This window comes from Thalassoglobus sp. (assembly GCF_048270125.1).
Lineage (GTDB): Bacteria > Planctomycetota > Planctomycetia > Planctomycetales > Planctomycetaceae > Thalassoglobus.
Map to the genome: position 1 here is coordinate 57,672 of NZ_JBLWTN010000019.1, position 47,359 is coordinate 105,030.

A 47,359-nucleotide genomic window follows, 5' to 3' on the forward strand; every position below is an offset into this window, starting at 1 on the left:
AGTCGAATGATGAAGAAAATGAAAACTTACTCAGTTGCTGAGTTGGTCAAACAAGTCACTGAGGCCAGATTAGAACTGAAAAAATAACACCAGCAGGTCACTCCACTTCAAATGCATGATGCATCACTTGAAGGGAAGATCTATGAGACAATTTTAAGAATTTCCTTCGGAACCCATCTCCGCATTGGTTTGGATTGGTGTCGATCACGACGTCGAGATTCGATTGAAATTACCTGAAATCTCTCTCGTCCGACCAAAGTGAGGAATCGACCATGGCCATTCCGGAATCAACTCAAGATGCTGACCTCTTCCAAAATCGAGGTCTCGATTTCCTGAACGAAATCTGCGATTTAATTTTGGATGGCGCTATTAATGGTCAATGTCCAATTTCGCTTTTTGGAGAAGCTCTTTCAAAACTGCAGATCCTGCATTCTCATTTGCAGTCCGGAATCTGGATGTGGAACCCATCGAGGAAAGTCTGGGAGATGCAAGTCTCCGGGGGCAAGAAAGTTTCCGCCAGTCTTCCTGAATTTAATATCGAGGACGACAATCAAAATTTGACAGAATCTTCGGACTCCCACTTCTTGCCGAAGGTCAAGCAATTATTAGCTGAGCGATTTCTCCCTTTTGTGGCTGAGACAGAACAGATCGTTCTTGAGGCAGCTCCAATCTCCAAACGGTCAGGAAACAATGATTTCCTGGTTCTTTGGGGAAGGTCTGAAAAATTGAATCAAGGGGAACTTTCTAATTGGGCAAAGCAACTGGGGAAAACATTGTTTCGGGCGATGAAAACAATTGAGGAAATCGGAACGGCTCAACAATCTGAAGCGATTTGCTCCGCTCTCTTCCACACGTCCCCCATGGCAATGATTTCAATCTCGACTCAATATGAGTGCCTCAAATGGAATCCCGGTGCGGAACGAATGTTTACACAGCCGAATAGCAAAGTGCTTGGAACAAAAATCAGTTTGGCAACGAGCGACCATCAAGAAGTATTAGACACGTCGATCCATCGCAGCGTCACAAACAAGTTGCCGAGTCAGTGCGAAATCATCTGCTCGACAGCTGAAGGGAATGAGTTTCCGGCCAAAGTCTCCATTGTTCCGATTCTCTCATCCGCTCAGGCTGTCTCTGAAATCATCTTAATGATTCGCGATGAAAGTGAGATTTCGGCAGTTAAGCAAGGGCTTCGTGCCCCAGCGGCTGTTTGTTCAATTCTTTCAAAAACACAGAACTTGCAAGACGTCTGGTTAAGTCTCTTGTCAACGATTGGGAGAGCACTGAATTTCCATTCAGGTTCGAGATGGATACGGACTGACGCAGACTGCCTTTTTGAAGCGACTGATGAGTGGGCCTCGGACAATAAACAATCAGATTCAGGGGCTCGCAAAGTCGAATTCCCAAGGTCCGAGCTCAAAAAACTCCTGGCAGGAGAAATCTACTGGCATCATGATTCTGGAGGATTTCGATTTGAGAATCTGAGTCTTTCTGAAAGCATGGGGCGATTGCAAACAGCCGAAGTGGTGATTCCGTTACTGCATCAAAATGAAGTCCATTCCATCCTCACTTTTGAAACACCATTCGAACCTGCGTTAAGGTACGGTCAGACTGAGGCACTTCGAACAATCCAAGAAATTCTGAAAGCTTCAATCGCCAGTGAACAGATGCTGCTGACCATTGAAGAACAGAGAGAGAACCTTCGTCAAACGAAGAAAATGGAAGCTTTAGGAGTCATGGCTGGTGGGATCACTCACGATTTCAATAATTTATTGACTGTGATTCTTGGGAACACCGAACTCGCGATGTACGGTTTAAACCCCGGTCAAGGAAAATGGGATCTGCTCAACGAGATCCAACTGGCAGGTCAGCGTGCTTCCTCGTTGACGAAACGGTTTCTGGCTTTTAGTCGCAAACGAGAGAGCGAGCCTGCCTGTTTGCACTTAAGCAAAGTCATCTCAGGCATGTCTCCAATGTTGCGGACAATTCTGGGGGACAATATCGCCCTCGAAACAAATTTTGAGCCGGGGTGCTATCCCGTGCTATTAGATCCCGTTGAGCTTGAACAAGTCGTGATGAATTTGACAGCCAATTCTCGTGACGCAATGCCCGATGGAGGACGTTTCACAATTGGCCTCTCCAACGAGGAGTTGAGGTTAGGCGATCTCGACTTACATCTCGGAGTGCAGCCAGGAGACTTCCTCAAGATGAGTGTGACCGACACAGGAACCGGGATGTCCGAACAAACGAGATCTCGAATATTCGAACCCTTCTATACCACGAAAAACGTGGAGCAAGGTACCGGGCTAGGGCTGGCAACCGTTTACGGAATTGTCAACGGAGGTGGCGGATTCATGAACGTGACCAGCGAACTCGGCTGCGGGACAACCTTCGACATCTACCTTCCAAGAACATCGGTCGGCATCGCTCCAAGCTATGTTCAAGAAAATGTCTCTCCATTGTCTGAAGGGTCAGGAACAATTCTTGTTGTCGAGGACGAAGAAGTCCTCGGCAGACTGGTTTCGCGGATCCTTGAAGTAAAAGGGTATCAAGTTCGACTCTTCCGTCATGGGAAAAACGCGATTGAGCATTTGAAAAATCACCACAAGGAGATCGACCTCATACTCACTGACGTCATGATGCCAGGGATGTCTGGTTCAGAAGTGATTCAAGAAGCAAAGCGAATCAATTCCAGAATTCCAATCCTCGTGATGTCGGGATACAACGATTCTGAAACACTTACGGAGCAACTCCTCAGCTTGCCTCCAATCCTCGAGAAGCCGTTCACCGGAGCCTCGTTAGTCCAGGCAATTCAGAGGGTGCTTCAAAATGAATCCACGGATTCTACAAAGTCTTAATCTGAATCTTGGAGACTCTTTGCGATGCCCGGGCGATTTCGCAGTGCAAAGGACGTCAAGTTTGATCCAGAAGGTACTCAAGGCGGACAATAAAGATTCGCACGGACTCCAACGAGACGCAGCTCTTTCCGAACGAGCCGTTGATGCGGAATGTTCAGCATGCCAATTGGATTCACCCGCGTCGGCACGGGTGTCTTAACAGTTTCTTCTACTGATCCATGCTGTTTTTCTACGTTACTTATCTACTTGATCAGTTTTTGCAGCAACTGTTGAGTCGGCGTACGGAGATTCATCGATGACCGTACCGCTCCATTTGGGAACCTGTTTTCGGTGGGCGGCTCGACCAATCATGTGGGCTGCTACCGGAGCCGTCAGGAATAGAAATCCGATGATCAGAATTGTCACGGTGGTCGTTTCCATGTCGGCGAAGCGCATGGCGACCGCGAGCAGTGTACAGCCAACGCCCAGAGTCGCACTCTTCGTCGCACCGTGCATGCGTGTGTAAATGTCCGGCATGCGAACCACGGCAATCGACGCCAGCAAAGCGAAGGAGGTTCCAGTGATCAGCAGGAAGATCGTTACGATATCGCTCATTGGTCGGTCTCTCGTTGCAGGTACCAACAGAAGCCGATGGTTCCGATAAAACTGAATAATGCCGCGACCATTGCGACTCGCAGGAAAATCACGTCTCCAGTTTCGATGGCACTGACTGCAATCAATCCCACAAGTAATGTAGAGGCAAGGTCAAGTGCGACGACACGGTCTGGCAGCGAGGGGCCAAGTATCAAACGTATGAACGTAAACCCGAGTGAGACCACGAACAGCACGAGTGAAACCTGAACTGTGAGGCTCAACCAGCTGGTCGTGGCGAGCGTCGGCAGGAGTGAAGTGGCACCAGGTGTGAAGATGTTCTGCATCATCGAATCAACTCCAGTAATCGCCGTTCAAAGCCGTTCTTGATGCTGTCACGAACGCTCTCGGGGCTGTCGACAAACATGGCATGCACATACAGCGTACGTTTGTCGTCAGACACATCAAGGCTCAAGGTTCCCGGTGTCAGCGTGATCAAGTTTGCCAGCAAGGTAATTTCCCTGTCGGTTTTTGCGTCCAGCGGCACCGCGATAATTCCCGGTCGCATATACAGGTGTGGTGTGATGACGTCATAGGCGACTCTGAGATTAGAGAGAATCAATTGCCAGAGAAAGAAACCAGCAAATCGAATCGCGATTGGTAATCGTTGAAAGTATCGAGACCGCCCCATCAACGGTTGTGAGAACCACAGGACACAGTAGCCAAGAGCGAAACCGATTGAGAGGCTTGGCAAGGAAATCTGTCCGTTTGCCAATGCCCAGACCAGTGCCAGAAAGATGTTGAAAAAGAAGTTGAGCATTAGTGTGTCTCTCCGCGTGGTGATGGTAAAAGTCCATGCGGCTCGGAGGTCGAGTCGTCGATGAGAAGATCGCCTTCTTTTTCTATCAAATATTGGTCTGGCAGTACGGCCTGTATATAAATATCGGGATCGAGAAGCTGCTCGGCAGTTGCCATCGAAGCGTTCATCACCGGACCTGCCATCACGCCAATCCCCACTGTGATTGTGACCAGAAGGAGAGTCGGACCGAATAAGCTGAATCGCTCAAACATAGTGTAGGGATTCTGAGAAGTCTCCGTCGCGGCATCTTCAGGGGCCGGTTTCCAAAATGCTTCAGCCCAAATTTTCGTCATCGAGAACAGAGTCAGGAGGCTCACGGCTAAGGCCACAACCACGATGGCATAGCCTTCCGCTTCCAGACCACCTCGGATCAGTGTCAGTTTGGCGAAGAACCCCGAGAGCGGTGGGACACCAGCCAGCGACATCGCTGAGAGGAAGAACAGCGTGGCCAACACGGGTGCGGATCGATACAGACCGCCGATTTCTGCCAGACGACCTGTTCCGAAACGTCGTTCGATAATCCCGGCCATCAGGAACAAGTTCGTTTTCACAACGATATGGTGAATGATGTAAAAGATGGACCCCGCCAAAGCGAGGGGAGTGTACAGTGCCAGTCCCATCAACATGTAGCCAATTTGGCTGACAATATGAAACGACAGAATACGGCGAATTTCACTTTGCGCCATCGCTCCGAGAACGCCAGTCACCATTGTCAGACCAGCGATGAGCAACAGCAGGTTGTGTGTAAATTCCAGATCGGTCACGAACAACAGAGTGAATGCTCGAATGAGCGAATACACTCCAACTTTCGTGAGTAGCCCGGCGAAGATCGCTGAGACGGCTACAGGTGGCGTGTGATACGAAGCGGGTAGCCAGAAGAACAGTGGGAACACGGCCGCTTTCGTTCCAAATGCGATCAGAAACAGCATCGCCAGAACGGAGACTGTCCCGTCATCTGTAAAGCTCCGCAGTTTCACAGCGAGGTCCGCCATGTTCAGCGTTCCGGTGGCGGCGTAGATCACCCCGATGGCTGCAAGAAACACTGCGGAGGAAATGAGATTCAACGTGACGTATTTAATGGCACCTTCCAGTTGCCCCCGTTCACCTCCGAGCGTCAAAAGCACGAACGACGCAATCAGCATGACCTCAAACCAGACATACAGATTGAACAGGTCGCCTGTCAGAAACGCTCCACACACGCCCATCAGCAACAACTGAACGAGTGGATGAAAACCAAAATCGACACGACGGTCATCAATCATAACGAGAGAATAAATCGACACCGCGAAGACCATTAATCCTGCGAGCATCACCATGATCGAACTCAATCGATCAGCCACAAGCGTGATTCCAAACGGAGCAGGCCAAGCTCCCACCTGTAACACGATCATTCCATCTCGGTCGACGAGACAGATCAGCGCAGCTGCAGATAACATCAGCAGCGTCGAACCAATCACGCCGATCACTTGTTGAGCGGCAATGGACTTCCAGACTAGCAGCAGCACTGCCATCGTGGCCAGGGGCAACACGATTGGTAGAATAATGGCAACCTGTTCAATCATGTGTCGGTCGCTCTCAGTTGGTCTAAGTCATCGGTTCCAAGAGTTTGGTACGTCCGATAAACCAGGACGAGGGCAAACGCCAGGACTGCAAAGCTGATTACGATGGCGGTCAGGATCAGAGCTTGGGGCAAAGGGTCAGCGACGTTTGTGAGAGGCTGCGTTTCACCAGCTGGAATCACCGGCACATGACCACGAACGATTCCACCTGCGGTAAAGATCAACAGGTTGGCAGCGTGGCTAAGCAGTCCGAGTCCAATCAACAATTTCACGACGCTACGACGCAGCATCATATAGATGCCTGCCGCATACAATCCGCCGACTGTGATGGCTAAAACAATTTCCATGTGTCCTATTCTTCTAGAAGCGAAAAAATAAAGACGACAGTGACTCCCGTCACAACGAGATAAACTCCGAGATCGAACAACAACGGCGTACCGATGTGCAGTTCTCCCAGACCGACCGTTGTTGCTGTCGTCCACAAACCGGTGAGGAATGGGCGACCTGTCAGTAATGGTGCTAGTCCGCTACTTAGTGAAATCAATAGCCCTGAACCGATCAGGATACGAGGTGACACACGAAGCATTTGTCGCGCGGCTGATGCACTGTCGATGATCGCGTACAGAGCAATTGCTCCGCTGACCACGAGACCGCCGACGAATCCACCTCCCGGATCGTTGTGTCCACGCAGGAATAGGAACACCGACGCAAGTAGAAGTAACGGCAACAGGAACCGAATGGCAGTTTTCAGGATCACTGAGTCCATTGTCACACTCCCTCCTGATCGGGATCGGGACTGAAACCGGTCGCGAGTTGAGCCGTGTGGGTATCAGTCATCGTTGAATCATCCGAACTTTCATCCAGTGCAGCCTCGATCTCTGTTCGTTTGGGCGGTCGGAGCATCAACAGCGAATAAACACCAATTGCTGCAATCGCCAATACGGTGATCTCACCCAGGGTATCTAACGCACGGAAGTCCACGAGAATCACGTTGACCACGTTTCGGCCATGCCCCTCCGTAACACTATTCGCGACGTAGTACTCAGAGACCGGACGATCCGCACGAACAGTCATTGCAAACATCAGTAACGCTGAGATTGTCGCGCCGGTCACAATGGCAATCAGGGCATCGCGCCCCCGTGTTCGGTTAGAAGAGAGACGACGAAATTCCGGGAGTCGCGAGAATGCCATGACAAACAGCAGGACGGTCAGCGTTTCGATTACGAATTGCGTCATCGCCAAATCTGGAGCCCCAAACAAGACAAAGATGCCCGCGACGCCAAAGCCAACAATCCCGAGTGACCCGACCGCCAGCAACCATGTTTTCGCTCGAACTGCTGCGAACGCCGCAGCTAGAATCAAACCGACCAGCAGGACTTCATGGACACGATAATCGAGAGGCGTTGACTCCAGATTTGAGAAGATTTTGTCTCCCAGTGCTGTCCATACACTGAAAACAGTGATCCCGATCATCGTGTACAGATAAAATCGCAGGTAACCGTTTTGCAGGATCGCAGTTTGCCCACGTGCGAGTTGGTTGACGCTTTTTAAAAGCCAGGCATATATCCACGAGGGCCCATACTGAATGACAGGATTAAGCTTCGCATAAATTCCTTCCAGCCGATGTCGTTGCCAGTACAACGCGATTCCGCCAGCCAGCGTCAACAACGACAGCAGCAGAGTTACGTTCACTCCATGCCATAATGCGAGATGTACTGGGACTTCATGTCCCGTGACAGCATGGCTTCCAGCGGCCAACAACTCGCTGATACGTGCTGGCATGAGCCCCAAAAGTAAACCTCCGATACCGAGACCGAGTGGCGGTCCCCACATCGCTGGACCACCTTCATGAGCCTTCTGAGTGGCATCGGTTCGTTGAGCGAAAAATGGTTTGATGCAGACAAGTCCCACAGCGGCGACTAAACCAATGTTGGAGAGTATCGACGCGGTGAGGAACGGAATTTCGGCCAGATGACCGATCGCTTCGTACCAGGTTTCCTTTGCGACAAAGCCGAACGTAGGCAAGACTCCCGACATTGAAAACCCAGCCAGGCAAGCCGCCACAAACGTCACTGGCATCGCCGACCGCAGACCTCCGAGCTTATGAATATCGCGTTCATGCACGGCGTGATCGACCGCTCCGGCGACCATGAACAATCCACCTTTGTAGAAAGCATGAGCGACCAGCACTGCCAAAGCGGCGGTCAAGGTTGCTTCAGTTCCAATACCCAGAAGCATCGTGAGAGTTCCCAGCACGCTGATGGTGGCATACGCCAGAATTTGCTTCAGGTCTGTTGCTCGCAACGCCAGGACTGCACCAAGAACCATGGTGATTGTGCCAACTGGAACAATCATCCAGAACCATTCTGTCGTTCCCCCCAAAACCGGATGGAGCCGTGCGATCAGGTAGACCCCTGCTTTGACCATCGTTGCCGAATGAAGGTAGGCGCTAATCGGTGTGGGAGCTGCCATCGCATTAGGCAGCCAGAAATGAAACGGAAACTGAGCCGACTTCGTAAATGCTCCGATCAGGATCATTAACAGAATTGGAGCATATAATGAGTGTTGACGAATCGCTTCAGCGTTGCCTGCTAGAGTCGAAATCTCGAAAGAGTTCCCGACCACTCCGAGCAGAAGCAGCCCTGGCAGAAGTATCAAACCGCCACCTCCCGTAACTAGCAATGCCTGCAAGGCAGAGGCTCGGGATTCAGGACGATCACTGTTGAAGCCGATCAGCAGGTAAGAAGTGATGCTGGTCAATTCCCAGAAGATGAACAGCGTCAGCAGGTTGTCAGCAAGGACGAGTCCCAGCATCGCCGTCATAAAGAAGAGCAACAGCATCCACAGCCGCCCGAGACGGTCATCACCTTTCAGGTAACCTCCTGCATACACCAGAATCAGCGCACCAATTCCGGTAACCATCAGGCCGAATAGCAAGCTCAGGCCATCCAATCGCAGCGACACCGCAAGGTTCAGTGTCGGGACCCAGTCAATGTAGGCTGAGACCTCCTGTTGATCCATGACTGATGGCCACAGTTTCAGCAGGTAGGTAAACACCCCTGCCGGAACCAGTGCGAGACACCACCCTCCACGTGAACCGATAAGTCGGTTCACGGCTGGGGCTAAAATGCCAGCGGTCAAGATGACCAGTAACCATAAAAACATCAGCAATCCTGAAAAGACTTCTGCAACAGTTTGCACAGTGTTCGCAAGCGAGCCGTTAAATGCAAGTCTGATTCGTTGACAGTTGCAAACATTCTTCGCTGATCGATCGAGTTAGAACGTCATGTCGTAGCGGGATTGTAGGTTTCAGTACATTTTTGTGTTTTCTCACGTCCGCAAATTACGCGTTTTCAAGAAAAAACACCTCACTTCCACCAGTTCGTCGGAAGCTCTGACAGTATTACCTAGAACCAGTCCGGAAGCTTGTGGAATCGTCATTTTTCAGTGCCTGAAAGTGCGAATTCAGGCATTTCGCTCACCAGTTCAGAGTTTATCAGAGCAAATGAGTTAATCTGTGAGAGTGAATTCCAGCGAATCGGTCCCGTCACTGGAAATATTCGCCTGAAGGTCCGTCGAAGCTACGCTGCCGTACTTTTTCGGAAGGAAGGATTCTTCCTTTGACCCCACTGGAGGGCCATTGGGATCTTTAGGGTTGAGGATTGTTTCCACGCTCCGTTTGACCACGGTGACTTGATAGTTTCCCGGAACGGCTCCGTCTCCGTCGTCAAAAGTTGTGAGTGTAAACGTCCCATCCGCTTCAGTGAGAGCGAAGGCAGCCGGATCGGTGTTCGAAGCTGGAATCAGGTTGACCTGTGCCCCTTCGACAGGAGTTCCATTGTAAGTCACTTTTCCTGAGGCGGGGACAGTTTTGGGGCGAGCCGCTTTAAGCGGGTCTGTCTTTCCTCCACATGCGGATAAAGTCACTAACATCGCAAGTGAAATGAGAGCTGAGTATTTCATGGTCTTTGAATCTTCCAGTTGGGTGACAGGTCGCAGTTGTCTGGTCGCAGTTGTCTGGTCGCAATTGACTGGTCACTGTTAAGGCGACTGGTCACTGTTAAGAAAGTTTTTGTGAGCCAACTGTTGACTGCGTCGTATGGAACGCACCTCAACCGCACATGGCTTGCACATGAGTCAGGATGGCGAGCAACTTGAACAGGACCGCAGGGGCAACCCCCAACGGTCCTGTTTTCTGAGTACGATGCAGGGAGGGGAACTCAAACTAGAATTCGCCTACGACCTCGCCACCGGATCGAGAACCTAATGCTCCCCAGACGCCGTAAGGGCTTGGTCCGCTGATGTTCCGAGCATTCACTCCCAGGTTTCCTGAGTCGATATTTTCGCTAATGAAGCGAACACTTCCGTCACCGAGCAACACCTGAGCACCACCAACGTGGCGACTGCCAGATGAGTAGATTCCCGGTTGGTTCTCATGATTGTTTTGTGTACAGGAAGGTGAATTGATCGGAAGGATTGTCGTGACACCCGAGACACCTGCACCACCGTCAGCCCAGCGATCCCCTCCAAAGTCTCGGAGAGTCGAACCGGTGATATAAGCACGATTAGAAGTGCTGTACATCGCTCGGCAGTCGTTCGGAATAATGGTTGTGTCTGAGAACGAAGTTGCAACTGCGACCATTCCGATGTCGTTCGATCTTTGCGGGAAAATTCGCTCTGCCATCAGAATCGTATTGCTCGACCCGTCGGTAAGGCCTCGCAGACGTATGCTGCTGTTCACACCGAAGACGCCACGTGGATTTGTCGAGAGGACATCAGCACTGTCTCCAGCACTGAAAGCGTAACTGTTGTTTCCAAGACTATTGGTTGAAATGTGTAGTCCATCAGATGGGCAAAGCAATCCAGGGATCTTAGCTTGCCACGGAGTGTAATCTGAAATCCACGGACCGGGACCGAACGGGTTATATGTCACTCCGTTAATGGTCAGACTGCCTGAGATCTGGTTATAGAGTGGAGCCTGATCAATATAAGGGAGTAGACTAATCATTCCACTGCCGCGACCCCAGTTCGAGGTGCTTGAACCCGTATTTGTACCACCAGTTCTGTAAGGAAATGTATTGTGCACGTCATGGTAGTTGTGCAACGCCAATCCCAGTTGTTTCAAGTTGTTCTTGCACTGCGTTCGACGAGCTGCTTCGCGAGCCTGCTGGACCGCTGGTAAGAGTAATGCCACCAAAATTGCGATGATCGCAATCACAACCAAGAGTTCGATCAAGGTAAAGCCACGATGCTGGCGACGATTTTTTTTCATGATTTCCTCTAATTTTTAAGTTCAGTCACATCAACGAACACTCATGTCGTTGTCTGTTTATTTGTGTTTCATGCAATATTTAGCTCACGCGAATTGTTCGCATGCGAACTAATCAATGTTAAGGAAGCGTGAAATTACGTCAACTGGGGAATCGCTGATATTACAGCCGGTTCTCACATCAGACATTTTTTATTGATAAAAATCATGTGATATGAGAAGCAGCTATAAGCTATTGATATTTCAAAATCACGAAATATCCAGTCCCTCAGCGGGATCTAGATCGGATTATCCATGCGTAATATTCGATTCGTGTTCCGAGTAGGGCGATACTAAGGCGATATCAGTTACGTTCCTTTCTTCGGGAACTGCAAAACCAAATCGTAGGAAGCATCACGGAACGCTGCTGCGAGAGACTTCTTCAGCCCAATTGCTTTATCAAATTCTCGCCTCGCAATTGCTGCTCAAACGCGCCGCGTGAAAATTAATTTCCAAGGGCTGGTGAGGATGAAGTTCCGAGAAAAATCGCTTTTCCTCTGGAAGTTCATGTCGGTCTTCGTGCTCGCGAGAAGTTTGATTGATTCAAACAATTCAGCGCATCACGAATCCGTCTGGAGAGACATATGGTGATTAGAGCATTTTTCGAATTGGTTTGCAGGATCTGCCTCGTGGCGAACAGCATTTTACTAGAACTGGTCCTGAAACCTGATATTGCTCACTCAAACGTTGAGACAAGCGGCTATTCCAGAGGTTTTCGGACTGGTTCTAGAGAAATGCGTTCTTCACGGGCACACGGTAGAGCAAACTGCTCTAGTTCGGACCGAGACTGCTAAGCGGATGCAGAACAACAGTTCCTGGCACGCATCGAACAGTCTGGGAAACCGAAATGATGCTTCCGGTCGTCAGTGTCGATCGCGAGAAGCATTGAACGAACTTCAGTAACTGATCGAAGATTCCCTTGAATCTGCTGATCAGCTCAGCGTTTGTGTCATCGTTCCAATTATACGGCAAGTCGTGATCGACAATCAACAGGTGCGGTAGTTTTGTAACAACGTCCAGCCAAGCGTTGCCCGCAGTTTTGTTGATTACGGAAACTGTCGCAGATTGACTTCCGTAGCGTCCAATAATTCTTTTAGCGAGGCCTCTATTTTATCAGTGGAAGTTTCAGGACCGAACCACCAGTCTCTCGAACAGACTAGCAAGATGTTCCAACCTGAATTTTACAAATCCAGTTGCCAATTTTTTTCTTGGTCCCTTGCTACAGAGGATTCGGCAAGACGTTCTCCGTTGCATGCGGTAAGAGCCATACTCCCGGCTTATTTTGAGTCTGTTCGTTCAGCAGTCCAATCAGGGAGATTCTGTCTCAAGGACGAAAAACAGCTGACCGGAAAGTTTCCGATCAGCTGTTTCACTTCTTAGCTATTGTCGATTGATCTGCTTTGCCAGACCACCTCAGTGCGATAGGGCGATTGTCTAGTTGCGGGGCGTTGCAGCTGGTTCGGCGGCTCGATTTGGACTCTGACCACCAGCGGGAACGACAACTCGTCCTTGTCCCTGCGCTTCTGCGTTCGTTCGAATGATCGCACCCGGAGGAGTTTGGGGACGCGCTGAATTCTGAACAGCAGTGTTCGCCTGAGCTTGAGCGCGTGCTTCGGCTGTCGAAAACGCTTCCAACATCCGCTCATTTTGATCAGCCTGAGCCAACAGGGCAGCGTTGCCTTCGACTAAAGCACGGTCACGAACTGATGCAATTTCCGCACGTCGCTGACGAACAGCGGTATTAATTGAAGCATCCAGATCAGCCTGGCTGCGGAAGATGAGTCCGACACCATTTTGACGGCGAGCTTCGACGTCATTTCCTTGTTCTGCGGCGGAAGCTTCAGTTGAATTTCGTGTCGACTGCGCAGCAGAGGCGGCAGCCGATGTTGCTGCGCTCAATCCTCCTGACAAGTTACTTTCTGCTGCGACTTGCTGTTTAAATGGGTTGTACTTCCCAAAGACCACGTCTAGGTGTGTCATTTCCTGGGCGTTGACAATTACTGGAATCCCGGGTCGGTTGAGAGAGAGTACGGCAGCACCATCCGCTCTCATGTTTTGACGGGCTAAGAGACCTCCTGCAACACCCTTCCCAGCACCAGTCTCTGTGCGCATTTGGGTGTTTGTTTGAGCTCCGACTCCCAGACCGAGCCCCAAATTGGAGTCCAACCGTAATTGAGTTCCGGTTTGCACCCGTTGTTGATTTTGAGCCTGAACTCGTTCTTGCGTTGCTGCCTGAACTTGTTGTTGCAATTGAGTTTGCAATTGCTGCTGGACTTGAGCTTGAACCTGTTGCTGAACTTGTCCTTGAATCTGAGCATGAACCTGCTGCTGCACTTGTGATTGGACTTGTGCCTGAACTTGCTGTTGAACTTGCTGTTGAACTTGAGTACGTACTCGCTCAGTCACATTTGCAGCGACGCGAGCACTTTGATTTGTCTGTAACCCCAACTGAGCTTCAGCCTGCGATCCAAGTGTCGCTGCCAGACCGAAGACTAAAATGAGTCCTGTTGTATGAGACATCTTCTTCATCAATTGAATTCCTTTTCTGATGATTTGAAAATTTCCGAAATTCAGACTTTCAGCCATTCTTGTCGCTTTTGGCGTATCTGGATGTCGCAGAAAGCTCGTATTGCCCAAACGATTCGCTCTATTTATCTTGATCGAAGACAGTATCAGAAGCGAGAAAACAGGAACAGATGAATTTAAACTGGGCTGAAACAAACGTTCTCTACCAATATTTCAGAACACTATGGAGCCAAGGTGGACCAGAGTCCCAACATCTGTTTGCCGCTCGCGTTACTGCTAATTGCAGGAACCTTGTGGTTGCCAACTCTGAATGCCAGTGAAAGTGGAGATCCGATTGAGGCATATCTCCTCAAACGTCTCGATGAAAATCCGTCTCATGCAGACAGTTGGAGGTTACTGGGGCGGGTCTACCAAAAACGCGGCGACATCGCCGGTGCCAAGCAGGCTTTTCAAAAGTCACTGGACAATGACCCGTATTCTGCAGCTGCTTTGTTCGACTATGGGCAGGTTATTGCCGATGAAGAAGGTCAACAGGCAGCATTTTCATATTTTCAGAAAGTTTACGAGATTGCCCCGGAAAGTGACTACGCAAAGCAATTACGCGAACTCGGTATCCCTGAACCACAACAATCCAGCGAAGCCATCAACGCGGTTTATGAAGTGCTTACCCCGGAAGAAATCCTGCAAACCGACTATCAAATACAGCGATTCGATGAATCAGAAAATCTAGAGCGTCGAAATCGCGAGCTGAATCCAGTTGTTCAAACCGATGACGATCGATTCCGATTCTTCCTTGAAACGGGCGTGCTTTACAACACGAATGTAACATTAGCCCCAATTAGCCGCCAACTTAGCAGCATTGATGCTAAAAGTTTCCAGGGCTTTCTAGCACCTGAAGCAGAGTGGATCGCCTATCAGGGAGAAAAGTGGCGAACGGGGCCTTTGTTTCGGGGGTACTTTACACTCAATGAGGAAAACTTTAAGGCGTTCAATCTTTCGAGCTTTCAGCCAGGAGCATTCTTAGAAAGAGATCTGGAGTGGTGGGGCGCGACTCATATTCAACGATTTGAATATACACAGTCTCATGATTTTTTTGACGGTGAGAAGATTGGGCTAAGGCACTCTGCGACTGCGTCCATCACAACGATACTTCCAAGTCTCGATGCGTTGTACTGGTATGTCACACCGAGCTATTCGACTTTTGATGCACCAGTGGCAAATCCTTCACAAGACTCTCTGGATGGATTCGGCCTAACTTTCGGGATGAGCCGTTTCTTTCGCACGAGCCTGACATGGCTGCCAACCTGGAGCCTTGGACCTGACTTGGAATGGATCAATACCGAAGGAGATAACTACCGATACTTTGGCGCCAAAGTTCACGCTGATGCCACGATCCGCCTGCGGGAGAATCTCGACTTTATTCCTTCAGGAAATATCGGATTCCGAGCGTACCCGGATTACGCTAGTGGAGGCGACCGAGACGAATTGGCGTATCGACTCAGCTCACGTTTGCGGTATCGATGGTCCGACCACATTTCGACTTCGCTAGTCCTCAACTACGACCGCTTCGCCTCAGGCAATCCGAACTTCGATGCCGAACGATTTGAGACTGGCTTTGTCACGACGTTGTTATATTGATAGCTGCAGGCCAAGCGACGAATCGAGTCCTGTCGTGTATATGAAACTAATCGGCAGGCACAACGAGTCCATCATGCGTTTGGATATCTCTGACTTCAAGCACGTCAAGTAGACAACGCCTGTATGCCTCTGTCGTTTCAATACACTTCGAATCATCTGCAGTTTGACCACTCGAAGAGGCGACGCTGGGTGGCCAACTCGCTTCGGTTTTGATGGTCGATGTGGCAAACTTCTGATTAGAAGTTTCATCCGGTGAGCCGATCAGATCTCCGTCTCAGGGCGAGCGTGGTTGCAACATTGCCGACGCAAACTGTTACAATCGCGGCCCGCCTCCCATACCTGAGTCCGATGCTGGTGCCTCACATGATTCCCGGAAGATCCTTCTGGCTGATTGTCGCTTCGATCGTCGTCTTCTCCCGTTTCAGTCTCGGTGCAGAATACATTGGTGGGGCAAAGCAGCTCTTTATCGATGATCGCATTATTGATTCGCTCGGTGGTGCACAGCGTGTCTTCAAACAGGCGGTTAAAACGCAGCCGCTAGTTTCAGCGAGCACCGGCTGGGAGACGAAACGATCTCTCGCTTACCCGACTGTGCGGCGGGAGGCAATGAACTCCTGGAAAATGTGGTACCGTGCAGCAAGTCCGATGGGCGAACGGATCATCTGTTATGCGACTTCCACTGACGGCATCACTTGGACGAAACCAAATCTCGGGATTTACCCGCATCACGGCGGCAACAATAACATTGTTCTGATTGGTAAAGAAACGTTTTTAGATACGCCCAGTATCTTTCGTGAAGACGACGGATACTACCTATATTGCATTGAGGGTGATGTTCGCTATGTCGTGTATCATTCTTCAGATGGAATTCACGATTGGAAGCGGGCTCCTCGTGGACTGCACGCTGACCACGCCCGCATCATTCAGTCAGGCACGAACGCTCCAGCGCCGCACAATTTTGATATTTGTCTCGCAGTGTTTGATCCATACCGCGATGACTACATCTTCCATTTCAAGGTCGCCCACCGGGAACAGTTATTCGGTCCGAACGACTGGCAGCGGAAGTTCTGTCAGCATCGGTACTCCGGCAGCCTCGCCACCATCCAGGACATGCCTTTTCCACGAGTGACTCCCCGTCATGAACTTGCAGATAGAGAGGATGAATTTGTCGAACCGGGAACACTGCGGGCGGAGAACTATGGTCTGGGAATGTATCCGCAGGAAGACGGCAGTGTGATTGGCTTCAGTTGGCTGTTCAGCATTGACGGCCATAACGGTCCTGTCAGCAAGGGCGGAGACGGGACAAGTGACGGCTTCTGGCACTACGGCCCCGTCAACGTCATGCTCGTTTACACACGAGATATCAACGGGCCATGGCAAAGGCCGACCAGAACACCCATCTTGCCCCGTGGCCCGGCGGGTTCATGGGATTCAGGGATGGTCCATACAGCAAACGCTCCGACAGAAGTGCCCAAAGCTGAAACCGCCGGCGCCGCTACAGACGAAATCTGGTTGCACTATGTAGGCGCCAATCATGTTCACAATCGTAATCCTTCCGAAGGAGAGCGGGATCACCAAATCGGGATCGCAAAATGGCGGATCGATGGATTTGCCGCACTGGAAGACACGGACGGAACGGAAGACACCATCATTACCAAAGCAGTCGTCTACCGTGGCAACCAGCTCACGCTGAATGCCGATGTCAAAGCGAATGGCCACATCCGTGTGAAGCTTATACGAGTGGGTGATGGCACCGATCTTAAAGGCTGGTCGGATCCCGTGAGCGGCAACCGACAGAATCATGTAGTTCGGTGGAATGGCGAAGATCACATTGGAAACAGCGAGGGCGAAGAAGTGGCCCTTAAAATCAGAATCAATAATGCATCGCTGTATTCACTCAAGGTCACCACCGACGCAGTACCGCCAGATCGCGACGAGAGCAAACGCTGAAGCGAATCTGGTACAGAGAGATTAAAATACCGCTGAAAATGATGCCGGTCGACGATAGCCCAAGCCGATGGTTTTGCTCGGACCTCCCTCACTTCAATACAACAGTGTCACGATACCTGAAACTCTTGACAGTTCGGAACACGATGGAGAAACTCCGGGTTTCAGTCGCGGCTGCCAGCAATACGATCGCGCAATGCAACAACTTCACTTCACTCGATCAGAATATCGCTCTCCTGGCAAAGCAGCAGAGCTGAAGAAAGTACTCAAGGCGATTCAGACAGCCTATTCACAACAGGTTGATCCAGTCGAGTTTCTCGCTTCCATCGGTAAATCCAAACGGGCGAGCCACGAAGACCCCGATTTCCGAACGGTCCATACGCAAGCCCCGGACCTGTCGCCTTACCTGTTGCATTCACCGGTGGACTTACGGACAAATGTGAGAGCCTCGGCTTATGTGCCGATAGAGATCGCTCAACAGTTTTCAGAGACGTCCCGAATTGGCTTTTCGAGAAGACTGCGAGTGAGTCCGTCGGATAAGAAATCTGAGTTCGTTGTGGGGCTTCGATACGCGGGCTCTGACATCCATTTTCATTTCGGAGTCTCCCTGAGTTTTTTTCAGGAGGACATCCCCAATTACTGGCCGGTGAAGGATCACCCAAACTTCTGGTTCGTCGTGGCAGATTGGTACAACCAGGAGCTATGGCCAGCACTTGGATATGGCGGGGAGATCACAACGTCGGTTGTCGAGAATCCATTCTTTCAACTGAAGCATACATCGAGTCATCGGTTTCGAGATGATCCCTCGGTGAAACTGCAAGGTAAAGGGGACCCGTATCATGAGTTCGCTTTGCTCGTAGACAGCCTGGAGAGAGCAAAGGACCTGTTTGACGCAGCTTCCTCGATCGGCAAGCAGAACGAGAACTTAACTCTGGCGGTACGTTTTCCGGATAAGAAGATCTATGCAGGTCAGCGGAAATTGTTGAAAGAGTTCTCCTCGGGCTGGTCTTGCCGAGTTCGAGCCACGTTTGAGAAAACCAAAGACCCGTTTGATCGCCCCAGTCGCATCGTAGCAGGCGATCCTCCCCAGTGGACGTTGGCATCGTCGCTGTACGGTGGTGAGTCGTTCGTAAACATTGTCCACCAAAAAGAAGGGAGCTTTCTCGAATTCTGTTCCAATCAACCCCGAGAAACCGTTGAAGCGTTGTGGGCAGACACTGGAGAAACAGTTGAATGGTGGACGGCGGAACCAGCCGCCCGCTGGAGATGATTCCTTGTGACACAGTCAACGAGAAAGTCTCATTCCAGACCTCCAAGCGACTTGGCGACGGCGGCGAGCGTTCATCCGCTATGAATGAATTCTTCCCTCCCCGAGGCGGTCTCAATCCGAACCGCGGCTTCATCGAACTAAGTGCCTTTCGTGCCAAGAGGTTACGGCGATTGCCGCATGTCGAAATATTCAAGTGGAACTCCATTGCGGACCAAATTCGGGTCGAGTCGACCGCCAAGAAGCCGAAACGCGACCGCATACGATTGGCGTTGAAATACAAGGCATTATTGGACAGCGGCAGGTTTGCATCACGGGCAGTATTGGCTCGGCATCTGGGAGTAAGCCGAGTCCAAGTGACTACATCGTCGACCAGCAAGTTGTTGCAGGAAAAAGAAACCACCTGATAGCGCCCGGAGTCAATCTCGCACGATAGGGATTAGGTGGAGTGTCAAGCGGTCACCAGATGTAAGGCTTCTGGAGAATCTCGGTGTCGCGAGCCTTATTGCAGTCGTTTTTGGGGCATCCTGAGCAACTGAACGCAACCATCAATGGATGCAAAACCATAAACATCAATCGTTTGCGGGACTCGAAGACAGCTCCAAACGCTGTGAGAGCTCTCACAGCGTTCGGAAATGCCTGACCAAGGATTCTAATTTATTATTTTGGTAGTATGAGTTAAGCGAGCAAGCCAGTTTTCCGCGTTGGTACGCCGGTAAAAGTTCATTTGGACCAGGTATTTCAATCGGCAAACGGGAGCATGCCCGGAAAACAGTTAGCCCCCTGTGACGCGAAGACAAGATTGTCTTTCACTTCTTGACCCTGCTCGCCCGCGTGCCGTTCTGCCCTGGACTTCTGTGTGAATTATCAACGCCACTCCCCTCGGTGGCTGACAGGCCAGTAGCGGCGCGTCAGCCAACCCCCGTTTGGTTAACGCCACTATCTCAAACGGCGTCCCTTACCCAACATTCTGTCGAGCCATCGCCCGGAACAGGCGCGCTGGAATAGCGTGCAGAAGTCGCCAGACGATACTGATGGGGCGGCTCCCTTCGTGAGAGACGTATTCGCAAGGACCGAGAAAATAATAAGGAGCCGACAGTCCTGATGGCAGAGACTTGGACTCACGAACGAACAGCAGCGGTGTGTAACCCATATTTCGGTGATTGATATACCGCTGCCCCGTCGGGGATTCAACAGACGTGTTGCTCTGAGATTGCCAGTGGAATTGATCGTGGGAGATCAAATAGTCCTCGTACATGGTTGTCGGCGAGTAGTCCTCTTCGGTCTTCTGCAACGTAACGAAGAACGCATCAACTTTCGTTCCGGGAATGTGCAGCACGCCTTCACGCTGGTCGGGGCGGCGATCCAGTGACCAGTGCCCAAGTCCCACCAAAACTTCATCCCGTGTGTAGGCAGCGTGGATTGTCAGAGGACCAGCCACATTGGGAACACGGCCAGCATGATGGGTGGGAGCAATGCGCAGACGATATCGGAGGACCGCTCGTAGGTCTTCGATCGAAGCCTGGTTTGACTTCAACTGTTCCACGGCGTTCTCCAGCGTCCATCCTTTACCATCATTGCCCCATAGACCGACTTGAAGCATCTCTCCAAGAGTTTCGTCTTCCGAGTTGTCATCAAGCATTTCCAGCCACTGACGAATTTGGTCGGCACACTCGACGTGTGCAATTCGACGAATTCCCTTCGCGAGGCGTTTCTCGTCAGGATCACTCGGAGGTTCCGTCAGTCCAGCGTCAGCCAGAAGCCGGGACCACAGACCGCGCTTCAGCAACTCATCGAGGGTCGTGTCAAAATAATCCAGTGTTTCTTCGATTGTTGGAACTCGATCGAGATATCTTCCCAGATCGCGGAGGCTTCTAACCATTCGAGGCCGCAGGAGCCGAACAGATTCTCGAACATTGTCCAGCACACGCTGTTGTGCGACTCTCTCCAACTGAATCACACAGCCACTCGGCAGATGGGGAAATCCATGCTCGATCTCGCGATCGAGTCGGCCCTCCGGTTTAGTGCTCAGGGCCCTAAATCGTGAGGCGAAGCGGAACTCACGGCGCTGAGCACCAATGAAATCGAGGACAGTCAGGCATTCCTTTTCTTCGTGTTGTCGCAGACCACGTCCTAGTTGCTGAAGGTAGACTGTCAGGCTCTCGGTTGGTCGCAGGAAGAGCACCGTGTCGACTTCAGGTATGTCGACACCTTCGTTGTACAGGTCGACTACGAAGATGAAATTGATTTCGCGGTTGCGGAGTTGGTCCTGGACTGTGCGACGCAGGTCCTCAGGTGAGTCGGACGTCAGCGCAGCCGACGGCACTCTATGGTGGTCAAAGAATCGAGCCATAAATTCAGCATGGGCTTTGCTGACGCAAAAACCCAGTCCCCGCGTTTGCTTGGGATTGAGCAGTATCTGGTGGACCTTATCCAAGACAAGTTGTGCGCGGACATCGTTTCCCGTGTAAAGGTTATCGAGCTCCTCAACTCGATAACCGCCACGCTGCCAGGTGAGTCCATCCAAGTCGACTGCATCGGAGACACCGAAATATTGGAACGGACAAAGGAGTCGGCGATTGATCGCATCAGGTAATCGGATCTCTGCGCTTGTTCGACCGCCGAACCATTGTAGTACGTCCAATTGGTCGGACCGCTCGGGAGTGGCGGTTAGTCCTAACAGAATTTGAGGCTGAACATGGTCTAACAGCTGTCGGTAGCTCGGCGCGGCCGCGTGGTGGAATTCGTCAACGACGATGTACTCGAACGCCTCGGGATTACGCTGTGCCAGATCACGGGAGTTGTAACTCTGGATCGAGCAGAATAAGTGATTCTGCTGTTCTGGTACGCTCCCGCCGACTAGCAGGTCGCCAAAATTTTGATCTCGCAAAACTCCACGGAATGTTCCGAGAGCTTGTCTGAGGATTTCTTCCCGATGGGCGATAAACAGCAACGATGGTTTGCGACCGAGTTCTCGGCAAATGCGAGCGTAGTCGAAGGCTGCGATCATCGTTTTGCCGGTTCCCGTCGCGGCGACGACCAGGTGTCGTTGCTTCTGCTGAATTTCTCGCTCAGCCGCCAGGACATCAAGAATCTCCTCCTGGAACGGATAGGGTTTCAGATCGAACGTAACCGCAATGTCAGATTCGGTTGCAATTGCTCGTTCACGACTGATCGCCTTACGTAGTCGCTCCGGTGCGTCACCTTGGTATGGTTGAAACTCGTCATCCTGCCAATACGTTTCGAATGTCCCAGTAATCTTGCTCCAGAGGTAGGGCAGTTCGTAGTGGCTGATCTTGGTTGTCCATTCCAGCCCCTCTGACAAGGCGGCGTTTGAAAGGTTGGCCGATCCAACGTAGGCACTTCCGAAACCAGTCTCCCGGTGAAACAGATAGGCCTTGGCGTGCAGCCGGGTCCGTTTCGTGTCGTAGCTGACGCGGATTTCTGTGTTCGGGAGTTCACTCAGTGCATCGATCGCCTTAGGATCGGTCGCTCCCATGTAACTCGTGGTGATGACCCTGAGCCGAGGGCCATCCTGCGCCACTTCTTCGGTGAGTTGACGGAGATCGTCCAGCAGAACTCGGAGCCCGCTCCAGCGAATGAATGAGCAGAGGATGTCGACACGATCAGCTGACGCGATCTCTTTGCGAAGCTGACTCCCGAGGCTGGGGTCGAGACGCGTTCCCGTAAGTAAGGCAGACCGAGCGAGCGGAGTGTCTGGACGGTCCAGTTCGGAATCATGCGGCTGAGTATGGACCGCCAGCAGCCTTCGCAATGGCGTGGCAATGTTGAGGTTGTGTGTCCAATTTTGACCGAGTTCCTCAGTCAATGTGGTGACGATTCTCTCAACCAGTCTCTGTTGCCGTTCCGCCGCTTCCCCACCCCGAAAAGTTGCGAGACCGGCGGCAAGGATATGCTCCAGAAACTGAGCAATGGCTGTGTGAGCATCTTCCGCATCCACCGGCGCGACAGTGTACAACCGCGGATCGGTCATTCCCTCCAGGTCCTCCTGAAGGGCCAATGTTAACAGTTTCTCATACAGGCCCGGCTTCATCGTCTTTTAACACTCGATTACCGCACAGTGAAACACATGGCAAATGAACCAAATCCACTCACCGTTAAATGCTATGAAGTGTACCTACAACAGTTGTCGTAAACGACCTCGTAGCTCTTCCGTAACACAAACTGCAGCTAAGCATCAAAACACCCCTGGTCCGATTTCTCGAACCAGGGGTGTCGAAAGGCGCCGTCTACGACGGCTAAAGCAGGTTGACCACCTTATCGGCCAGGCCCTTCTCGCCCGCGTTCTTTTCCCCCAGCACGATGTTGAGCTTGCCGTTTGCGGCGATCTTTTCAAGGACTTCCAGTTCTCGCAGTCGCATCAGGACCGGGTTGTCCGCCAGCAGCTTGGCCGTGTTGGCCTGCGACCGCATGGCAGCCGTTTCCTCGCGACGTGAGATCAGGTTGGCCTCGGCAGCCTTGCGGGCTTCCGTGACCTTGTTCATCAGGTCCTTCATGTCGCCCGGAAGGATCACATCCCGGATACCGACCGAAGCAATCTCCAGACCCAGCTCACCAGCTCGACGACGAACGTTCTCCTCGATCTCCGTCGCGACGGCATCCTTCTCCGTCAGGAAGGCATCGAGTTCACGGGCACCGATCACGCTTCGCAGCACAAGCTGCGTTTCGCGGTACAGCGCCTGCCGGACGTCGTCCGTCTGGCTGACGGCCTTACGGGCATCGACGATTTTGTAGGTCACCACGGCGTTGAGCCGCAGCGTGACCTTGTCAGCGGTCATAATGTCCTGACCACCGACGTCAACCATCGTCTCCCGCAAGTCGATCTCCACGACCTTGGCATCGGACTGTCCCTTCCAGAAGGCGTACAGACCGGGAGCCAGCGTGTCGATGTACCGGCCATCAATGAACAGAACGCCGACCCGGTCACGGTTGACCGTGCAGACATCCAGCACGCGCTGCGCCATCGGCGACTTCGCGATCACCTTCAGTTCCTCGTGCTCGAACTGCACATTGCGGGCATCGACCACTTCGACACGGACGTTCTTCTGTCCCGTCCAGTAGGCATATAGTCCCGCTGGCAGAACATGGCTGAATCGGTTTTCGATCCAGACCAGTGACCGCTCATGGTCCTTCAGGTCCAGCACGACAGCGCGGTCCTTCAGCGCATCCGACTTGACGATCAGGTCGAGCTTCTCGTGGACCAGCCACGGATCACGCTGGGAGACAACATCCACACGGACCTTACCGAGTGGATCGAAGAACGAGCGCGTTCCTTCGTTGACCAGTCCACGGAACTCATCATCGCGGAATAGTAGTCCCATTTCGTAGCTGCGAATCTTGTAACGCTTGAAAATAAACATCCTTCACCTCCCCGGAGAAAAACTCCGGACTAACAAACCTCCGCACCATGCAAAGGCAAAAAACACGGCTTCGTTGCCGTCATGAATTCAATAAAAGGCCGTCCGAAGACAGAGCGTTCGCCGATCACACGGACGAATCGCGGAGTGCGTTTGAGCGCTCGTTGGCAATAGCGTCCGAGTCCTTCCGCTTCGATGTTCCCTTACCAATCTCCCGAAGAAGATTGAGTTGGTGAACCTCATCGCTTCCGTTCCCTTCAATCACTGCCGACCGAACGCGGTATCCGCGCACTACAAGGCGTTGTCGCATGCTGCCAGGGCACGGCCCTGGACCGGGTGCCTTCGCACCGCTTACGCGGAGCTCCGGCGAGTGGTCCATAACACATGTTCCGGCTGATCAAATCGTACGTCTGCCTCCTTCAGGCATTGTGAGACGCTTACAGCGTCGTCCGACGTGAATGTCGGTGTCGGTTACCAGCCGACGGTTGGTGTTGGTACAGGATTCGAACCTGTCACATGCAAATTACGAGTTTGCTGCTCTACCCACTGAGCTAACCAACGTTGATATCATCCGATCAGATCCCATTCACGGAACAGGCAATGCCAAACCCTGCCGGGTGGCTTGCATGCCGCTGGACAGACAACATCAACGACCTTTCATTCAAAGAGACGCTGGTGGGAGTCGAACCCAACTGTGAAACTGTTTTGCAGGCAGTTCCCCGACCATCGGGATCAGCGTCTGAAGTTAAAAAGTGTCCTCGCCAGGAGTCGAACCTGATCTACGACCTTCGCAAAGTCGCGTGCTCTCCCTCACACTCCGAAGACATTTGGAGTAGTACCCCGTCGAGGAGTCGAACCTCGTCCGACAGTTTCGAAGACTGTCATGCATCCATCACAACCACAGGGCATTAAGCACGAGCGTAAGGATTCGAACCCTATGCATCAGTTTTGGAGGCTGATTGCTCTCCCAGGAGCACACTCGTGTAACAGGGTGGCCGAGGGGAATTGAACCCCTGTCGGGCAGATTCACAATCTGCTTCCGGTAACCAACACCGAATCCGGCCACAGCGGAAGGAATGGGAGTTGAACCCATAAGGCACTCTCGTACTCGACCGGCTTCCAACCGATTCCCGTCGCCAATCGGGTTGTCCTTCCGTATTAAATTGTTTCAATTGAATAGCCTGACCAGGATTCGAACCTGGAATGTCCGGTTAGAAGCCGGGTGTGATGATCCGTTTCACCATCAGGCCGTATGAGTCGTTAAAGCGGAAGGCAAGGGATTCGAACCCTCATCTCCAGTGGAGAGCCGCGTTAGCAGTGCGGTCCGGCCAACCGTATCCGGCTACCTTCCAAGTTAATTAAGTGGACCGGCCGGGGAATCGAACCCCGATCTCCTGGTTGCAAGCCAAGTGTCTTCCCGTTAGACGAGCCGCCCGTGTCTTTCAATTGATTGCAATGGACCATTGGAGTTAGTCCCCATTGAGTGATCCCGGATGGAGTTGAACCATCGTTTCCTGCATGTCACGCAGGTGTCGTCGCCGTTGGACCACGGGATCGTTTACTCCCAATGTTGCTCCCAGTTGTCACCGAAAGTAATCTTCAGTTTCCGGAGATAAGAATGAGTTTTAATCTTTGCCATCTGGACAGCACCTCACTGTCCAGTCTTGCAAATGACGCCTTCGTCGACGCCATACTTCCCATTCCGAACATCTTCCGTAAATGCACCGTGGAACTTTCCTCGGTAGACAACTCTGGCAACTGGCAGTTCGCCAAAGATCTCAACAAATTCGAACGGGCTTAAAAGCTCACCATCTGCTTGGACATCGAACAACACCAAACGTTTTGCATCCTGATCCTTGTGAAGACCAGCGAATGAGTTTGGTCCGAGGAATTCTGCAAAGACCGTAAAGTCTGTTGTCGTCAAGCATCGGTCGTCACACTTGAAAATGTCATTGATCTGTGACATGTGATCGTTCCGGAAGACGAAGGGGGCGTCTGCAATGTGACGATGCCTTTGCTGGAAAAGTTTTATTCCCCGATCATCGAGGTTGAATTCGTCGCGTCGAGTCCCGAATGCATGCCAGCCGAAATCACGTTGCCAGGAGAAATGCATGTTTGTGCCATCGTACTTTTCAAATGCAATGCATTCGCCCAGCGGGAAATCACGAGAATTCGGTATCTTCGGATAGTGCAATTTTCGAGGCATAGTTTCACCTTTGTTTGGTGACCAGAGCGGGAGTCGAACCCGCAGAATCGCCACGTCCTCAACGTGACCGCTTTTCCTATTTGCGTACCTGGTCGAATGGCGGGTCCGGGAGTTGCCCCCGACAGTCAAGGCTTATGAGACCTCGATGGGCTCTGGCCCACCCGCGTCAAGTTGCAGGTCTCGGTATCGATCCGAGCAAACCGACCATATGAAAGCCAGTTGAGCACCTACTCACCTGCAGCAGTGACCAAGGGGAGATTTGAACTCCCACGCCTGATGGCACGACATTCTGAGTGTCGCGTGTCTGCCAATTCCACCACTTGGCCGTGTTGTTGAATAACCCGTATCGGATTCGAACCGATGTCACCGGCTTGAGGGGCCAGTATCCTGAGCCTCTAGAAGAACGGGTCGTAAAATGGGTCGGGACGGATTCGAACCGCCAAGGTCTCTAAGGACCACTGGGTTACAGCCAGCGTAGCTCGCCGATGCAAGCCGACCCATATTGAGTAGCACGAGTGGGAGTCGAACCCACAGACAATCACGAAGGTTTGAGCTTCGTCGCTTTTCCGTTTGCGTACCGTGCCAGGTTGCAAGCGTCCTTGATGGGACTTGAACCCACGATCTCCACCGTGACAGGGTGGCGAGCACTCCGGGCTGCTCTGCAAGGACGTGTCTATCAGTGGCTCAGGTGGGATTCGAACCCACAGCATCTCTGGTTCTAAGCCAACGTGGTCTGCCGATTGCCTACCGAGCCGTGCTTTTTCCAAGTGCCCAAGGAGGGAGTCGAACCCATAATCACTCGATCTTAAGTCGAGTCGCTCTTCCTGATTGGCGTACCTGGGCGTTTGAATGAGTGATCCCGGATGGACTCGAACCATCGTTGTCTGGGTGTAGGCCAGAAGTCGTAGCCGCTGGACCACGGGATCAGGTAAAAGTTGCGGGAGCTGGAATCGAACCAACATCTCAACGTTCAGAGCGTCGTATCTTGCCGTTAGACGATCCCGCATTGGTAAACTGATCTAAGTTGCGGAGGCAGGAATCGAACCTGCGAACCTGTCGTTCAAAGCGCCAGATTTCTACCAGCAGAAACTACCCCGCAAGGAGAGAGTGCCCTGCGGGAGTCGAACCCGCCTGTCCAGGTTGGAGGCCTGGCACCTTTGCCGCTCGGCCAAGGACACAGTATTTGATTGTCCGTCACTTGCACCCAAAGGTTCGTGACAAACTGGATTCTTTTAAGGCGGAAGCCGTGGGACTCGAACCCACAACGGTGATTAGCCGCACCTGTTTTCAAGCAGTTTTCAACTACCGCGGCCATCACCTTGCTTCCGGCCGGATGACTTCCGATCAAGCTGCGGTGGCAGGATTCGAACCTGCATGCGTCTCCTTAACAGGGAGCTGCCTTACCATTGGGCCACACCGCAAGAGTGTTTCGCTTTGCAACGAAGTCAGCGCGGTCGGATTCGAACCGACGATCTCGTGGTCCCAAACCACGCGGATTCCCAAACTTTCCCACACGCTGAGAGTAAAGCGTCCAGCGGGAATTGAACCCGCACTTCCACCATGGCAAGGTGGCAGGCTACCGCTACATCATGGACGCATGATCTGATCAGTTAATTGTCAAAGAGCAAAATGGCGTACGCCATCAAGAGCACCGGGTGAGACTCGAACTCACGTATCTGCATTACGGGTGCAGTGTCCTTGCCGCTGGACGACCAGTGTTTTTAGATTTTTGTGGGATCGGACGGACTTGAACCGTCACCAATCTGGTTAAGAGCCAGGTATGCTGCCGCTAACACCTCGATCCCATGTTGTTTTCAGTAGGCCTGGACGGAGTCGAACCATCGTCTGACCCTTATAAGGAGCCTGCTCTGACCATTGAGCTACAAGCCTGTAGTCTTGATCAATGAGGCCGGAGGGATTTGCCCCCCCACCGTGCAGAGTAAAAATCTGCTGTGCTGCCGTTACACCACGACCCCGGATGGGCGTGGTATCTGTTTGTATCGATGTGGCTGATACATGTTTTTCTCGGTTTGGAATTTTCGCTAAATAGCCCGAGAAGGAGTCGAACCTTCGTCTCCGCCTTATCAGAGCGACGTCCTCAACCGTTGAACGACCGGGCTATGTGAGTGACTCGTATGGGAATCGAACCCATCCCTCCGCCGTGAAAAGGCGGTATCCTTTGCCGATAGACGAACGAGCCGTTTTTTATGCGCAACGGGTGCGCAGAGTGGGTCAGGAGGCGATCGAATCCCCATGGCCTGGTCTTCAGCCAGGTGCTTTGCCGTTTAAGCTACCGACCCAGTTACTTCTGCCGAAGAACACGATGTTCAAGCCGGCAGACAACGAACATGTCGCTTTTGCAAAAGAAAAGCCCGGTGCTGGTGACACCGGGCTTGGAGTTGAATCCAGATGTTGCCAAGCGTCACATACGTTGTTTGGGCGCAAAACTTCCCTCATTCAGTAAGCCCAAATAGGCCGACTGACTGCCGGGACGTTGCGAATCCAAACATTCGCTTCTGTGATTTGACCGTATGAGAGACATCGAACTTGAAACTCCAGTGTTTTTGTTTGTGATTGGCGGCGGGTCTTCCCCAGCCTCAAACCAAAGACGCAGCTAACCCTCAATTGGTTCATCGATTTTCGGACTTTTTTGCAATGAACTCGAATTCAGTTTTTCCATGGAAGCCACATCCAAATGTTCACACTCAGCGTCCCAGTTCATCTTTGCCTGACATCTTGTCTGTTTCAGGCGCTCATAGAACGCGGGATCAAAGTCATACGGTGGTTGTTTGCAGGTGAAGAGCGACTCTTTGAGGACATTACCGCGTAGCATCACACAACCGAACCCATTGCCTTCCACAACCTGAATGCCGTCGCCAGCTTCTTTGATAATGTTGTGTCCCTTCGTCCAAGCAACATAACCATCGTGATACCGAGATCGATATGGACCAGCGACGGACGCAGTATCCTGATCGAACCCTTGCAGTAGCATCTCTGCGGCATTTTCGGGAGGGATGACATCATCTTCCACGATCCAGACGAACGATGTTTGCACATGACGAGCCAGATGATTGTAAATCGTAGCCGCCGCTAATCGAACCGCATTCTGCACATCAACCTGTCCGCGACGTTCTTCATCTGCCAACCCCGGATCACCGACCGAGAGTTGTTCGTAGCAGACATGCGGATAATCGCTTGTGGCCAACCAGGCTCTCACCATGCTGGAAAACTCTGGATCCTGGCTCGTATCCAGCAAGTGCAGTTTCGTCTGTTCTCTTGGCCAACTCTGTGATTCGAGGAACTGTGAGAACCGAGGCCAGATGGATGATCTGCCCGAGAGCGGGACGAAAAGTGTGACCGTTTCCAGATTCAAACAGCGAAGTCGGTAGTATCGATCACTCTCCCAGTTCTTCTTAAGGGATGCTCCAAGAGCATGACGTCGATAGGCATACAATGCCGTTTGCTTCTTTGCTTTCCAACCTTGTTCGAGGACTTTGCGCCACACAAGCCAGTCTTCATGGCCAACTTTCGGATCGACCGGCACGTCGAACGCTCTTGTCATCTCCAACGCTTCACGTCTGACCAGTGATGCACAATGAGCATAATTCTTCCAGCACATTTCCTCGCTTGTCAGCGTCTCCGGAAATGCACTCACAACATTTTCGGATCCAAACCGGACCATGTCCGAATAAATGATTCCGAAATCATGCCTGTTAAACTGCTGCATTCCCGAGCGGAGATAGTCGGGAGTCAGCAGATCATCGGCATCTACAAAGCAGAGCACATCCGAGTTCGTGGCCTCCAGACCCGCTTTGCGCGCCAGGCGAACATTCTGGTTTTCCACGCGCAGGTACTGAACATTCCAGTCGGACCAGCGTTTCGCAATCTCCGGAGTCTCATCAGTCGACGCATCGTCCACAATCACGATCTCGTCGGGACGTCGACTTTGATGGACGACACTTTTCAGGCATTCATCCAAGTAATTACCATAGTTGTGGCAGGTCACGACAACGGCCACAGTCAACGCTTTAGATGGAATTCGCTTCGCGTTCCCGTCTGCTTTTCCACGACACCAGAGCGAGACCGCCGTTCCCGCTTCTTCAATCAACTCAACATCTCGCCAGCCACAATCGCTGAGCATCCGCATCAGTTCAGAACGCGTTGGTCGAAACGATTTCGACCGAACACCTCCGATTCGGTCAGCTGGATTCTCATTCACGAACCGTCCTTGATAACCACCTTGCTCGGCATCTCCATCATCCACAACATAGGTCCAGAGCAACATCTCTGGAGCGATGGCAACGAGTTGTCTCAGCAACTTCGCCGGATCGGCCATGTGATACAACAGACCGACGTTGTGAACCGCATCGAATGTCCCGAGTGTTTCCAGGTCAGTCGCTTCGAGATCCATTTCCAGGAATGTGACATTCTGAACATTTCGCGTTCTTTGAATGAACCGAGCTCGCTGTAAATGTTCACGCCGAACATCCACACCGACGACATGACCGACACGACGAGCCAATGAAAACGTTCGTCCACCTTCCATGCAGCCCAGTTCCAGGACACGTTCCGCATAAGGCAACCGTTCCCGGAACTGGCGCAAGAGCAATTCTTCTTCGCTGACTTCGTAAGAACCGCCAATGGTTTTACCGTTGAGCTGAAACTTCGTCGTCCAGGGACCAAGACGATTGATTCCACTTTCTAAATCAGTTTTCAGCGTTGTCAGTGAACTCATGACTCAATCTTTCGCGTACTCATGAACGTAATCGGACCAGTTGGTGATGACCTCACTGAGGGGACGTGTTTCGTTCTTTTGCACGGCTTGGGGTAATGGTTGTTCTTTCACTCCCAGGAACTTCTGATTCTCAGCATTAAGTTATCCCAGTCGTCACATAGCGATTCGTAGGTGATGTGCAGCATGGAGTGACGCTCTAAATGACTCAACCGCCAGGCAAACACTGCTCGGTTCCATTCTCGAAACCACCGCAACTCTCCTCGTTCCACATGCACGGTCGGACGTCTTGCTAATGCTTTCTGTTCCCCCCAGAGTCCTGTGATTTGTGCAATCTTCCAAGAGACAAACTGCGAGAGCGTATCGAACCGTTCCAGATGAATGATCTTGATACTGCGATCTTCAGCGATCGCTTCCCAGGCAGGCTCCCAATCCTGCCAACCTGACCAGCGACGATCTGGCTGAAACGCGTGTACATTGAACCCGATCGCTTTGGCGGATGGATTGGCAAAGGCAGCCCGAATGCGTTCTTTTCCGTTCTGTGGCAACCTGTGTGGCTGCTGGTGATTCAGAATCTCGCGGTGCACTACAATCTCAGGATGTTTCCGCAGCGAAGCATTGAGCAAGCTCGATCCCGTTCGCGGTTGGCAGAGAATCAGGAACTTAATGCGATCGGTGTCTGCCTGTTTGCTCAAAGCATTCGATAGCTGAAATGCTGCTGGCATCATTGTTCCTCATGAACGAACTGAGCCGTGGCACGTTTTGCGTTCCTGTCTTTTACTTTCTTCCAAAAGAACACCGTCAATGTTTTCCGAGTCTCAGGACCAGTCACTTCCGACACTGCGTGGTACGAGACATCCGAAGGCTGAAACATCACCAGTCGATTGAACCGTGGTGCGATCTGTTTCTCACACTTCTGACCAGTCGAATCATACAGCTCAAACTGGCCACCCCAGTCCGATTCCCAATCACTATTCAGATAGAACACCGCATTACAGGCCCGTTGCCAACCTGCGATGGGGTGATGATCGCTATCGAGATGGACGCCGAGTGAGCTTCCTTGCGGCATGCCATGCAACCCGGAGGCGTGGCAGTTCCAATCCCCAAACGCATTGTCGATTCCCATCAGTTCCGAGATCGGCAGACAGAGCATGCGTCGCACTAGCTCGCTGCAGGCGGGAGGTATTCTCAGCGGGTCTTTGGTGGTCAGTTTTCCATTGTCATAGCGATGCCAGAACGGCCAGAGTTCATCTGGCCATTCTGCTTCGGCAGCACGGACCAGTTCCGGAGGAGCCCAGTTGTCGATAACTTCGTGACGGAAAGGTCGATCAAAATACCAGTCATCAAAATCAATTCGTTGTCGTGGTTCAATAATCGTGGACATATTTGTAACGCTCAGGATCGGGGATAGTGCCTCCTGCGACGGAGACGATTGAAGAAACGGTGGCCAGGGCATAGCCCGCAGCGAGCATGCGGCGGGAGAGATCAACATCGCAGAACTCAAACGGAAACCGATGACTGAACCCGATTTCCCGCAGAGTTTCGGTCCGGGAAGACCAGAGACCTCCCTGGACATGGATCTCAGGTTGGATGATGTCTTCAGGAACGGCAGCGACGCGGTTGAACTCACAAGGGTGAATATGACCCGCTAAACCGACTTGTGGATCCACCAACGGAGCGATCAAATCTTTGAGCCAGGTTGGATCGTTCTGGATTCCATGCGAGGCGCAGAGATAAACGAAGCTGTCACCGGTCGCCTGTTCGACGGCTTTTGTGAGTCCGCCACCGATATAGATGTTGTAACCATCGTTCCAGAGGTGATGAACTCGAGCATCGGTTGCTGCGAGTTGCTGCGATTCCACTGTGGGTGACGGCGAGTTGTCGATGATCAATAACTCCCCCGATAGGTTGCAGGTGTCTAGAGCATCTTTCGAAGTGGTTTGCAGGTTCTGCCTCGTGGCGAACAGCATTTTTGCTAGAGAAATGCGTTCTTCACGGGCAAACGGTAGAGCAAACTGCTCTAATGCACTCAAAGCTTGTGCAAGGATCCTTCCTGTAACTGACCAGTCTGGTTCATAAATCACGGTGACCAGCGAAACGATCATTCATCTTCAATTTGAGGGAAGTAAACAGCGGGGTTGTAAAGATCTTCGAGTCCGTCGTAGGCGACGCAGGCGGACTGCTCAAAATCAAACATGCGTCCCGGCCAGGCTTCGGCGCCCCAGCCAGTCGGTTGCCAGACTTCCCGCCATCTGTCAGTGCTGAACACATCGGCATTTCTGAACCAGAAAAACGTGCCCGCGAAATGCCAGGGGGATGTTGATTGGCCATCGGGGTAGATCTGGTGGTTTTCGTTGTGCTGCCGACGATGTGTTCCCACGATGGCTGAGTCGATCAGCAACTCATTGATCCGCGACCAGTCATCGAGTAATTCGTGATACATCGCGTTTCGCCGATATCGCGAGCCAAGAGGTGGTCCCAGGCAACAGACATCCTTCCCGACTCCTTTGGCGTGAGCATAGAATGTGGCGGTGTGAGGAGCAGGATCTGCGATCGATTCCAGTAAGGGTAGGAATGTGGCATTCTCTCGCAATTGTGTGGAGTTGGGTCTGGTGATGATCTCAACCTGGTGATTCCCAAACGCTGCTTGAACTTGATCGGGAGCGATGAGTCCATCACCTGTAGCAACCGCAATCACTCGTTTTCCGTTGAACAAATCGATCCGTTTCAACAACTGTCGGACATTTCGCAGCCAAATGTCATTCGTCACAAACGGCGTGATGTGATAAATCAGGTTCCGAGTTGTGATTTCGCTTTTCGGCTGCGGGAGGTTGTGCAGATGCTGGCATACAGTGGTCCAATCGACGAATCGCTTCCAGTGAGGTTCAAGTTCACGAAAGAACCAAACGTCATAACAGGTTTCTCCCTGTGGTAGGCAGAACGGGCGTTGTTCCAACACTTCTGATCTCAGAACAATGCATCCAAACCCACTTCCACGGATTTCTTCGACTTGTGGGCGATCTAGTAATGGTCGACAGAGTTGATGAACTCCAGCGTTCCCGGCTCGTTCGCGCGACCAGACCAAGTAACGTCCATCGAACCGAGATCGGTACGGTGCGGAGACGGACGCGACATGCTCCTCAAAGGAATTTAATAACCGCGAAAGAACATCGTCTGGTGGAACAATATCATCTTCCAGGATCCAGACATAATCGGTCGTCAGTTCTGTGCGGAGTAAGTTGTAGATTCGACACATCTGCTCATTGACGGCAATCAGTTGTTGGTCGCGTGGGAGGTCAGCCAATTCAGCCTTCACCGATTGAAGACAAATGTGTCTTACGTCTAGATAGTCGCACGCCGAAATCCACTTGCGAAGGCTGATTGAGAAGGATTCATCTCCACTGCTATCGCAAAGAATCAAACGCAGTCGCTGATGCGGCCAGGTCTGTTGTTCTAAGAATCGCTGGAGTTTCGGCCAGAGATGTTTTCGTCCGGAGAGCGGAATAAAAAGGGTGACCGTTTCCTGATTGAGATTCTGTCGCTGAAAATACGATTCCTTGCGGTCACTTTGAGCGTAAATGATTCCGGGATGTTTGCGGAGTTTCCAGCCTGATCGTGACAGTTGTCGTTACAGAACATTCAGTGGACCACCCGAGTAATTCGCTGCCACCAATAATTCGCTGCGCACGAGGAGGGTGGGTGCTTGAATTCCAGATCGAGCAAGATCGTTGGCGGTCACTTGTTCTGGATAGTCCGTCCGTTCTCCCGTTTGAATGAGTTCGTGATCAGAATAGACTGCTCCGACTTCAGGCTTATTAAGAGTTTGAAGCGCCTGCACCAGCCAGTCTGGTCCGAGTTGTGTGTTCGGAGCAATCAAACAGACGAAGTTGTGCTGGACGTCCAGCGGACTGTTGGCGAGGCGGACACCACGACGGATGAAGCGGTTGATGATTTTGCGAATGCGTTTATTCGTTCTACCTGTGATGAGGATTTCAGCGGGATCCGGGCGCTGCGACAAAACGTTAATCAATAAAGTTTCGAGGAATTTTATTTGCGGCTCACGGATGACAACCGAAATCGGTGAGTGCTCAACTTGAGGTGGTTCTGCGATAAGAGCAGTCGAGTTTGGAATCTCACGTTCTTCATGAACTCCACGAAGTCGATTCACAATCTCCGGTTTAAATTGAACAAGCTGCTGGCGAAGTTCTGCTGTCAGCTTACGGCGAGGAAAGTAGGCCAGTTGGTGACCACGGAGTTCGAGACGAACACCCCGTTCGGTGAGTTCATTCAGAAAATCGTCAACCGGACTCACAGTGTTCCCCATTGATCCCCATCACTCAGATTCCCAATCCGAACCAGTGCCCAACGCAGGCTGCCGTAATACCCGTAACCATAACCGTAACCGCCGTAGCCACTCGACCCTGTCGGTTCCTTCCAGAGAATGAAGGCACTCCCGGCTGTGTCGGTTTTGAGAGAATCGGTCTCGCCCTCTTCAACATCCGCCCAGTCATGTTCTTCATCTTGAACATTGAGTCGAACTGGCGTGATCCCGCTGATACAGGCCCGCCCAATCATTCCTGACCGCAACGGTTCCTGCAGAACCAGGAATCGACCGAGGTGGTTGTCTGCTGTTGGCGTTGCTCCCACGACAGCAACCTGGTTCAGGAAACTGTGCAGGTTGTCGCTGGGAGTGAAAATCGGTCGATCAATGCCTAGCACATGGAATCGGTCGAGATCATCGGGGGTGCCGTTCTTGACGAGAATGATCCCGGACTGCTGCAACTCATTCTGAGATTGCTGACCTCGATTCTGCGTCCGTGAGCGATAATCCTTCGCTGCATCAATGAACGTGTTGAACGTCTCAGCGGGGATCCGGAGTGCGTCGCCACGTTGAACTTTCTTGAAAGGGTCTCCCATGAATCAGACCCCGATTCCGAGTCCCGCGAAGTTCGTGTAGGGATAGACCTGTTCGACGTAGACCGACAGTGGACGTTTCACCAGCATCTTGGCGTCGGTGTCTTCAATGTCCGCATAACGAATCCAGAGATAGTCCCAGCCTCGTTTGGCGATGCCAGTGATGTCGCCGACTTGCAGTCCTTGGACATTCGGACTGGCTGCGAATCGGTAAGAAATCTCCCAGTCCTCCTGGCCACGCAACGAACCCGCCGCTCCCAGGAACAGAACTTCTCCGGACGCGAACCCGCGAAACGGGCCGTTGTTGACGGTTCCTGTCAGATAGAACAGGGTCGATTTGTAGGCGCCTGTCACCAACGCTGCATCGATGTAGTGTGTTTCGCTGAAGTTGTAGACGGGGACCGTGATGTCGACGCCTTCAACGCCATCCTTGGTAACTCCAATCCCACCGCGAAAATTCGGAGGAAACACACCCGGTGCCGCCCAGACTCCGGTGGTTGCCAGCGATTGTGTGACATGTTGTGTCCCACCACCGGTATCGAACGAGTATGTGGAGTCACCCGTTTGTGGGGGTTCGGTGCGACCGTAGCGGATGGAGCCTTCCCAGGCGTTCTCAGAAATCCGCTCCAGGTGCGTCGATTGCCGAACAAGTCCGGCGTAGACATTCGGCGTCTGAGCGATTAGTTCGCTGTGGGCTTCAATGTCATCCGAAGTGCCTAGGACGAGATATCGCAGATCAACCGATGGCTGTTCCCCAGCCGACTGTTCGCGCGATTCCCATTTCTCCGTCACCGTGACTGGCATGATGCTCCACTACACCAATGGTGTTTTGTTCTGATCGCTGTCTGACCGGAGTCGCTTAACCAGCTGATTCAACGCGACTTCTTCAGGTGGCCGTCTGCTCTCAAGTAAATTGCAATCCGCCGTGATGGGCTTCATCCAGGATTCGCTTGGTGTTGCGGGCGGTTTCCTCAGTCGCCTTGGCTGTCCGTTCCTGGTGAGTCCCTCCTCCCATGCCCCGCACACCAAACGCGTTGAATGTCCCGCTGACACTGACTTTGTCGGCCGCTGATTGAAGTCCTTCACCGGCCTGGCTGAGTTTGTCCTGCAGTTCGCTGAGGAGACCGGACGGAGAGGTCGCTTCCGTTCCAGACGATCCCTCAGCCTCGGATCGCTTCCGAGAGGCTTCTTCCAAGGCGGCTTGCCATTCGCGGCGGGCTTCTGCGAGAGCAGAATCCGAGTCTTTCAACTCCGCATCAAACTGTTGACCACGTCGTTGGTGCTCGGCATCGCGCATGCGGTCGAGTTCGGAGAGCGTTCCCGAGCGGTCACTGTCGATTTTTGATAGCCTTGCTCGACGCTGTTGCTCCCGCTGGAAGATCTCTTGATTCCGTTGTGAATCCGCACCTTCATTCTTGCCTGCGACCTCGTCATTGATTCGTGTAATCTCCGCTTCCGCGTTGATGTCGGAGTCGAACAGAGACTTCAGCCGAACCCACGCTTTGCGAATGAAACCGACCGCAGCGTTCCAGGTCTTCGTCAGTCCGGTTGTGAACAACGCCCAGGCGTCGGCCAGGAAATCGACGGTTTCTGTCCAGCCATTTTGCATACCGGCCCAGGCATTGGTCGAGACTTCGGCGGCTCCGTAAACTGCCTCAGTCCAGACGGCCACGAAGAACCGTTTCACTTCGACCCACTGCTGGTTGAGTGCATTGATTCCTTTCTGCCACTCCATTTTGAGCGTCAGCCAGAGTATCCGGGCAGCCAGGCCAAGGTCACCCGCTGCCAGGGCATCACCGATCCCACCGAAGGCCTGAATCGCGGTCGATTTTAGAACCTGAAACTGTTTTCTCAGCCAGTCGAGCGCCTGCCCACCGAGATCGGACGTATTGATCAAATAGACGCCCAGCGCTGCGATCCCGGCGAGGACCAGACCAATCGGCGAGAGCAGCGCTCCCAGCAAAGAAGCGACCGTCCCAATCACCGTCGCGAGTCCACCGACCCCGAATGCGACCAGTTGAATGGTCCCGCCGATTCCAATGAGAGCGACACCTGCTGCCAGAAGACTGGCGACAATGCCAACTGTGGTCAACAGGAGCTGCTTGTTTTCGCCGATCCAGATCCCGAGTGCGGAAAGGAACGATGTCACGCCTCGAACCGCTGCTCGCAGTTCCGTTCCAAATGCTTCACCGATCGCGATGGCAACACCTTCCAGTGCCGACATGAGAATCGTCGCGTCACCTTTCAGTGTGTCGAGTTGAGTTCCCGCGATCTGCGAGGCGGTCCCTGAAGCATCTCCCAACTCTGCCGTCGCCTGACGAAGTCGATCGGCTCCCTGGGCGACAAGTTCGGCAGCACCGGCAGCTTGTCGTGCCGGGAAGATTGTCCCAAGCACGCGTAGTTTTTCACCGGAACCGACATCGGACAGCGATCCTTCCAGATCGGCCAGGATGTCGGCCAATGTTCGCACGTTGCCAGCTTCATCGGTGATGCGTACTCCAAGTCGTTTCAATTCCGATTCGGCTGCAGCGGATGGAGATGTCAGTGAGAGCAGAATTCCCCGCAGCGTCGAGCCGGCCATCTCACCCTGGATGCCAGCATTCGAAAGCAATTGGATCGCGGCGGTGATTTCTTCTAGCGAGATGCCTGCGGACTTCGCCATTGGCCCGACGAACTTAAACGCGTCGCCCAGCATCGTCAGATCGGTGTTGGCAGTCGTCATCGCTTTCGCCATGACATCGACTGCGCTGCCCAGTTCCTCAGCGGTCATTCCCATCCCCGCCATAATCTTGGCGGCGATATCAGCGGCCTGACCAATCTCAATCTGACCAGCTGCCGCCAGATCGAGAGTGGGACCGATCGCTGAGAGAATCTGATCGACATCGAAACCAGCCAGTGCGAACGAACTCATCGCCTCGGCTGCCTGGCTGGCCGAGAAAACTGTTGTCGCTCCGAGTCGCTTGGCTTCCTTCTCCAGCCGTTTGAACTGGCTCTCCGTCGCTCCGGTCAACGCTTTGACGCGGGCCATCTGCGATTCAAAGTTCGCAAACGTCTTCGCGGAGAGCGCAAAAGGAACGGCCGCCAGACTTCCGATGGAAAGAAGCCTGCGACCGAACTGTTGAATCGATCTCCCGAACGCTTTTAGTTTCGCCTGAGCTCGGCGCAGCCCGCGAACCAGTTTCGAGTCGTCGGCAAACAACTCGACATACGCTCGAGCAGCACGCATCGCACCGGCAGCGGGCACATCAATTTCCTGTTGAGCACGAAAGAGTTATTGGGCATCAAGTGGTCGCCGATCGACGAAGACCTGCTTCAAGACTTCCACACCGACACGTGGCTTGGGGTCAGAAGACCGGTTTGACTTCGGCTGCGTGTGTGGATGGAAGTCTTTTGGTCTCGCCGCTCGAGACTTCTTGGGGTCGCGATGGCAGTTCGAGATCAATGCCATGAGGGAAGCGGTATGGTTCCAGCGATCGCGAGAGACGGCATCCGCCATCCAGCAAAGTTGACGGAGCGTGAGCATTGCCGGATCGACTCCAACAATACCAGCCAGGTCGAAGATTAGTTTCCAGACATCGACTGGAGAACGTTTTCGATCGCCTGGTCGAACTCCGGACTCTCCACCGCCTGCATCGCTTTGTCGATCGTGGTCGACTGCCGACGTTCTGCAGCCGTCTTCACCTTCGTGAATGCCCGCTTCAGCAGCATCCGCTTCCCTTCCTGGAAAAAATCAATCACCGCTTCAATCAGGGCGTGAACCGCTCCCTCCAGAGATGTTTCATCGAGCGATTCCCCGAACTGTTCGGGTGTCATTCCTTGAGTATCCAACTGCGGCTGCACCAGTGCGGTCAAAACATCGAACATGACGAACACGTCTTCGACCACTTTGGAGAACGTCTCGCCCTGGGCATCAATCAGTTTCGTGAGATCAACACCAGTCAGTCCTTTGACCCGCTGGAGCGTGGCGACGTTGACCTCGATGGTCCAAGTCTTCCCTTTAGCATCAGTGAACAACTTCATGATCAGACCACCATCCATTCCGGAGGATTATCGCTATAGGTCGGTTTGGCGGTCACGCTCACGGTGATCGCTTCTTCCAGCGGTTCGTTCCTGCTGAAGTTCGTAATCACCATCGCGGCCTTGAGTCCCTGGCTGCCGGTGTCCGCGATATCGCCATCCATGATCGCGAACCCGACACCAGTTCCATCGAAGAACGCAGTCCGTATTGCAGTAAACGCTGCGTCCGCAGTATCCCAGATCATCTCGAACTCGATCGAGCCATCCTTCAAAGTGGCAAGAGTCGCTCGCCATCCGTTGTTACCACGCGTACTGGCGTCTGCTTCACCGGCTTCGACGTTGAGCGTCAGATCCTTGACGCTCTTGATCTCTGCGAAAGTTCCCGAGAAATCAACCGCGTTGTAATAGAGCTTGGCCTCAAGGCCGAGTTTCACTCCCATCGGAGCTCCTTAGAAATTATGGCTGACGATCGATACCACACGCCTTACGCACCGGGTGCAGGCGGGAACGATTCACCGGTTAATGTCGTCGCTGGAGTGCTTCCCAAGGTTGATCCAGGGCCGGAAGGCCAGCGGCCGAGCAATGGCAGATGGCTGATCGGAATTCCGTTGGTCAGCACTTCGAGGTCATCCTCGGTTGGGACATCCTCGGGAGGCGGGACGGTGTCGATCATCTCGGTGCTGGTGAACCAGGCAGCCGGGTTGTAGGCGGACAGTTGTTCGTCTGTCAGCGTGAAGTCTGGTTTGGCAGCTTCTTCCAATGGCACGCGAAACAGTTCGGTCGCCATCAGTCGATACACACGTTGGACGTATTGACCGACCAGACCGGCGAACGCCTCACTGATCTCAATAGGCTTGGCGTTTTCCTGATGCTGCATCGACTCAGTGAGCGCGAGCATGGTCAGACCGGCGTATTGCTTGAGCCACTGGTTTCGTACTCGAAAATACGGAGTCGGATAAACCAGAAATTCTTCCGGTGCCGGGAGAGCGTGGGCTGTCTCCATGTTCGGAGTAGCCGAAGCAACGGCTCGTCCCGCCAGGATCGACCGCGCCCGTGTGCAGAGCTTGTGAATGCGGGTGATAGTGTTGATAGATGGAGGCGTTCGTAACCGGGCATCGGGATGCCACAGAATCGCCTGCAAATTCCGACCAACCACGTCGGTCAGATACCGGATCGTGTCGTTTTGCGACTGAGTGTCATTGGAGAAGTTCGGCACAGCCAGGCCGTATTTTCCCCAGGGTGGAACGTTGTACCAGAGAAATGCATCGTGGGTCATGTTGAGTCCAGTGTGTTAAAGAAAGGTTGGTGTCGGTGACTTAAGCAGATCACGGTTCCCGCTTCACTCCACGTCCAGAGAGGAACTGGTCGATCAGTCCTTTGATCGATTCCATCGTCCCGACCGAGCCAGGATATTTGCGAGCCATCTCGGCTTCGGCCCAAGCGAACGCTTCAGCAAACGTGTCCCGCTCATAGGGAGCAAAGCGGGTTTCAGGGATGATCGCCTGTGGTGGAGGTGGCGAATCGACGGTCACCACAGGTGGTTTGCTGCTCGCAGTTTTCGCTGATGGTGGATCACGACCGGGACGTTGCTGTCGTCGTCGCATTGTCCGCCATAATGCGATTCCTCCCAGAACCAAACCGCCAGCGCCACCCGTGGCGCCTGTCACGCCCAACCAGGTGGCCACTGTGACAGCCTTTTCAACAATTCCAGTAACCTGATCGAGTCGGTCATTGGAGTCTGGAGCAGGTGCTGGTTCTGTGACTTCCGCATTCGAAGGCGAATCTACTTGTGGGCTCCTTGGTTCTACAGCTGCCGGGGCAGTATCCGGTACGTCGACTTCCGGCTTTACGTTGTCTGCTTCAGTTTGATCCAGAACGGGATCGGATTGTGGTCGTTCGGAAATCTCTTGTTGAATGCTGAGTTGAAGGAGCAGTCGATCCGTTCCTTCATAGCCGATGATTCGATTCGATCCAGGAACGATGAATTGTGGCACTTCGTTGACGCCAAACCGTTCCGCCATTGTGGGTTGCTTGTCGACATTAACGAACTCGATTGCAAATCGATTCTCCAGCTGTTGACGGAAAGCACCGTTGTTAGCGAAGTCATCTTTGAACAGTCGACAAGGTCCGCAGGTGACCGAACCGAAGACATACAGTGTCGGTGGACCAGCGGTGACAGGTTTGTCCTGCTGAATATGTTGTCGTACCGCCGCATAGGCCTGGCGTACGGCGGCTGAGGATATGAACACGCTGGTCGCACAGTCTGCGCTGTTGAGCAGTCCGCAAACTTCAGCTTTCGCATTCAGCAGTGGCCCCCCACTCCACCCCGGTCCCGTACCGAATCCGAGTACGTTCCCATTGAATGCCCCACCCGCATACTCAAACGTACTCCATCGCAAGAGTCGACCGCTGGTCCAGCGAAGTTCGCGTTGACCGTTGACCTGCGGATAGCCATAGGATCAAAGGCGTTCACCGATCTGCGGAGGACTGGCTGCGACTGGAAGAAACGGATAACCATTCCCTTCACAGCCATAAATGACCGGACCTTCCGTTTCCGGACAGACGTAGATGCGAGTTGCGGAAACCGTTCGATCTTTGAAACGAACAGTCACTGTCTTTGGCAAGTCGCAATGCCGAGCTGTCATGACCAGACCAGCTTCATCGACGCAGACTCCACTGCAGCCATCGACGAGGACTACGGCATCTTCAACGCCCGCCTGAGCAGAAGAGACAGTGGCCAGAATTGCGATCATGGCAACAATGTTATTGCGCAGTTGCGTCGTGGATCGGTAAGCCTTCAACGTCAACAATAGTATGGTCAGTAACATGGATTCCCACGATTAAGTTTTGACTCAAGCGCCATGACGGAAAGACGCTCTGTGTGCGTTGTGGTAGGGCTGGGAACTCGCGTTCAAACTGGAACGTTCCCTGGCGAACCAGTTCCCGCAGCAAGCAGGCGGGGTTGAATCGGGTCGGGTTTGAGCGATTCATGCGTCCCAGTCGCATGCAGACAGCGGCAACCAACTCGGAGCAAAACAGTTCATTCAGATCTGCCTGAGGGAGCAGTCGGGTCCGCTTGAACAGACGAGTCCCTGAGACGAGTGCACCACCGAGATCGTAAGTGACCCGCTGTCCAATGAAGTGCCGGACGAGGATTGCTGTCAGGAGTTTCGATTCTGACTCAGACAGTTTTTCGATCGGTGAAAGGCGATACAGGTCAACGTGACCGCCGGTCGTGATGTAATCTCGGATGCGGTCTTCCGGCAGATGGGCCTGGCAACCGTCAATTGGATACCCGAGGATTGCACAGGGGTGTTTGCAAAGCGTGGTCGATTCGATCCAGACCATGCTGCCCTGAAATTCACACAGGACTGCGACGAGTTTGCTGCGGAAAGCGATTGCGAAATTTGGCGGTTTTATTGGCGACAAATTCAGCATCGGATTCTTCAGCGTGCAGACAAATGATGTTTGACGTTCAAGCCAACGTACTGCGGTAGGTGAATCACTAAAGATCATTGAACAGGACTTTGCATTGAAGAACCAGTGGATTTGCCTCATCGCTTGTATCGCCATCAGTCTCGGGGCAGGTGGTCTTGGCGCCATGGCAACCATACCTGAAATCGACGGTTGGTACCGGACCATCGAGAAGCCCTCATGGAATCCGCCTGATGCAGTCTTTGGCCCGGTCTGGACAACGCTGTACATCATGATGGCGATCTCGGCCTGGCTCGTGTGGCGGACAGGTGAAGTCAAAGCCTCGAAGCTGCCGCTCTCGCTCTTCAGCGTTCAACTTCTGCTGAACATAGGATGGTCTTGGATATTCTTCCACTTTCATAAACTGGGCTGGGCATTTGCCGAGATCATCGTCTTGTGGCTGGCGATCGTGGCAACGACATTTGCTTTCTTCAGGGTATCCAAGCTGGCTGGAGCGTTGATGGTTCCGTACTTGGCGTGGGTGAGCTTCGCGAGCGTATTGAACTTTGCGATCTGGCGGTTGAACTGAACGCTTGAAAGGCCGTCTGTTTCGGACTCCAACGAAGACATTTGAACCTCAAACGGGTAGAATGGTCTTCATCGACAGAAAGGAGCCAATGCAGTGCGTCGTCAGTTCTCACCCAATCCCTCAACAGCCGTGATGTACGCTCGTGTCTCGTCTGACGAGCAGGAGAAAGAAGGCTTTTCAATTCCAGCCCAGCAGAAGTTGCTTCGAGGCTATGCCGCCGAGGAAGGCATCGACATTGTCGAAGAATACGTCGATGTCGAAACGGCGAAGGTAGCAGGCAGGACCGGCTTCAATGCGATGGTCGAGTTCTTCGAGAAGCAGGCGAAGATCAAAGATGAGGAGCGTCGCTGCAAAACCATTCTGGTCGAGAAAACTGACCGGCTGTATCGCAATCTGAAGGACTACGTCACGCTGGATGAACTCGGGGTCGACATCCACTTCGTCAAAGAGAACGTCGTGCTGTCCCCGAACTCGCACTCATCCGAGCGATTCATGCACGGCATCAAGGTGCTGATGGCTCGCCAGTACGTCGACAACCTCAGCGAGGAAGTCAAGAAGGGGATGCTGGAAAAGGCCGAACAGGGGATCTGGCCCAGCAAGGCACCGATTGGGTATTTGAATGTCGATGGGCCGAACGGGAAGAAAGTCGTCATCCCTGATCCCGAAGTGGGTCCGATCATCAAGCGGATGTTTGAGCGATACGCCGCCGGAAACATGTCTATGGAAGATGTTGGGCTGCTGGCGATGGAGGAAGGATTGCCGCTGAAGCGAGAAGGGAACTACCGCGCGGTAGTCCAGTACATCCTCAAAAATCGGTTCTACTACGGCGACTTCATCTACAAGAAGAAGCTCTACAAGGGTATTCACGAAGGGTTGGTGAGTCGCGAGTGCTGGGACAAGGTGCAAGAAGTCCGAGCAAAGCGTAAAGCTGACAAGCTACGCAAGCCCAAAAATCGGAAATCGTTCGCCTTCGCTCGCATGATCGCCTGCGGACATTGTGGCTGTTCGCTGGTCGGAGAGCTGAAGAAGGGTAAGTACATCTACTACCACTGCACCCATTATCGGGGGAAGTGCGACGAGCCTTACGTTCGCGAGGAGGTTCTGGAGGAGAAGTTCACGAAAATCCTGCGAACGCTCCATTTCGACGATGAAGTGCTCGACTGGATGCGTCGGGCACTGCGTGAGAGCCAGGCCGATGAGCAGCGTTACCGCGAGGAGGCCGTTCAGCGGCTCCAGCGCGACTACAACAAGCTCCAGAAGCGAATTGACACAATGTATGTCGACAAGCTCGACGGACGCATCGACGCGGCATTCTTCGACCAGAAGCAGTCAGAATGGCGTGAGGAGCAGGGTCGGCTGATGGACTCAATCGGCGAGCATCAGAAGGCAAACGAGAGCTACATCGCAGAAGGAATCATGCTCATGGAGCTGGCAAATCGGGCGGCGGACCTGTTCGAGAAGCAGCCAGCGAGTGAGAAACGCCGTTTGCTGGATTTTGTACTCTCGAACTCGTCCTGGGCCAACGGCGAGCTGTCTGTCGAATTTCGCCAACCCTTTGGCATGATTGCAGATATGGCTGCGGTCAGCGCAACAGAAAAGGTCGTCGGAACAGCTCCCGACGACCTCTGTCTTGAAAAGCTCCCCGTATAGTACCGCAAAACGAACATGCTCTCAGCGCTCTAACTCTGTTAAAACCTTTCAGAGAAGTGACTTAGCGATTTCGCTGTCCCACACGGGGTTTGACGGAGCGAGTGGGTCAATACGAACTTTTTTGGCTAAGTTAACAACTTGGCAACCCTAGAGAGCGCTCTCTAGAGCGCAGTTGGGTCCACATCTGACGGTCACGCCAATTCTGAAGCGAGGTATGGACTGGATCTCTGCTTAACCTTGAAACCATTGACTCTCATCAGCTGATCAAACTTCGAAGTGCTACGTTTTCAGGACCTCCAGCGGGGTACAAAAACCTTGTCCACTTCCAGGTTACTCAGTCTTTCAAGCCAGAAGTCACCATAGCATGGGGCACCGCGTTCTGCATCCGTTGTTTCATCTCCTGGCGTCCGTCACGCACCAGGAACTCTCGCGTCAGATTGCTTACCTCAAAACAGAGAACCAGATTCTCAGAGAAAGGCTGCCCAAGAGAATCTCAACGACCAGGAAAGAACGAAAGCGTTTGATCACAGCTGGCAGGAAGCTGGGTTCACAGATCAAGGATGTGATTGGGATTGTCACTTATGGAACATTTCGAAGGTGGATTCGTGAGATTGAAAGAGAACGTGCGCGGATCGCTGATGGACGCTCAAGTCGATCTGCGGTGAAGCAAAACAAAAACGGACGCCCTCAAACACCGGAAGAGGTTCGTCTTCTCATTGTGAAGATCAAACAGGAGACCGGTTATGGCTACACCAAGATCCGACAGGAACTGGCCAAGCTCGGAATCAAGGTCTCACGTCAAACAGTCAAGAATATGCTTGTCGAAGCTGGTCTCCATGATGATCCAAACACTGGAAAAGACTCCTGGGACGCATTCCTGAAACGGCACGCTGATACCATGTGGCAATGTGATTACCTGACGAGGCCGATGTGGACTTCGAAAGGAATTATCGACCTGTTCCTGATCGTGTTTATCCATATCGGGACCCGGCGGATCTGGGTTTCACCCTGTACAGCTAACACAGACACGCGGTGGGTCGAGCAACAGGCCAGGAATTTCCTGATGCAGGCCGAGGACAGCGGACTGGAACCTGAACTCGTGATGCATGATCGGGATACGAAGTTCACAAACGAATTCGATGAAATCATCAAATCAACGGGCTTTGAGATCAAGCAGACACCGATTCGATCACCGAACTTGCAGGCACACGTGGAACGTGTAATACAGACATTGAAGCATGAAGTGCTCAATGAGTTTGTGGTGGTCTCTGAACAGCATCTGAATCACATTTGCCGAGAGGCACAGGACTGGTACAACAACGAACGTGGACACTCGGCCAGAGAGAACCTGCCTCCCAGTTGGCAACAGCGACCGGAACCGGTCCAGACCATCAAGCTGAAAGATGTTGCCTGTTCGACGCGGTTGGGGGGATTGCTGAAGCATTACTGGAAACGAGCAGCGTGAAGACATCCGATGATTGAAGATCGTCGGAGAACTGGTGTCGCGGTCTGCTCTGATTCTTTTGAAATGAGTGACATTCTCAAGTTGATGTTAACTCTAAAGAAGTGACTTCTCATAAAGACCGTCATTGATTGGAAACAAGAATTGGTCCTACCCAATCAAATCAATCCACCCGCCACAGAAAACTTGTTCCTGAGCGAGTGGATCTTATTTCGCCAGCGGTTATTCGCTCGCAAGAGCTGCGATTTTGCGGCGGCGGGTTTGGATGATCAGTCCGCATGCTCCGGCACTCAGGAGGAGTAAGAACGAAGCAGGCTCGGGGACTGCCGATTCGCTTCCAGCTGTGAATTCCAGATACAAGCCGTTTCCTCCGTCACCTGCGATCAGATTGAAGAACCCTCCGTTCAGCGCGTTCCAACTCGTGAAACGAGTCAAATCGAGAATCAGATTTGACAGCGATGCCATGTC

The 47,359-nt window shown here is 52.6% G+C and carries 39 protein-coding genes, 30 tRNA genes and 1 pseudogene (1 of these 70 running past the window's edge); 9 read left to right on the top strand and 61 right to left on the bottom strand.

Annotation, left to right across the window (positions count from 1 at the left end):
• Both ACN0YR_RS18000 and ACN0YR_RS18005 read left to right on the top strand, forming a co-directional pair.
• On the top strand, positions 1-87 hold the 3' portion of the coding sequence (locus tag ACN0YR_RS18000) for a response regulator transcription factor (RefSeq protein WP_417850627.1). It extends 534 nt beyond the left edge of the window; the window shows 87 of its 621 coding nt (coding positions 535-621); its start codon lies off the left edge, out of view; its stop codon occupies positions 85-87.
• Between the two features lie 185 nt (positions 88-272).
• Entirely contained in the window at positions 273-2,855 is a 2,583-nt protein-coding gene (locus ACN0YR_RS18005) for a response regulator (RefSeq protein ID WP_417850628.1), read from the top strand.
• A gap of 234 nt (positions 2,856-3,089) precedes the next feature.
• On the opposite strand, the gene mnhG is transcribed toward ACN0YR_RS18005, so the two are convergent.
• The 10 genes from mnhG to ACN0YR_RS18055 form a co-directional block, all read right to left on the bottom strand.
• Complete coding sequence (gene mnhG, locus ACN0YR_RS18010) at positions 3,090-3,449, bottom strand: monovalent cation/H(+) antiporter subunit G (RefSeq protein ID WP_417850629.1); 360 nt, start codon at positions 3,447-3,449, stop codon at positions 3,090-3,092.
• Complete coding sequence (locus ACN0YR_RS18015; protein WP_417850630.1) at positions 3,446-3,775, bottom strand: monovalent cation/H+ antiporter complex subunit F; 330 nt, start codon at positions 3,773-3,775, stop codon at positions 3,446-3,448. Before ACN0YR_RS18015 ends, mnhG begins: the two co-directional genes overlap by 4 nt.
• Positions 3,772-4,245, bottom strand: coding sequence for a Na+/H+ antiporter subunit E (locus ACN0YR_RS18020; protein WP_417850631.1), 474 nt, complete (start codon positions 4,243-4,245; stop codon positions 3,772-3,774). Before ACN0YR_RS18020 ends, ACN0YR_RS18015 begins: the two co-directional genes overlap by 4 nt.
• Positions 4,245-5,846: a Na+/H+ antiporter subunit D gene (locus ACN0YR_RS18025; protein ID WP_417850632.1), complete on the bottom strand. Its 1,602-nt coding sequence runs from the start codon at positions 5,844-5,846 to the stop codon at positions 4,245-4,247. Before ACN0YR_RS18025 ends, ACN0YR_RS18020 begins: the two co-directional genes overlap by 1 nt.
• The gene (locus tag ACN0YR_RS18030) at positions 5,843-6,190 is read right to left on the bottom strand and encodes a Na+/H+ antiporter subunit C (protein WP_417850633.1); all 348 of its coding nucleotides are present in this window, start codon (positions 6,188-6,190) and stop codon (positions 5,843-5,845) included. The genes ACN0YR_RS18025 and ACN0YR_RS18030 overlap by 4 nt, the downstream gene beginning before the upstream one ends.
• A gap of 5 nt (positions 6,191-6,195) precedes the next feature.
• Positions 6,196-6,609 (bottom strand): Na+/H+ antiporter subunit B, encoded by a 414-nt coding sequence (locus tag ACN0YR_RS18035; protein ID WP_417850634.1) that lies wholly within the window; start codon positions 6,607-6,609, stop codon positions 6,196-6,198.
• A 2-nt stretch (positions 6,610-6,611) separates the two neighbouring features.
• Positions 6,612-9,008 (bottom strand): putative monovalent cation/H+ antiporter subunit A, encoded by a 2,397-nt coding sequence (locus tag ACN0YR_RS18040; protein WP_417850635.1) that lies wholly within the window; start codon positions 9,006-9,008, stop codon positions 6,612-6,614.
• 345 nt (positions 9,009-9,353) lie between these two features.
• Complete coding sequence (locus tag ACN0YR_RS18045; RefSeq protein ID WP_417850636.1) at positions 9,354-9,806, bottom strand: carboxypeptidase-like regulatory domain-containing protein; 453 nt, start codon at positions 9,804-9,806, stop codon at positions 9,354-9,356.
• A 262-nt stretch (positions 9,807-10,068) separates the two neighbouring features.
• The gene (locus ACN0YR_RS18050; RefSeq protein ID WP_417850637.1) at positions 10,069-11,115 is read right to left on the bottom strand and encodes a DUF1559 domain-containing protein; all 1,047 of its coding nucleotides are present in this window, start codon (positions 11,113-11,115) and stop codon (positions 10,069-10,071) included.
• A 1,470-nt stretch (positions 11,116-12,585) separates the two neighbouring features.
• Positions 12,586-13,680, bottom strand: coding sequence for a hypothetical protein (locus ACN0YR_RS18055; RefSeq protein WP_417850638.1), 1,095 nt, complete (start codon positions 13,678-13,680; stop codon positions 12,586-12,588).
• Between the two features lie 231 nt (positions 13,681-13,911).
• Here ACN0YR_RS18055 and ACN0YR_RS18060 point away from each other — a divergent pair.
• Positions 13,912-14,247 (top strand): annotated as a pseudogene (locus ACN0YR_RS18060) (tetratricopeptide repeat protein); the annotation flags it as partial.
• 315 nt (positions 14,248-14,562) lie between these two features.
• On the opposite strand, the gene tilS reads toward ACN0YR_RS18060, so the two are convergent.
• Positions 14,563-14,685, bottom strand: coding sequence for a tRNA lysidine(34) synthetase TilS (tilS, locus tag ACN0YR_RS18065; RefSeq protein ID WP_417850664.1), 123 nt, complete (start codon positions 14,683-14,685; stop codon positions 14,563-14,565).
• 993 nt (positions 14,686-15,678) lie between these two features.
• Here tilS and ACN0YR_RS18070 point away from each other — a divergent pair.
• From ACN0YR_RS18070 to ACN0YR_RS18080, 3 genes are all read left to right on the top strand, one after another.
• Positions 15,679-17,265 carry a hypothetical protein gene (locus tag ACN0YR_RS18070; RefSeq protein ID WP_417850639.1) on the top strand — a complete coding sequence of 529 codons (1,587 nt, stop codon included), beginning with the start codon at positions 15,679-15,681 and terminating at the stop codon, positions 17,263-17,265.
• A 193-nt stretch (positions 17,266-17,458) separates the two neighbouring features.
• Positions 17,459-18,532, top strand: a complete 1,074-nt coding sequence (locus ACN0YR_RS18075; protein WP_417850640.1) for a hypothetical protein — start codon at positions 17,459-17,461, stop codon at positions 18,530-18,532.
• Complete coding sequence (locus ACN0YR_RS18080) at positions 18,496-18,936, top strand: hypothetical protein (RefSeq protein ID WP_417850641.1); 441 nt, start codon at positions 18,496-18,498, stop codon at positions 18,934-18,936. Before ACN0YR_RS18075 ends, ACN0YR_RS18080 begins: the two co-directional genes overlap by 37 nt.
• Before the next feature lie 551 nt (positions 18,937-19,487).
• On the opposite strand, the gene ACN0YR_RS18085 is transcribed toward ACN0YR_RS18080, so the two are convergent.
• The 49 genes from ACN0YR_RS18085 to ACN0YR_RS18325 form a co-directional block, all read right to left on the bottom strand.
• The gene (locus ACN0YR_RS18085; protein ID WP_417850642.1) at positions 19,488-22,583 is read right to left on the bottom strand and encodes a DUF3427 domain-containing protein; all 3,096 of its coding nucleotides are present in this window, start codon (positions 22,581-22,583) and stop codon (positions 19,488-19,490) included.
• Positions 22,584-22,788: 205 nt separating this feature from the next.
• The gene (locus tag ACN0YR_RS18090; RefSeq protein ID WP_417850643.1) at positions 22,789-23,910 is read right to left on the bottom strand and encodes a slipin family protein; all 1,122 of its coding nucleotides are present in this window, start codon (positions 23,908-23,910) and stop codon (positions 22,789-22,791) included.
• Between the two features lie 485 nt (positions 23,911-24,395).
• Positions 24,396-24,468: transfer RNA gene (locus ACN0YR_RS18095), tRNA-Thr, on the bottom strand.
• A 106-nt stretch (positions 24,469-24,574) separates the two neighbouring features.
• A tRNA-Cys gene (locus ACN0YR_RS18100) sits at positions 24,575-24,647 on the bottom strand.
• Between the two features lie 96 nt (positions 24,648-24,743).
• Positions 24,744-24,814 (bottom strand) — tRNA-Arg (locus tag ACN0YR_RS18105).
• Positions 24,815-24,897: 83 nt separating this feature from the next.
• Positions 24,898-24,973, bottom strand: a tRNA-His gene (locus ACN0YR_RS18110).
• A 111-nt stretch (positions 24,974-25,084) separates the two neighbouring features.
• Positions 25,085-25,157 (bottom strand) — tRNA-Arg (locus ACN0YR_RS18115).
• Positions 25,158-25,173: 16 nt separating this feature from the next.
• Positions 25,174-25,258, bottom strand: a tRNA-Ser gene (locus ACN0YR_RS18120).
• A 12-nt stretch (positions 25,259-25,270) separates the two neighbouring features.
• A tRNA-Ala gene (locus ACN0YR_RS18125) sits at positions 25,271-25,342 on the bottom strand.
• A 49-nt stretch (positions 25,343-25,391) separates the two neighbouring features.
• Positions 25,392-25,463 (bottom strand) — tRNA-Val (locus ACN0YR_RS18130).
• Between the two features lie 95 nt (positions 25,464-25,558).
• Positions 25,559-26,113, bottom strand: a complete 555-nt coding sequence (locus tag ACN0YR_RS18135) for an RNA ligase family protein (protein WP_417850644.1) — start codon at positions 26,111-26,113, stop codon at positions 25,559-25,561.
• 15 nt (positions 26,114-26,128) lie between these two features.
• A tRNA-Leu gene (locus tag ACN0YR_RS18140) sits at positions 26,129-26,207 on the bottom strand.
• Positions 26,208-26,357: 150 nt separating this feature from the next.
• Positions 26,358-26,439: transfer RNA gene (locus ACN0YR_RS18145), tRNA-Leu, on the bottom strand.
• 11 nt (positions 26,440-26,450) lie between these two features.
• Positions 26,451-26,523, bottom strand: a tRNA-Glu gene (locus tag ACN0YR_RS18150).
• Positions 26,524-26,529: 6 nt separating this feature from the next.
• Positions 26,530-26,612, bottom strand: a tRNA-Tyr gene (locus tag ACN0YR_RS18155).
• Positions 26,613-26,620: 8 nt separating this feature from the next.
• Positions 26,621-26,697 (bottom strand) — tRNA-Leu (locus ACN0YR_RS18160).
• 10 nt (positions 26,698-26,707) lie between these two features.
• Positions 26,708-26,782 (bottom strand) — tRNA-Asp (locus ACN0YR_RS18165).
• A gap of 11 nt (positions 26,783-26,793) precedes the next feature.
• A tRNA-Leu gene (locus ACN0YR_RS18170) sits at positions 26,794-26,867 on the bottom strand.
• A 14-nt stretch (positions 26,868-26,881) separates the two neighbouring features.
• Positions 26,882-26,956, bottom strand: a tRNA-Leu gene (locus ACN0YR_RS18175).
• Positions 26,957-26,967: 11 nt separating this feature from the next.
• Positions 26,968-27,039: transfer RNA gene (locus ACN0YR_RS18180), tRNA-Val, on the bottom strand.
• A gap of 9 nt (positions 27,040-27,048) precedes the next feature.
• A tRNA-Gln gene (locus ACN0YR_RS18185) sits at positions 27,049-27,119 on the bottom strand.
• A gap of 18 nt (positions 27,120-27,137) precedes the next feature.
• A tRNA-Gln gene (locus ACN0YR_RS18190) sits at positions 27,138-27,212 on the bottom strand.
• 7 nt (positions 27,213-27,219) lie between these two features.
• Positions 27,220-27,291 (bottom strand) — tRNA-Gly (locus ACN0YR_RS18195).
• A gap of 171 nt (positions 27,292-27,462) precedes the next feature.
• Positions 27,463-27,534, bottom strand: a tRNA-Asn gene (locus ACN0YR_RS18200).
• Between the two features lie 24 nt (positions 27,535-27,558).
• A tRNA-Pro gene (locus ACN0YR_RS18205) sits at positions 27,559-27,632 on the bottom strand.
• A 7-nt stretch (positions 27,633-27,639) separates the two neighbouring features.
• Positions 27,640-27,710, bottom strand: a tRNA-Gly gene (locus ACN0YR_RS18210).
• A 50-nt stretch (positions 27,711-27,760) separates the two neighbouring features.
• Positions 27,761-27,831, bottom strand: a tRNA-Thr gene (locus tag ACN0YR_RS18215).
• 14 nt (positions 27,832-27,845) lie between these two features.
• A tRNA-Lys gene (locus tag ACN0YR_RS18220) sits at positions 27,846-27,918 on the bottom strand.
• Positions 27,919-27,931: 13 nt separating this feature from the next.
• Positions 27,932-28,003: transfer RNA gene (locus ACN0YR_RS18225), tRNA-Ile, on the bottom strand.
• Between the two features lie 14 nt (positions 28,004-28,017).
• Positions 28,018-28,089 (bottom strand) — tRNA-Lys (locus tag ACN0YR_RS18230).
• A gap of 71 nt (positions 28,090-28,160) precedes the next feature.
• Positions 28,161-28,233 (bottom strand) — tRNA-Ile (locus tag ACN0YR_RS18235).
• Between the two features lie 7 nt (positions 28,234-28,240).
• A tRNA-Glu gene (locus tag ACN0YR_RS18240) sits at positions 28,241-28,313 on the bottom strand.
• 28 nt (positions 28,314-28,341) lie between these two features.
• Positions 28,342-28,413: transfer RNA gene (locus ACN0YR_RS18245), tRNA-Phe, on the bottom strand.
• 314 nt (positions 28,414-28,727) lie between these two features.
• A complete protein-coding gene (locus ACN0YR_RS18250; protein WP_417850645.1) occupies positions 28,728-30,848 on the bottom strand; it encodes a glycosyltransferase in 2,121 nt (706 codons plus the stop codon).
• A 107-nt stretch (positions 30,849-30,955) separates the two neighbouring features.
• Positions 30,956-31,573, bottom strand: coding sequence for a hypothetical protein (locus tag ACN0YR_RS18255; protein WP_417850646.1), 618 nt, complete (start codon positions 31,571-31,573; stop codon positions 30,956-30,958).
• Positions 31,570-32,229 carry a 2OG-Fe(II) oxygenase gene (locus ACN0YR_RS18260; protein WP_417850647.1) on the bottom strand — a complete coding sequence of 220 codons (660 nt, stop codon included), beginning with the start codon at positions 32,227-32,229 and terminating at the stop codon, positions 31,570-31,572. The genes ACN0YR_RS18255 and ACN0YR_RS18260 overlap by 4 nt, the downstream gene beginning before the upstream one ends.
• Positions 32,213-32,950, bottom strand: a complete 738-nt coding sequence (locus tag ACN0YR_RS18265; RefSeq protein WP_417850648.1) for a hypothetical protein — start codon at positions 32,948-32,950, stop codon at positions 32,213-32,215. Before ACN0YR_RS18265 ends, ACN0YR_RS18260 begins: the two co-directional genes overlap by 17 nt.
• Positions 32,947-34,149: a hypothetical protein gene (locus tag ACN0YR_RS18270; RefSeq protein ID WP_417850649.1), complete on the bottom strand. Its 1,203-nt coding sequence runs from the start codon at positions 34,147-34,149 to the stop codon at positions 32,947-32,949. The genes ACN0YR_RS18265 and ACN0YR_RS18270 overlap by 4 nt, the downstream gene beginning before the upstream one ends.
• 324 nt (positions 34,150-34,473) lie before the next feature.
• Positions 34,474-35,169, bottom strand: coding sequence for a hypothetical protein (locus ACN0YR_RS18275; protein WP_417850650.1), 696 nt, complete (start codon positions 35,167-35,169; stop codon positions 34,474-34,476).
• Positions 35,154-35,762 carry a hypothetical protein gene (locus ACN0YR_RS18280; protein ID WP_417850651.1) on the bottom strand — a complete coding sequence of 203 codons (609 nt, stop codon included), beginning with the start codon at positions 35,760-35,762 and terminating at the stop codon, positions 35,154-35,156. Before ACN0YR_RS18280 ends, ACN0YR_RS18275 begins: the two co-directional genes overlap by 16 nt.
• Before the next feature lie 3 nt (positions 35,763-35,765).
• Positions 35,766-36,563 carry a hypothetical protein gene (locus ACN0YR_RS18285; protein WP_417850652.1) on the bottom strand — a complete coding sequence of 266 codons (798 nt, stop codon included), beginning with the start codon at positions 36,561-36,563 and terminating at the stop codon, positions 35,766-35,768.
• Between the two features lie 100 nt (positions 36,564-36,663).
• Positions 36,664-39,003: a phage tail tape measure protein gene (locus tag ACN0YR_RS18290; RefSeq protein ID WP_417850653.1), complete on the bottom strand. Its 2,340-nt coding sequence runs from the start codon at positions 39,001-39,003 to the stop codon at positions 36,664-36,666.
• Positions 39,004-39,030: 27 nt separating this feature from the next.
• Positions 39,031-39,282: a hypothetical protein gene (locus ACN0YR_RS18295; RefSeq protein WP_417850654.1), complete on the bottom strand. Its 252-nt coding sequence runs from the start codon at positions 39,280-39,282 to the stop codon at positions 39,031-39,033.
• Between the two features lie 38 nt (positions 39,283-39,320).
• Positions 39,321-39,779 carry a hypothetical protein gene (locus tag ACN0YR_RS18300; RefSeq protein WP_417850655.1) on the bottom strand — a complete coding sequence of 153 codons (459 nt, stop codon included), beginning with the start codon at positions 39,777-39,779 and terminating at the stop codon, positions 39,321-39,323.
• A 2-nt stretch (positions 39,780-39,781) separates the two neighbouring features.
• A complete protein-coding gene (locus tag ACN0YR_RS18305; protein WP_417850656.1) occupies positions 39,782-40,216 on the bottom strand; it encodes a phage tail tube protein in 435 nt (144 codons plus the stop codon).
• 44 nt (positions 40,217-40,260) lie between these two features.
• On the bottom strand, positions 40,261-41,052 hold the full coding sequence (locus ACN0YR_RS18310; RefSeq protein WP_417850657.1) for a hypothetical protein: 792 nt from the start codon (positions 41,050-41,052) through the stop codon (positions 40,261-40,263).
• A 49-nt stretch (positions 41,053-41,101) separates the two neighbouring features.
• Positions 41,102-42,175 carry a thioredoxin family protein gene (locus tag ACN0YR_RS18315; RefSeq protein ID WP_417850658.1) on the bottom strand — a complete coding sequence of 358 codons (1,074 nt, stop codon included), beginning with the start codon at positions 42,173-42,175 and terminating at the stop codon, positions 41,102-41,104.
• A gap of 60 nt (positions 42,176-42,235) precedes the next feature.
• A complete protein-coding gene (locus ACN0YR_RS18320) occupies positions 42,236-42,529 on the bottom strand; it encodes a hypothetical protein (RefSeq protein ID WP_417850659.1) in 294 nt (97 codons plus the stop codon).
• 10 nt (positions 42,530-42,539) lie between these two features.
• Positions 42,540-43,214, bottom strand: a complete 675-nt coding sequence (locus ACN0YR_RS18325; protein WP_417850660.1) for a hypothetical protein — start codon at positions 43,212-43,214, stop codon at positions 42,540-42,542.
• Between the two features lie 76 nt (positions 43,215-43,290).
• On the opposite strand from ACN0YR_RS18325, the gene ACN0YR_RS18330 reads away from it, so the two are divergent.
• From ACN0YR_RS18330 to ACN0YR_RS18340, 3 genes are all read left to right on the top strand, one after another.
• A complete protein-coding gene (locus tag ACN0YR_RS18330; protein ID WP_417850665.1) occupies positions 43,291-43,779 on the top strand; it encodes a TspO/MBR family protein in 489 nt (162 codons plus the stop codon).
• Between the two features lie 93 nt (positions 43,780-43,872).
• Positions 43,873-45,429 carry a recombinase family protein gene (locus ACN0YR_RS18335; protein WP_417850661.1) on the top strand — a complete coding sequence of 519 codons (1,557 nt, stop codon included), beginning with the start codon at positions 43,873-43,875 and terminating at the stop codon, positions 45,427-45,429.
• 364 nt (positions 45,430-45,793) lie between these two features.
• On the top strand, positions 45,794-46,894 hold the full coding sequence (locus tag ACN0YR_RS18340; RefSeq protein WP_417850662.1) for an integrase core domain-containing protein: 1,101 nt from the start codon (positions 45,794-45,796) through the stop codon (positions 46,892-46,894).
• Between the two features lie 219 nt (positions 46,895-47,113).
• On the opposite strand, the gene ACN0YR_RS18345 is transcribed toward ACN0YR_RS18340, so the two are convergent.
• Positions 47,114-47,359, bottom strand: a 246-nt coding sequence (locus ACN0YR_RS18345; RefSeq protein WP_417850663.1) for a PEP-CTERM sorting domain-containing protein, incomplete at its 5' end; no start/stop codon positions are given.

Coding starts and splice junctions, on each gene's coding strand:
- ACN0YR_RS18005 (WP_417850628.1), top strand. CDS start 273: ATGGCCATTCCGGAATCAACTCAAGATGCTGACCTCTTCCAAAATCGA.
- mnhG (WP_417850629.1), bottom strand. CDS start 3,449: ATGAGCGATATCGTAACGATCTTCCTGCTGATCACTGGAACCTCCTTC.
- ACN0YR_RS18015 (WP_417850630.1), bottom strand. CDS start 3,775: ATGATGCAGAACATCTTCACACCTGGTGCCACTTCACTCCTGCCGACG.
- ACN0YR_RS18020 (WP_417850631.1), bottom strand. CDS start 4,245: ATGCTCAACTTCTTTTTCAACATCTTTCTGGCACTGGTCTGGGCATTG.
- ACN0YR_RS18025 (WP_417850632.1), bottom strand. CDS start 5,846: ATGATTGAACAGGTTGCCATTATTCTACCAATCGTGTTGCCCCTGGCC.
- ACN0YR_RS18030 (WP_417850633.1), bottom strand. CDS start 6,190: ATGGAAATTGTTTTAGCCATCACAGTCGGCGGATTGTATGCGGCAGGC.
- ACN0YR_RS18035 (WP_417850634.1), bottom strand. CDS start 6,609: ATGGACTCAGTGATCCTGAAAACTGCCATTCGGTTCCTGTTGCCGTTA.
- ACN0YR_RS18040 (WP_417850635.1), bottom strand. CDS start 9,008: ATGTTTTTATGGTTACTGGTCATCTTGACCGCTGGCATTTTAGCCCCA.
- ACN0YR_RS18045 (WP_417850636.1), bottom strand. CDS start 9,806: ATGAAATACTCAGCTCTCATTTCACTTGCGATGTTAGTGACTTTATCC.
- ACN0YR_RS18050 (WP_417850637.1), bottom strand. CDS start 11,115: ATGAAAAAAAATCGTCGCCAGCATCGTGGCTTTACCTTGATCGAACTC.
- ACN0YR_RS18055 (WP_417850638.1), bottom strand. CDS start 13,680: ATGAAGAAGATGTCTCATACAACAGGACTCATTTTAGTCTTCGGTCTG.
- ACN0YR_RS18070 (WP_417850639.1), top strand. CDS start 15,679: ATGATTCCCGGAAGATCCTTCTGGCTGATTGTCGCTTCGATCGTCGTC.
- ACN0YR_RS18075 (WP_417850640.1), top strand. CDS start 17,459: ATGCAACAACTTCACTTCACTCGATCAGAATATCGCTCTCCTGGCAAA.
- ACN0YR_RS18080 (WP_417850641.1), top strand. CDS start 18,496: ATGGTGGACGGCGGAACCAGCCGCCCGCTGGAGATGATTCCTTGTGAC.
- ACN0YR_RS18085 (WP_417850642.1), bottom strand. CDS start 22,583: ATGAAGCCGGGCCTGTATGAGAAACTGTTAACATTGGCCCTTCAGGAG.
- ACN0YR_RS18090 (WP_417850643.1), bottom strand. CDS start 23,910: ATGTTTATTTTCAAGCGTTACAAGATTCGCAGCTACGAAATGGGACTA.
- ACN0YR_RS18135 (WP_417850644.1), bottom strand. CDS start 26,113: ATGCCTCGAAAATTGCACTATCCGAAGATACCGAATTCTCGTGATTTC.
- ACN0YR_RS18250 (WP_417850645.1), bottom strand. CDS start 30,848: ATGAGTTCACTGACAACGCTGAAAACTGATTTAGAAAGTGGAATCAAT.
- ACN0YR_RS18255 (WP_417850646.1), bottom strand. CDS start 31,573: ATGATGCCAGCAGCATTTCAGCTATCGAATGCTTTGAGCAAACAGGCA.
- ACN0YR_RS18260 (WP_417850647.1), bottom strand. CDS start 32,229: ATGTCCACGATTATTGAACCACGACAACGAATTGATTTTGATGACTGG.
- ACN0YR_RS18265 (WP_417850648.1), bottom strand. CDS start 32,950: ATGATCGTTTCGCTGGTCACCGTGATTTATGAACCAGACTGGTCAGTT.
- ACN0YR_RS18275 (WP_417850650.1), bottom strand. CDS start 35,169: ATGGGGAACACTGTGAGTCCGGTTGACGATTTTCTGAATGAACTCACC.
- ACN0YR_RS18280 (WP_417850651.1), bottom strand. CDS start 35,762: ATGGGAGACCCTTTCAAGAAAGTTCAACGTGGCGACGCACTCCGGATC.
- ACN0YR_RS18285 (WP_417850652.1), bottom strand. CDS start 36,563: ATGCCAGTCACGGTGACGGAGAAATGGGAATCGCGCGAACAGTCGGCT.
- ACN0YR_RS18295 (WP_417850654.1), bottom strand. CDS start 39,282: ATGCTCACGCTCCGTCAACTTTGCTGGATGGCGGATGCCGTCTCTCGC.
- ACN0YR_RS18300 (WP_417850655.1), bottom strand. CDS start 39,779: ATGAAGTTGTTCACTGATGCTAAAGGGAAGACTTGGACCATCGAGGTC.
- ACN0YR_RS18305 (WP_417850656.1), bottom strand. CDS start 40,216: ATGGGAGTGAAACTCGGCCTTGAGGCCAAGCTCTATTACAACGCGGTT.
- ACN0YR_RS18310 (WP_417850657.1), bottom strand. CDS start 41,052: ATGACCCACGATGCATTTCTCTGGTACAACGTTCCACCCTGGGGAAAA.
- ACN0YR_RS18320 (WP_417850659.1), bottom strand. CDS start 42,529: ATGATCGCAATTCTGGCCACTGTCTCTTCTGCTCAGGCGGGCGTTGAA.
- ACN0YR_RS18325 (WP_417850660.1), bottom strand. CDS start 43,214: ATGCTGAATTTGTCGCCAATAAAACCGCCAAATTTCGCAATCGCTTTC.
- ACN0YR_RS18340 (WP_417850662.1), top strand. CDS start 45,794: ATGGGGCACCGCGTTCTGCATCCGTTGTTTCATCTCCTGGCGTCCGTC.